This window comes from Undibacterium hunanense, from assembly GCF_014284335.1.
Lineage (GTDB): Bacteria > Pseudomonadota > Gammaproteobacteria > Burkholderiales > Burkholderiaceae_D > Undibacterium > Undibacterium hunanense.
Genome location: NZ_JACOGF010000002.1, coordinates 115,111 through 172,781 on the forward strand (window position 1 = coordinate 115,111; position 57,671 = coordinate 172,781).

The window sequence follows — 57,671 nt, forward strand, 5'->3', positions numbered from 1 at the left end:
AGTTAAGTGGCGACAAGCTGGAAAAATTGCTGGGCAAGCTGACCGGCAGCAGCTTGCAGGAGGCCTTGCGTCCGTATGTGAAGAATGCTCAGGACGTAGGTACGATTAGCGTAGCGTAATCGTACGCATGTCCATCACGGCTTGCTTTCTTCGGCTGTTGATTTGCTGATGGAAATACAGAACAGTGAATTTCCTCTTGTCGGATAGAAGGCAAGAAAATTTGAAACGTCTTGGTCATTTTCAGGGACAACATACGTACGATTACGCTACGCTAATCGTACCTACGTAGGTTTGATGCGCAGCGCTGCTGGTTTGCGTAAGTCTCAACTGTAAAACTGTGAAACATGTTCATGCAAGCCAGGACAGACAGCAATCAGCACCGCCTTCTGCAAGAAACCGGACATCGGCGTATATTCAGGGCTTCTTTGGCTTCAGCTTATTCCGATGTCAGAACTATCTACCGTCATCCTGCTCGGCAGCGCGCGTAATCCGGGTAACACTTATCATCTGGCGCAGGCGCTGGCTGATAAACTGCAGGCCGGCCTGCTGGACCTCAATCGTTATCAGATCAAACCCTTTGATTACGCCTTTCAGAATCAGGGCGATGATTTTCCTGGCCTGATCCGCGAAGTTCTGACTTATGAGCGCATCATCCTGGCCAGCCCTGTCTACTGGTATGCCCCCAGTGGCAGCATGAAAATATTCATGGACAGGTTGTCTGATCTGCTGAAAATTGACAAGCCACTGGGCCGCCAGTTGCGCAGCAAGCGGGCTGCGGTTCTCGCCACTGGTTCAGATGCCGTCCCAGCAGATTGTTTCGAACAGGTATTTACACACAGTTTTGCGTATCTGGGCATGCAGTATGACGGCATGCTGTATGCCAGTTGCGATGAAGATTTTATTCATGAACAGCATGTAAAGGCCATCGACAGTTTTTGCCGGGGGCTGCATGCTGAATGAAACGCAGATACAGGCTTACCTGGCCAGAATTGCCTACACCGGGGCGCGTGCAGCGACGCTGGAAGTGCTGACCGCTTTGCATGCTACCCACTTGCAGCACATCCCGTTTGAAAACCTGGATATCAGTCTGGGTCGCAAGCTGGATTTATCCACACCGGCATTGCTGGACAAGCTGTTGCAACAGCAGCGCGGTGGTTTTTGTTATGAAATGAACCAGGCATTCAGCTTGTTGTTACAGGCTTTCGGTTTCCAGACCAGCCTCATTTCTGCCCGGGTATTCAATGGCAAAGATTATGGACCGGATTTTGATCACATGCTGATACAGGTCCTGCTGGATGGGCAAAGCTGGATCGCCGACGTCGGGTTTGGTGACAGTTTCCGTGCACCGCTGAACATGAATGGCCATGCTATCACTGAATTGGGTATGCATTATCAGGTACAGGCTGAACCCGGTACGGCCTGCTTCAGGCTGATGCAGGGCAAGGATGGCAAGGATGGTAAGGACATGCAGCCGCAATTTTGCTTTTCCTTGCAGGCTTTCGGGATTGGCGAATTTGAGGCGATGTGCCTGTACCAGCAGACTTCGCCACTATCGCATTTCACGCAAAAAACCATTTGCTCAATTGCCACCCCGGAAGGGCGCATCAGTATCTCCAACAACAAATGCATTACTACCGAACGTGGTGAGCGGCACGTGCGTACCATCCATGATGCAGATGAATACCGCAGGCTGTTACAGGAGCATTTTGGTATTCATCTTGCAGTTGATGCCAACATACAAAAACTGATGGCGCGCCACCCGGCGTGAAACTGTTGATGGCTTCAGTCGATGATGCGCATCCTGAATTGCCTGCCCTTGATATTCGTGCGGCTCAAGCGGTCTACGGTCTTGACGGCAACATGGCGGTCCAGTGCGACATAGGTGACAAATTCAGATACATTGATTTTGCCTACCTGTTCTTTTTTCAGGCCCAGGTCTGCCGTCAGCGCACCCAGCAGGTCACCGGGACGTAGCTTGTCTTTTTTACCGCCCATGATGCAGACGGTCATCATCGGTGCTTCGAGGTGTTGTGCATCCTGATTCTGTAGTTCATGGATGTCGGCCCAGGTGACGGCTTCACCCTGATATTCTTCTATCAGCTTCACCCATTTCTTTTCACCCGGTGTTGCCAGGCTTAGTGCCAGGCCTTTTTCACCGGCGCGACCAGTGCGGCCTATGCGATGGATATGCACTTCGGTATCTTTGGATACATCGACGTTGATGACGGCACCCAGGGTCTGTATGTCGAGGCCACGGGCGGCAACGTCGGTGGCTACCAGTACCGAGCAACTCTGGTTGGCAAACCGGATCAGCACTTCATCACGGTCGCGTTGTTCCAGGTCACCATGCAGGGCCAGGGCGCTGATGCCCTGGGCATGCAATTCTTCTGTCAGTTCACGGCAATGGATTTTGGTATTGCAAAAAGCGATGGTGGATGCCGGTTGATAGTGATGCAGCAGTTGCGCAACGGCGGCGTTGCGTTCTTCCGGCGTGACCAGATAAAACAGTTGTTCGATATGGTTGGCCGCATGTTGCGATTCGACCTTGATTTCTACCGGCTCACGCAATAACTGCTCGCTGGCCTTGCGGATATTATCCGGGTAGGTGGCAGAAAACAGCAGGGTTTGCCGACGTGGTGAAGTTGCTTCGACAATGTTATAGATATCATCATAAAAGCCCATGTCTACCATGCGGTCGGCTTCATCCAGCACCAGAGTCTGGACAGTTTTCAGGTTGATGGTGCCACGGCTGATATGGTCTATCAGCCGCCCTGGTGTACCGACAACGATATGCGCACCGTGTTCCAGTGAAGCGATTTGTGGGCGCATGGCGGTACCACCGCAAAGAGTGATGATCTTGACGTTTTCTATGGCTCTGGCCAGACGGCGTAATTCGTTTGCCACCTGGTCTGCCAGCTCGCGGGTCGGACAGATCACCAGGCCCTGTACCGCAAAATAGGTGGGATTCAGTTTTGCCAGTATCCCGAGGCCAAAGGCTGCAGTTTTGCCGCTGCCAGTTTTGGCCTGGGCAATCAGGTCCTGCTGTTGCAGGATGACTGGCAGGCTGGCCGCCTGTATGGCGGTCATTTCCTTGTAACCCAGGCTTTCCAGATTACTGAGCATGGGGGCGGACAGGGACAAGGAACTAAAGGCGGTAGGTGCAGACATGGGAATAATTTCAAAATAGAGGTGGCGGTTGTGCCGACGTGCCATTGCGTGACCAAGGGCGGGCTGATGGCAGTTCCACAGGATATGCCGCCATTGTAGGTGAAGCAGGCGAAGTGGTGGGAAAGCTTTATAGTTAGGACTGGCGCAAAATCGCCTCAGCCGCGTTGCAGCTCCGCATTTAGCAAGATTCGGTACTAAAGTACTGCCTTCGTCGCTGGCGGTGTAGTCGGTGTTTCAGGCAACACGTTGCCTGCCGACGTAACAGACTTCCCTTATGAGGGAAGTCTCCTTTAGCGATAGTCTTGCTGAGATAATTTTGCGCCAGTCCTAGTAGTGAAACGCTTGTGGCAATAACAACAAAGCCCGCAATGCGGGCTTTGTTATCAGCTTATAGACAAGCTGCGCGCCTTCGATTGCGTATCAGGCTTGCCAGAGCAGATATTCTATGCCGTTCTGTATGGCACCGATTACCAGTGCCTGGTTTTCGGTACTCTCGCAAAAACTGGCGAGTGCACCGGCTGCAGTGATCTTGTTGGTATTGAGCTGATCCAGCCAGTAATTGAAGCCGGACTGGTCGGGCGCACGGTGCAGGACATTCTGGTAAAAATTCGTGACCAGGGTGGAATTGCTTGGTGTGCTGCCATATAGCTTCTTGAATTCAGCCGATTGCATGAAGCCTGCTGCTACCGTGGTCAGACTGGAACCTTTGTCCATGTCGGCAATCCAGTAACCCAGGCCCAGCATGTCCGGCTTGCGGTCAAAGGCGGCCTGATACAGGCGATACGCCTGGCCGGCAGTGCCGGTGATATCCAGCGCAATGTTTTCGTCGCTGAACTGCAGACGTTCCACATTGATCAGATTATCTGCGCCATCGGTGCCGGTTTTTGCCTTGATGAAGGCGGTGTTGCTGACGGCGGTCACAGTGTAGTTGGTGTGCACGCCGTTGTAGATGGCTGTATCCAGACCCAGGCCACCATCTATCGTGTCATTGCCACCGTTGCCGGTAAAACTATTGTTGATGGAGTTGCCTATCAGGGTGTCGTCGCCGGCACCGCCTATGGCATTCTCTATAAAGGCTCCGTAGGCAATACCCAGGTTGCCTACGCCGGTATAGGTAGGTACGGTTCCTCCGACATATCCGGAAGGGATAGGGGAAGAAACCATGCGTATGTCAGAATAATTGCCTGGTGTCAGGTCAATCTTGCAAGCCAGAGTGAAATTGGCAACCGAAATCGTGTCATTGCCACCTGCATCCCATATCGTTTTCAGGAAAGGCTTGTCGGTTGCAAAGGTATAGACATCATTGCCTGTCTTGAAAGACGTGTTGGCACCGTACATATTTTGCATGGCGGCGATGTCAGCCACCATAGGCGTTTCTGGCACGATGTTGTCGTAAGTGAAAATCGGTTTGCCGTTCGCGCCATAAGTAACGGTAAGGAACAGGTCATTTGCCTGCTTGGTGTAAGACATGATGGTGTATTGCCGCGTATCGAATGCGGTCGGCATGATGACACCGTCTTCAAACGGATGCTTGAGGCCCAGCGCATGACCCAGTTCGTGCAGTATGGCCTGGTAATTGTAAGAGCCTACCGTCCAGTCCGTGTCCTTGGTGGAAGCGGTGGAAATCCAGATATCGCCGCCTTCCGGATAATAATTGCTTGGGTTATACGCCCAGCCCCAAGCTGTTCTGCCAGTGCTGGTCTTATCCGTGGCAGACGTGATGCCAATCCGGATATCCCCGGCAGAGGTGCTGTTGTCAGCAACCTGGGTGAACTGTATGTTGGCAACATCAGACCAGGCCTGCATGGCGGTTACTGCTGACTGTTGCTGTACCGCGTTTAACGCAGCATGGGAGCTGGCATTGGGTTCATCGGTGGTCGAATAAGAGCTGGACCCATTGTGACCAAAAAAGTAGGCGTCACCAGTGGACCATGGAAAACTGTAGGCGAGTGAAATTCCCGTGTGCAGCCCGGTACCCCATTTGGCACCTGCAATTAGCGCATCAATCAAGATCACACCCGTCAATGGAACATTGGTTGTGGGGACGGTGTTGTAAGGGGTAGGCATAGCAATTGAAAATTAAAATTGGTTGAACCGCAGGACCATGAAAGGTCACTGTATTGTTGCTTATTGTAACGGGGAAACATGGGCTTATTATGAATTTTATGGCAATTTATTTAAGTTTTTTGTTCTAAAAAATGTGCTTACGTGGTTTTCGTATCATGAAGCTGGTAATAATGGCATTGTCGTTTTAAGCTCAGTATTTCTTTCCCCAACCTGGAGTCAGCTCATGATGGTATTTGCCATAGTAGTGCTTCTTCTCATCGCGTTTCTGCTGTACGTCGCGTCTTTGCCGGATGCTTTCCGGGTTGAACGTTCACTGGAAATCAATGCTGGCAGCGAACAGATTTTTCCCTTGATTAATGATTTCCATGCATGGGAAGCCTGGTCGCCATGGGAAAAAGCCGATCCCCTGGTCCAGCGCAGTTATAGTGGTAATGACAGCGGCCCCGGAGCGGTATATGCCTGGCAGGGGAATAAGCAACTGGGTGTCGGGCGTATGGAAATTCTGGAAACCCGCCCCCATGATTACCTGCGTCTGCAAATCAATTTCTACAAACCTTTTGCGGCTCAGAACACCATAGAATTCAAGCTGGAAAGCAGGGCGGGCAAGACCGTGGTCAGCCATGCCATGTTTGGCCCCAGCAATTTCATGTCCAAGCTTATGGGCCTGTTTTTCAACATGGACAAAATGGTCGGCGGCAAATTCGATGAAGGCTTGCAGAGTCTGAAAGAAATAGTCGAGACACCTGTTCCGGGAAATTAGACATGGCCAGGCAACGTCAATTTTATGCCTGGCTATGTGATCACGGTGTGGCCTGCTTTGTCTTGCTGACACTCAGTTTTCTGGTATTTGGCAAATTGTCTTTTGACCTGATACACCTGTTCAGTGCCAATGCTGATTATCTGCTGGACAATGGCTGGGCAGGCCTGGTCGAAGGTGGCTTGCAGCAGTTGCTGGAACTGCTGGCCACTTCTTGCGGCGCCATGATTGCTTACCTGATATTCAAATTGTGCGAAAGCGCCATGGTGGAGCGGCTGCGCCATCATTAAAATGAATCAAAAATTAGCCAAAATGAGCAAGACTGATCATGCCTGCATGATGCTGCCTGCGTAAGCTGTGATCTGTCAGGGGGAAGCATAGTGAATATTAGGGATGTGGCTTATCAAACCAGAATGCTGAAGGTTTTGCATTACATCGACCAGCATCTGGAAGAAGACTTGTCGGTAGAGTCCTTGAGCGAAGTCGCTGCATTTTCGAAATTTCATTTCCACCGGCAGTTTTCCGATTACTTTGGCATCGCGGCAATCAGATATGTGCAGTTGTTGCGATTCAAGAAAGCAGCGCATACGCTGGCTTTTCGCGAGCACCGTCAGGTCATCGATATTGCTCTAGAAAGCGGATATGAAAGCAGCGAGGCGTTTTCTCGCGCGTTCAAGAAAAGCCTGGGGCAAAGCCCGGCGCATTTCAGAAAACAGCCACAGTGGACCACCTGGCAGAACAGCTACTTATCCCTACATCACATGAGAGAACAGCATATGTCAGTCAACCACCAGCTTGATGATGTGAAAATCATCGCCTTTCCCGCAACCAGAATCGCTGTCTTGGAACATCGCGGTGACCCAGTACTGCTGAGCAGCAGCATTCAGAAATTTATCGCATGGCGCAAACAAAACAAATTGCCGCCCGCCATCAGCGCGACCTTCAACCTGATTTATGATGATCTTGAGAATTGTATTCCCAGTCAATACCGTTTTGACCTGGGGGCAGCGGTGCCAGCGCCGGTAGCAGAAAATGCGGCGGGCATCGTCAATAAAACCATACCAGAGGGATCTTGTGCCGTATTACGGCATACCGGTTCGGATGCCTTGCTGGGTGCCAGCGTAAGGTTTTTATACAGCCAGTGGTTACCGCAAAGTGGCGCCAGTCTGCGTGACTTCCCACTGTTTTTGCAGCGTCTGAGTTTTTACCCGGATGTGCCGGAACATCAGATGACGACCGATATATTCTTGCCTTTGAACTAAATCAACCGGCTTGCGCCAGCCATTGCTGACTGACGCAAGCCGACAGGCAATTATTTCAGTGTCCAGGCAAATGCCAGGTCATTCCAGCCTTGTGCTGCACCAGTCTGAAAGCGGCATGCTTTCAGTGCCAGCAGGGATGCTTTATCGAGTTTGCGGAAACCGCTGGAAGCAACGATTTTTGCATCGACAACTGCACCTTTTTTATCCAGCATGTAGCTCAGTTTGACCAGGCCTTCCTGCTCATCAGTCAAAGCACGTTGATCATAAGATGGGGCTTCGCAACCGGCTTCAAAAAATGGGTTACGTGTTTCTACTGCGAATGCAGGTGCGGTGACCAAAGCAAAAGCCAGAGTCGATACTATTGCATACAGACGGAAATGAGAGGACATAATAAACTCCTGAAAATAATGAAAGCGATCGATGAATTTGCTGTTGCCCCTGGGGCAATTGACTGCCACTAAATCGAGCAGATGGTTGCACTATACGTCGTGCCAACGCAGCTAAAAAATCAATAATTCGTATAGGCATTATTTCCAAAAAGCATAATTGCTGCATCGCATCAATTTGGTGCGCTTATTTCTCCTTTACCCTCTCAAAAAATCTCTGTGCTTGTGCAAAAAAACCTGTAAAGCGCGCCCATGTTGCGTTTTGCTGGTCACGTTGGTGCAAAAAGCAGTCTCAGCCGACGCGAAAATATTTTTCGATAATTTGTAACAAGACGCTTCAATTGCAGTATTTATTTTCATAAGTAGATGAAAAGATTGAATTTTTCCTATTATTCAGCATGATCAATGCGCCATCTTCATACGGCATTACGGCCCATTAATGACGTCTGAAATTCATTATTGGCTTCAATTCATAACGTGAAGGTAAGCTAAATTCCCCCATATTGTTGTGTAGTTGTATGACAAGTTGTTGTCATCAAGGATATTTGCCTAAAATCAATTTTTTCACAGTAAGGATATTCATCTTCAGGTTAGAATTGCCATCAGTGTAATAGTGGATATGTCATGAACAGTTCACCTTGCTTTGTTAACCAAAATGCTTTATTTCACTGAAATTTGTTGAATTTGTGCAAACACTACAAGATTTTTTACAGCGTTGGCAGCAGCGAGGAATCTATACACGGCTATTTGTACCGCTCTTTTTCTTGATATTTGCCGTCACTGGTTTGCGCTACTACCTGCTGCTGGGTGCTGAAACCGCAGATGTCCGTCAAAGGTCAGAGGCAGAGCTGCGCCATTCCTTTCATTATCTGATTCCCGTACTGAGTACCCTGACAGTTCAGGGTGATAGTAAGGGCATACATACTTTACTGGATCAGGAAGCCCGTTCCAGTCCTGTCATTGCCCGTATCACCTGGCGTTATGGCAAGCAGCAGTTTGTCGGACAAGATACAGAGTTACCGCTTGCTGCCGTGCCAGCCTGGTTCAGCAGAATACTGTCCCTGCCTGCACAAACCTTTGCCAACGAAGCCCGGCTGGTCAATGGTGAAGTCGCCATGCTGCGGTTTGACACCACGCTCGAGCATGAAAAAGAACACATCTGGCAAAAATTCCTGATTCAGGCAAAAATTTCCCTGGGAATTATCTTCACCATCTATCTCTTGCTGGGTCTGATTTTGCGTTCGAACGCCAGAACCATGAACCGCCTGGCCAATGCGACCGAGCAATTCAAGAAAGGCCAGCATGCAGTACGCATGTCAGTGACTGGTACGGCAGAAGCACGTGCGCTGGCGCTGACCTTCAACAACATGGCGAATGAAGTGCAATCCCTGTTGCTGACCTTGCAACGCAGCCAGCGTGACCATAGTGAGCAATTACATTTCACCTGGCAATTGCTGCATGCCTTGCCGATACCGATATTCTTCCAGGATCAGCATGGTATATGCAGGCGTGTGAACCATGCCTGGGAATTGATGTTTGAACTGAGTGCAGAACAGGTAATCGGCCATCCCATGCCTGCTCTCTTCAGCGACGAAAGCATGCCTGGCATGTCCAGTCTTCCACTGATGCCGGAGGATGCCGACGACACGGTAAAACGGGTGACCGAGGCGAGGGCGCATGTCGCCGGTAAACATCTGGATGTGATCTTTTACCAGGCTAACCTGACCAATGTCGATGGCGAGGCGGTTGGCAGTATCGGTGCGCTGATCGACATCACTGAACGCATTCAGGCGCAGGCAGCACTGGCCGCAGAAAACGAAAAAGTGGAAACCACGCTCGCCTCGATCGGCGATGCCGTCATCAGTACCGATGTGGATGGCCGTATCCTGATGCTCAATAAACTGGCACAGCAACTGAGTGGCTGGAGCAGGGAAGAGGCATGTGAGCATCATTTACAGGATGTCTTTTTTCTGGCCGACGCGGCCAGCAGGGGCGGATTGGGTGATTTTGTCAGCAATATCTGCAATAGCGAAGATGTCTTGCAGGCCAGCAGCCAGATCCTGGCTGCCCGTGGTGGCAAGCAGATAGAAGTGGATTACACGGCTGCGCCGATACGCCAGAAAGACGGCAGCGTCACCGGTTGTGTACTGGTGTTCCGCGATGTCAGTGAACGTCGGCAACTGATGCAGCAACTTTCCTGGCAGGCGGGCCACGATGTGCTGACCGGGCTGGAAAACCGGGCCTCGCTGGCCGAACGTTTCAGCCTGGCCATCAATAGCGCCCGTGAACAGCAATGCTGGCTGGCGGTGTGCTTGCTTGATCTGGATTATTTCCAGGCCGTCAATGAAAAATATGGACATGAATTCGCCGACAAATTATTGCAGCAGGTAGCGCGACGCCTGGAAATCAGCGTCGGTTCCAGCAATAGCGTGGCCAGGCTGGGCGGGGATGAATTTGTCGTGCTCTTGCACAATCAGACCGATGTCGCCGGGGTGGAACTGAACCTCGCGCTGCTGTTGGCCGAACTGGCACAACCCTATGACATCGAACAGCGCACGGTCAGCATGTCGGCCAGCATAGGGGTGGCGATTTATCCGCGTGACGATATCAATGCCGATACCTTGTTGCGCTGTGCCGACCAGGCCATGTACCAGGCAAAACTGAGTGGCCGCAATCAATTTCATCTGTTTGATGCCGAACAAGACCAGCAATTGCGCACCCATCATAACCAGCGTGCCCGCGTCCGCCAGGCTCTGCATGAGAGTGAACTGTGCCTGTACTTCCAGCCCAAGGTCAATATGCGTCTGGGTCATGTAACAGGCATGGAAGCGCTGCTGCGCTGGCAGCATCCGGAACATGGCATCGTTGGCCCGCTGGAATTCTTGCCGCTGGTTGAACACACGGATCTGATCATCGATATCGGTGACTGGGTCTTGCAGCAGGCTATGGAACAGTTGCGGCAATGGAACCGTGAACACCGGCAATGGATAGTCAGCGTGAATATTGCTGCCCGTCATTTTCAGAGCAAGGATTTTTTACCGCGCCTGCGCAAGATACTGGCTGACTATCCGGATGTGGCGCCAGAACGCCTGGAAATAGAAATCCTTGAATCTGCTGCCATACAGGATATCCAGCACGTGCGTGAAGTCATGCTGGCCAGCCAGAAACTGGGCGTCAGCTTTGCACTGGATGATTTCGGCACCGGTTATTCTTCCCTGTCTTACCTCAAACGCCTGCCTGCCAATACCCTGAAAATCGACCAGAGCTTTGTACGCGACATGCTCGACGACAAGGATGACCTGGCCGTGATCAGTGCTGTCATCGGACTGGCGCGCGCATTCAATCGCGAAGTGATCGCCGAAGGTGTGGAAAGTGCAGAACATGGTGTCGCCCTGATGCGGCTTGGCTGCATGCTGGCACAAGGCTATGGCGTGGCGCGGCCCATGCCGGCACTACAGGTCAGTGACTGGGCAAAAAGTTACATCATGCCGGCGATATGGGGGCAGGATAAAGACCTGCACTGGGAAGGTGCCTGAACAAATTGATGGCAGGCAGGGTGATGTGAGCCTGGATAATCAGTGACATAAAAAAAGCGAATCATGGATGATGATTCGCTTTTTTTTACCTAGAAAACCCGTTTATTTCGCCGGGTATTTGATCGTCATTTCCTTCAGCACATTGTCGGCATGGTCCACTTCGCTCATGACCCACAGCATATAGCGGATATCGACATGAATTGCCCTGGTGATGGCGCTGTCAAAATACCAGTCCTTGGTAATCGATTCGTAAGTGGAATCAAAATTCAGACCTACCAGCTCACCATTCTTGTTCAATACTGCTGAACCGGAATTGCCACCAGTTGTATCCGCAGTGGACAGGAAATTCACCGGCACGCTATTCAATACCTTGTCCTTGAATATGCCGTAGTGTTTGTCCTTGATACTGGCCAGCAGATTGACCGGTGCTTCGAAAGGCGCTTTGCCGGTATCTTTTTCCAGTATGCCTTCTACCGTGGTAAATGGTCCCTTGCTGATGCCATCACGCGGCGTGTACGGTGCTACCGTGCCGTAGGTGACACGCAAGGTGGAGTTGGCATCGGGATATACAGGTTTGCCGATAGACTTCTTCCATGCAATCACAGCCTGCATGTACTGCGGGATGATGCGTTCCAGATTGCCATCCACTTCCTTGCGCTGGTTTTCCAGTGCCATGTCTATTTCATGCAGCTTGATGGCCAGACGTATGAAGGCGTCGTCGGATGCGTCGAAGGCTGCGCGGTTCTTGTTCAACCAGCCCAGTCGTGTTGCCGTATTACCCAACTGACTTTGCTGATACAGGCTGACCACGCTTTCCGGCGCTGGCAGCAAGGCGTCCAGTCCTGGTGGGTGAGCCTGTTCCGGTAATTTGTTATAGCGTTGCAGGGCAGCTGTAAAGCGCGCCTGATCGACGTTTGGCAGATAAGACTGTTCGAGCCGGTTCAGGCGGCCAGCGATGAAAGACAATTCGCGCTGCTGATAATCGGCATGCCGTTCGACATCCGGTTTTTCACTTTCGATGGCAACGCGGTACAGCGTACGCGCACTTTTCAGCATCTCGCCGGTATGGATGATGGTCCATGCGGTTTCCTGTTCGGACAATGCCATGTCACTGGCGATGACGGCATCCAGTTCAGACAGCAGAGCCTTGTTGTCGCCATGCTGTTTATACCAGGCGCGGAAATCGGCATCCTGACCATCCTTGATGGCAGCCAGATCCTTGCGGGCAAAGCCTGCCAGCAGGCCTTCGGTTTTTTTCAAGCCGTTATTGATGCCTTTGACCACGCTGGCATAACGTACTTCAGCCGTCTTGTTGCCTTCACTGGCCGCCTGGATGACGGCAATATCGGCCTTCGATTCAGCCACCTTGGCCGGATAACTGCGGTCACGCGCAAAGCGAATTTCCGCCGGCAACTTGTAACGGCTGGTGCGTCCCGGGTAACCCGCCAGCAAGATCGGGTCACCATTCTTCAGACCCTGTGCTGATACCACGAGGAAGTCTTTGGACTGATACGGGATATTCTCGGCAGACGGGTCAGCAGGACGGCCATCCTTGCCCACATAAGCGCGCAGGAAAGAATAATCGCCAGTGTGCCGTGGCCATTCAAAATTATCGACCTCACCACCAAAATTGCCTATCTTGTCAGACGGTGCATACACTAGCCTGACGTCACGTATCATCATCTGGCGTATGCGGTAGTACTCCAGCCCGCGATGGAAGCTGGGTACGGAACAGCGATAGGCCTTGTCCTGTTCACAGTCGGCAATCAGGGCCTTGATGCGGTTTTCCACCTGTTCATGGCGGGCCCGGCCAGACATGCCGGCCGTTAATCCCTTCAACACCTGGTCAGTGACGTTTTCTACCTTGTCGGTGATGTACATGTGTGCATCCGGTCCGGCAGGCAGTTCCTCTGCCTTGGTACGGGCCAGGAAACCTTCGCTGATGTAATTCTTTTCTGCCGTGGAATTTCTTTGTATGGCCTTGTAGGCGCAGTGATGATTGGTTACCGCCAGCCCGCTGTTCGACACAAAAGAGGCAGAACAGCCGCCCAGCGACACCATGGTATTGAGCGGGTGCTTGCTCAAATCCGCCAGTTTTTCAGCAGGGATTGTGATGCCTATGCGTTTGAGTTCGGATTTTAACTGGGGTAACTGATGTGGTTGCCATTGGCCTTCGTCGGCATGGGCGGATGAAACAGCACCGGCAACGGCCAGTGTCAGCGTGATAACTTTGAACAAATTGGTCTCCAACGAGGTAAAACATACGGGCGGCAGTATAGCTGTACCCATGAGCAGAAAATAGCTGGCCTACAGGAAATGCTGAAAAAATGCGGCGAAACACAGCAAAGTGCGGTGATTCCCGGTCTAATTTTTCTTTTGCATATAAAAATGACAGGAAATCCTGGTAATAGCAGTCAGTTACAGACACATATCCCTAAATTTAGTTCCTGCCTTGCCCAACCGCAAGTGCATATTATTTTCATTATTTCACCAAATGGAATAATAAATTATAAATCATGAGGATTCTCTTTGTGCTGTTAATGACAGACACTGCAATCCATGGCCTCACTTTAGGCCGTTTACCTGACAGGAGATCATCATGTCCCGTGCATTTGCCGATATCAGCTTCACCCCCAGTGTCAAAGCAGCACAAAGCCTGTATGGCAGCCGGGAAGACAATCTTGGTTTTGAACTGGTGGATGAAAAGCGTGACCATTTGCTGGAGCGTGACAGCGAATTCCTGCAGGCGCGCGACAGTTTTTATCAGGCGACGGTGTCTGAAAACGGCTGGCCGTATGTGCAGCATCGCGGAGGCCCGGCGGGTTTCCTGAAAGTGTTCGATGCCAAAACCATAGGCTATGCCGACTTTGCTGGCAATGCACAATACCTGAGCGTGGGGAACCTGTTTGCGAATGACAGGATTTCGCTGATCCTGATCGATTATCCCAGGCGGCGGCGTATGAAAATCTGGGGCCGGGCCCGTATCGTCCACGAACATGAAGAGCCTGAGCTTATCGCCAGGCTGGCCATGCCTGCTTACCGCGCCCGGATTGAACGCGCCATCATCATCACGATCGAGGCCGTAGAGTGGAATTGTCCACAACACATCACCCCCAGGTTTACCGGGGCCGAAGTGCAGGAGATGATGGCAACAGTGCTGGAAGAAAACCAGCAACTGAAGCAGCAACTAAAGCAGCAATTGCAGAGATTGCAGCAATCACTAGCGGCTGGCCGGGGAGTCGGCTCTGCGATGTGACATGGGTTTGCCGTGGGCAGCTATAATGGGAAACCCACAGCAAAGACAGGCACCATGAAACTCTATCGTTATCTGACCGGCCCCGACGACAAGGCATTCTGCCTGCGTGTATCTGAAGCGCTCAATAAGGGCTGGACCTTATATGGGGGACCAACCCTGAGTTTTAACGGCGAGCACACGATAGCCGGTCAGGCCATCATCAAGGAAGTGGACGGCGAATTTTCAGCCGGTCTGGACTTGTCCGCCATGTAATGTTTGGTAATGCTGTTATGTACCGGTCATCCGGTACAGCACCCGTTCTGCTCTCTCCTTCCTACTTATGAAACAGCAACACGAGCAATTTCCCTCGGCGCTGGAAGCAGTTTTTCTGGTCGCCTTTCTGATGGGCGTGGAATTTGTCATCAACGCCGGTTTTTACGATATGCGTTCCGTGCTGGGAATGGACCCCGCGCACATGATAGGCATCGTCTTTTTGTTGGCCAATGCCGTGCTATTTACGGTACTGCTGCATTATAAGAAGATGACTTATTCATCGCTGTTTCATGCATCCCGTACCCCGGTCATGGCTACCGTGACCTTGCTGGGTGTGCCGGTACTGATGCTGGTGCCGGCATTGTCGCTACTGATCATGCTGCTGGAACAAGTGCTGGTGCAATGGATGCCGGTACCTGTGGCGCAACAAAAGGTGTTTGACCAGATGATGCTGAGCGGTTTGTCATCCATCGTCACCGCCTGCCTGATCGCCCCGGTGGTGGAAGAAATGCTGTTTCGCGGGATTATCCTGCGCAGTTTCCTGAATCAGTATTCACGCTGGCAGGCCATATTCGTGTCTGCCCTGCTGTTCGGTTTTGCGCATCTGAACATTTACCAGTTTTTTGCCGCCTTGCTGCTGGGCGGCCTGTGTGGATGGCTGTATGAACGCAGCCGTTCTTTATGGCCTGGCATTATTTTGCACGCCAGCTATAACAGTCTGGCGATGCTGGTGGAAAGGCTGGCAGTATCCGGCGAAGACTGGCAACCAACAACGGCACATTGGTTGATCGCCATTGTGCTGCTGGTCATTGGTGCTGGCCTGCTGCACAAATTGCTGCGACAGCAGGCTTTGCCGCCGCTGGAAAAACCGGCGGATAAATAACAGAACAGGGGGAAGCGTTAACTGCTTCCCCCGGTTTTTTAGTCTGGTTGCATTTCGCGTTTCAGGCGACGCTGTACTTCCCAATCCAGTTCAGTGTCGCGTTTCTTTTCCAGTGCATCGATATGGCGCAGTTTTTTGCCTTCGACAAACTGGCCGGACAACAGCAGGCGAGGTTTGCTGCTGGCTGATACCATGCCATGTGTCGCCCAGCGTGAACGTGGCAAGGTGGTACCGGCCAGGATGCCGTAATCGCTGCCGCAACTGATACCTTTTTCACCAATCACGGATTCGCCAGACTTGATGTACTTGGCGGCATAAATCGTGGCTTTGGTGGCGATCCAGCGTCCGCAATGGATTTCGCCGCGCAGGCTGCTGATTTCGCCGGTAGCACGCAAGCTGCCCCAGGTACTGATGTCACCCTGGCTGCACAGGCTGTCGACTTCCAGGTTACCCTGGCAAATCACGACGGCAGCAAACAGGCTGCCTTCGACCTGAACGTCGGTTTCGCTGAACAACTCACCCTGGCAATTGCAGTCACCGGCGACATGGATGCCGGCAGCCGACAGATGTCCGCCGATGAACTGGATTTCACCTGCTTCCAGTACATCGTCGAGTTGTACGTTACCGTGGCAGTCCAGATCAGCACAGGTCAGGTAACCCAGTGCCTGGATATCGCCATAGCCACCGAAGGCATCATGATGATCATGACGCGCCAGGATGGCCGGGTGCACCAGTTGATGAATGAAATTACTTTCACCTGCGACAGGCTTGCGCTGATCCAGTTCCAGCATACGTGCCATCCAGTCGGCACTGCAGCCGGTTTTCAGCAGGTATTCCACTTCGATATTGCCACCTGCATCCAGCGTATGGCCAACATACAGTGATTGCACGCGGATATCGCCGGTCACCGTCAATTTACCCAGACAAAATACTTCTTCTGCTTCCAGGTCACCATCAATCAGGCAGTCACCGCCCACGATCAACTGGGTGGTGATCAGGGCATCGCCCTGTACATGTACGTCACCCGTACTGGCAAATTGCTTGCGTTTCAGGCGTGTGGTCTGCACCGGTAAAGGCGCAGGAAGAATGACGGGCGCGGTGATTTTACTGGCCACGGAGGAAGTGCGCTTGGACATGGTAAGCCTTGCAAGAAAAATGGTAATCGGGAAAAAATCGCAGAATGGTAATAGCGGATACGGCGGCATTATCCCAGAGTTTGACCGTCAGTCGCCATCTGGATTGAAGGTATTGGCTGCGCTGGCTGTATTGCCGGTGCTACCGGTCAACTCAGGATGGCAAGGCGTCCAGCCGGCCAGCTTCTGCCAGCTCGCGGATGATGCGTACGGTTTCCACGTCGGCTTCGTGGTAGGCCGATTTACGGTATTCGTTATACATGTCATTTTCGGCATCATGCTGCGCGCTTTGGCCATTGTCATAGCTGAAGCGCACAAACAGTGCCTCGGGCTGCGGTTCTTCTATGCTCATGCGCAGCGTGGAATGCGGGATTTCCTTCTGTGCTGCGACATCGTAATGCACATGTTCCAGATGCACGAAACTGACACGGTCAGTGACTTCCAGCTCGCCATATTTCAGCGTACGCGTCATGCCGGCCTCGGTGCGCTCCATGATCAGGGCGTCATCCAGATAAGATACGAATATTTTAGGTAATTCTGCCCTTAATACCAGGCCACGCCACAATTGCTCGCGGGTGATGACTTCTATCATGGGATTGCTTAAATCATTGATTTCTACCAAATGCTCAAATTTCATGGGACACCTTTTTTCAGTAACCCATAGTTTACCTTGCCTGCCCGGTATTGTAAGCATTGTGAGCAAATTCCATACTGGAAAGCAGTTTCATCATGCCAATATGCCAGCAATTCATTTGCGCAAGACCTTGTTGACCAGGTCCATAAATTGTTGATAACGGATGGGTTTTGCCATATAGGCATCACAACCGGCTGCCATGAAGCGTTCTTCATCGCCATGCATGGAAAAAGCGGTTAATGCCATGATGCGGATATGTGCAGTAGCAGCGTCATTTCTCAGCAGGCGCACTGCTGTCATACCGTCAATACCGGGCAATTGCATATCCATCAAGATCAGGTCCGGCATCTGTTCTTTCGCATAACGCAGGCCCACTTCTGCATCAACCGCCTGCAATACTTCATGACCGGCATTATTGAGCAGAAAGGACGCCAGTTTCATATTGACAGGGTTGTCTTCCACGATCAGTACGCGTGCCATGTCATTTTCCTCTGCCGGCCATGGCACGTCTGACTTCGCCGATGAAGCGGCCATGATTGAATTCGGATTTTTCCATTACTTTCTTAACATCGCCATTCAGGCGCATTCTGTCATCGGTGGTGACTTGCTTGGCGGTCAGTATCATAACGGGAATTCCAGCGGTACTGGTATCTGCTTTCAAGGCTTCAACCACGTCAAAACCATTGACTTCGGGCATCATCAGATCCAGAACGATGAGATCGGGCTGGGTGTGGCGTGCGGTATGTATGCCTTCCTGGCCACCTAGCGCCGACAGGGTACGATAACCGAAACTGTCCAGGTAGGTTGTAATCAGTTGTATCGCCTTGGGGTCGTCATCAATAATCAGGGCACTTAATCGCCGGCCGCCACTGCGCGATGCAAATCCCAGTTGTGACAGCGCAGCATTCATGACTTCCCTTGACACCGGCTTTTGCATGACCTGTGCTGCACCCAGTGACATGCCACGGCCACGGTCTGCCACGATGGAGATGATCACCACCGGTACCGATGCAAATTGGGTTTCCAGCTTGAAGCGTTGCAGGAATTCCCAGCCATCCATGCCGGGCAATAAAATATCCAGGGTAATCAGGTCAGGGCATTCCTTTTCGGCCAGTGCCAGCGCGCTTTCTGCCGAAGTGGCGCGCACGATACGGAAGCCTTCGCTTTCCAGTTGCAGGCGCAATACTTCGGCGGCCTGATCATCATCTTCAATCACCAGTGCCAACAATTTTCCCTCGGTTTCAATAGAAGGCGCTGGGGCGCTGCTGGCGCTGACCGGTATCGGCGTGCTGCCGGAAATCGCTTCCACCTGGGCGACAGAACGCAAAGGCAGCAATACCGTGAAGGTGGAGCCCCGGTTGGGTTCGCTATCCAGTGTCACGCTGCCGCCATGCAATTCTGCCATGCGCTTGACCAGGGCCAGGCCCAGACCGGTACCCTGATGGCGGCGTGCCAGACTACTGTCTATCTGCGTAAATGGCTGGAACAGGCGCGCCTGTTCTTCCGTTGACATGCCTATGCCGGTATCGCTGACCTTGATTTCCAGATAATGGTCATAGCGTCCACCCGCGATCTTCAGGCCATCGACGCGACGGGCCGCAATGTTGACTCTGCCGCCTTCGGGGGTGAACTTCACGGCATTCGACAACAGGTTATAGATGATTTGTTTGATCTTGACTTCATCCAGCCAGGCTTCGCCGATATCGTCCTGCACTTCGGCACTCAGATGCAGCCCCTGCATCAGGGCCTGCTCGCGCACGATTTGCAGGCTGGCCTGAACCAGCGGTGCGATGCTGACGGCTTCGAAATTGATATTCATTTTCCCGGCCTCGATCTTCGACAGGTCGAGAATGTCATTGATCAGGCTCAGCAGATGTTTGCCACTATTGAAAATATCATTGATGCCTTCGTTTTGCCGGGCATTCATTTCCCCCATCAGGCCATCCCTGAGTATTTCAGAAAAGCCGATGATGGCATTCAGTGGGGTACGCAATTCATGTGACATGTTCGCCAGAAATTCGGATTTCATCAGGCTGGCCTGTTCCAGTTGCTGATTTTTGGCCGCAATTTCTTCACTGCTGACGCGCAGTCGGTCAGCCAGCATTTTCAAATCGCTGTACTGGCGCAGATTGTGCAGAGCGACACCCAGCTGTATGACCAGTTTTTCCAGAAATGCCTGGTCACTGTCGATCAGTTTGGTGGTCGCTGCCAGCACCAGTACCGCCAGCCGGCGCTCCTGATAAATAACCGGCAGCATCAACACCTGCGTCGGTGTGAAATCAGCCAGCCCGGTCTGCAGATTCAGATAACCAATATCCAGAAAATTGGTTTTTCCACTGAGGGCAGCCTGACCCAGCAAGCCTTCGCCCAGTGCGAACTGGCGTGGTACTTCCCGGCCCAGGCCATGCGCTGCTTCGCAACGGAACAGGGCATTCCACTCGTCGTAGCCATATAGGGCCGATACAGCGAAACCATGGCGCTCGGCCAGCAGCGTCAGTAGGCCGGAAAAAATTTCCTCGCGGTCAAAGCTGGTGGCAAACAGGTTTTGTGCCTGCACCTGGGTATCGTCATAATGGGCAGCAGCTCTCAACTTGCGTTCAGTGTAGATAAAGTCGGTGACATCAACATTCACCGACAGACCACCGACGATGTGGCCGCTGTCGTCGCGCAAAGGAGCAGTATTGTTTGTAATAGTTTTGCGTGTGCCATCAAAGCAGCGTATATCTGCCAGTTCGTTCAAAATGGTTTCACCGGTCTGCATGGTACGCGCCAGCGCCCATTCACTGGCTGCAATACGTTTGCCGCTGTCCGGCCACCAGCCTACATATTCGGCATACTGATCCATGCTCACGTGGCGGGTACCGCCCCAGATTTTTTCGCCACACTGATTGATCTGTGTCAGCAGGCCGTTGCGGTCTGAAATAAAAACACCAACAGGCAGGATATTCAGTATCTGCCTGAGCAGGGATTCACTTTCGTGAACGGCTTTTTCGGCTGCCGAGCGATGTTTGACATCAACCCTGATCTGTTGCCACAGCAAGAACCAGCCCAGCAAAGTGATCACCACGATCAGCATGCCGACATTGCGCGCCTGCACTGAACTCTGTTCGACCTGGCGGGTGCGCTGACTGAGCAACACCTGTTCTTCCTGTTCCATCTGCCTGATCTGCTCCATCAGGCTCTCCATGACGATGCGTGGTGTTCCGCTTATGAGTCTTTTTCGCACGGCTTCAAAACCACCTTCGTTATAAACGCGCATGGTTTGCTCAAGGGTATTCAGGCGCTCATTCAGTTTTTGCGTCAAGACCTTGCTTTGCAATTGCTGACGTGGATTGTCAGCCGTCAGTTCCGCGATTTTTTTCATGGCAGCCTGTACCTGTGCCGTTTGCGCTTCGCGCTGGCCGATAAAGGAGGCGTCACCGGTAATGAGATACAGCCTTTGTACACTTTCCATTTCAAGTACAACCGATTTCATGTCATCCAGTGCACCCATGACCAGGTAAGTGTGTTCTACCCAGTTGGAATTGTTGCGGTATTCCTGCAATGCGCGATACAGTTGCCATCCCGCTGTCAGCAACAATAACAGTCCCAGGCCCAGGCCAGTGACTAACCTGAATTCTGTGCTGAATTTTTTCATGTGGTTCTTCCTGTGGAACTGGTGGCTGTCATTGTTTGGCCGATGTCAAAATGATGCTGATACAGAGTTTTATGCATCCGGTGGACGTCCAAGGCTGGGTTCCGGGGCGAAAGCGATCAGGGTGCCGGCTGTCAGCTCCAGCACAAAATAATCCAGTCGGCGATTGATGGCAGTACGGCGTTGCAGGCGCTGACGGCGTGGCGCTTGCGGTGCGTCCTGCAAGGCAGCAGGCAAGTGTGTCAGTGGTTTGCCGGTTTCTGCCGGACTTTCTTCCATCTCGTGCAAAAAACGCTGCGCCGATGCATTCGACAGGCTGATACTGCCATTGACCAGCAACAGTGCCCCGACCGGTAAATGATGGATGGCATCCGCTGCCATGTCCTTGTGGATGGAATGCATGAGCGCATCCAGTACGCGAAAAGCGTGGGCACTTTCTGCATTGGTCAGTATGCCCTGGTATTCGCGCAGCAAACGCCGCTGTTCCTGTTGTTGTACCGCATGGTCCAGCGCCTGTTTGATCGTGGCCAGCAATTCCTCATCATTGCCAGGTTTGATCAGCAGCCGGTAAGGCCTGGCCTGATTCAGGGCCTGCAATAACTGTGATACTTGCAGATGTTCAGGGTGGCTGGTCAGGATCAGGCTGACCATATCGCCATGTGTACCGTGCGTTCCATGTGTACCATAAATGTCCTGCATGAAATCAGCGACACCTGCATCTGCCGGTTCTGCGATGAGCAGGCTGATGCGCTGTGTTGCCAGCATGGCCCTGGCCTGCGTGTGGTCGGCAGCGATGCAGAGCGGGTGCGGCAAGGCCTGCAACAAGACCGGCAGTCTGGTATGCAAGCCCGTATCTGCATCAAGCAGCAGAATGCCCGGAGTATGTTCAGGCATCGTCATGCTGGTCATAGATGGCGGCAAAGCGATCGGCCTGCGCGACGAAGCAGGACAGTACGGCAGGGTCAAAATGAGCGGGATCGGTGCGGCCATCACCGTGCATGATGATATCCATACTGCGCAGGTGATTAAATGCTGGCTTGTAGGGACGACGGCTGCGCAGCGCATCATACACATCGCAGATCTGCATGACGCGTGCAGCAACGGGAATGGCTTCGCCTTTCAAGCCGTTCGGATACCCGGTGCCATCCCAGCGTTCATGATGATTGAGAGCGATTTCCGCACCCATTTCCGTGTACGGAGAACCACCAGTGGACAAGATGCTGGCACCCAGGGCGCAATGGGTGCGCATGATATTCCATTCATCCATGGTGAAACTGCCGGGCTTGAGCAGTATATGATCCGGGATGCCGATCTTGCCGATGTCATGCATGGGGCTGGACTGGAAGATGGCATCGTGAAATTCCAGCGGCAAACTCATCGCTTGCGCCAGCGTCTGGCAGTAATAACTGATACGGCGCACGTGATGGCCGGTTTCTTCATCCTTGTGTTCGGCTGCCCGTACCAGGGTGTACACGGTTTCACGGTAGGCATCTTCCAGCTGGTTGGTGCGCTGTTTCACCTGTTCTTCCAGCAACTGATTATGGTCATTCAGAAAATCACCATATTCTTTCAGCCTGAGCAGGTTACGTACCCGCACGCTAAGGTCGGCGCGGTCTATCGGCTTGGACAGAAATTCTTCGGCACCGGCTTCCAGGGCGCGCAGTTTCGAATTCCGGTCATCCAGTGCGGTCAGCATGATGACAGGTACGTGCTGGGTCGCGCTATGGGCTTTCAGTGCGGTGACGGTTTCAAAACCATCCATGCCGGGCATCATGATATCCATCAGTATCAGGTCTGGCTGAGCACTGATCGCCATGCTCAGGGCGTCGCGTCCATTGCTGGCCGACATCGTGGCATAGCCTTCGGATTGCAGCAGTAGTTGCAATAGCTTGATGTTTCTTTCTTCATCATCAACGATAAGGATACGAGCCGATTTTAAATCTTTCATAAAATGCATCCCCCCTGCGTTGAGAATAGTCTGGACTTATGTAATTGTCTAGTTTTAATAGTGTTTTTAACAAAATTATTACTTTTCAGCAACGGCTTGATGACCATTTTTAGTCTTTAATTGTTGTTGGAAATAAATTGATAATGCGTTGATGACGGTAGGATGAAGGGCTGATGCTGAGCGGATATTGCGCTGATATTGAGCCAATATTGAGTCGATATAGAGTGAATATTAAGGGCCGGTAATTGCCTGCACTCAAGTTACAATAGCACCTGAAAGTTTTTCCGGATGTGCTCCGCCTGCCAGTTATGTCTCATGGTTTGAATACCCCCCAAAGCAATGCCGTCAATTATATGGATGGCCCCTGCCTGGTCCTGGCAGGGGCCGGGTCGGGCAAGACGCGCGTCATCACCCAGAAAATCGTCAATCTGATCGAGCTGCATGGCTATGACCCAAGACATATCGCCGCCCTGACTTTTACCAACAAGGCCGCGCTGGAAATGCAGGAACGCATCGGCAAATTACTGGCAGAGCCGCGTCAGGCCAGACAACTGACGGTATCGACCTTTCACTCGCTGGGGGTGAAGATACTGCGCCAGGAAGCGCAGGCGCTGGGCCTGAAAGACCGCTTTTCCATCATGGACAGCGATGACTGTTTTTCCCTGGTACAAGATCTGGCGATTACCACCGACAAGCAGTTGATACGTCGCATACAGACTGCCATGTCGCTTTGGAAAAATGGCCTGGTTGATCCTGAAGTCGCCCTGAAACAGGCGCAGGATGAAGATGAGGCCATTGCTGCCCGTGTTTATCGCAGTTATGTCGCCACCCTGTCCGCCTACCAGGCGGTGGATTTTGACGATCTCATACGCCTGCCGGTGGAATTGTTTCGCAGCAATGAACAGGTACGCGATAAATGGCAGCGCCGCCTGCGGTATCTGCTGGTGGATGAATACCAGGACACCAATACCTGTCAGTATGAACTGGTCAAATTGCTGGTGACCGGCATAGGCAAGAAACCCATGTTTACCGCCGTTGGTGACGATGACCAGGCGATCTATGCCTGGCGCGGTGCCACCATAGAAAACCTGAAGACGCTGCAAGTCGATTTTCCTAACCTCGAAATCATCAAACTGGAACAGAATTACCGTTCCAGCACCCGCATCCTGCAGGCGGCCAATGCGGTTATTGGCAATAATCCCAAGCTGTTTGAAAAGTCGCTGTGGTCTGAACATGGCCTCGGTGATCCGGTCAAGGTACTGGGAATGCAGGATGATGAGCAAGAAGCCGAACAGGTTGCCATCATGATTTCTGCGCACCGCTTCGAGCGCCAGGCCAGGTATTCGGATTATGCGATTTTGTACCGGGGCAATCACCAGGCGCGCGTGATCGAACAGGCGTTGCGGCGCGAGCGCATTCCTTACACGATCTCTGGCGGCCAGAGCTTTTTTGACCGTGCCGAAATCAAGGACATCATTGCCTACCTGCGCCTGATTGCCAATGAAGATGATGACCCTGCCTTCATCCGTGCCATCACTACCCCGAAGCGCGGTGTTGGCCTGGCCACGCTCGAAGTGCTGGGCGAATTTGCCGGCCAGTGGCAATGTTCGCTGTTTGCCGCCGTCTTCAAGGGCGGCATAGAAGCCAAGTTGCCTGATAAACAGTTACGACCATTACGAAATTTCTGCAGCTTCATCAACCAGGTCGAAGCCCATGCCCACAGGGAAGGCCATGCCACCGAATTGCTGGATGACCTGATGAAGGAAATCAATTACGAAGGCTATCTCTACGACAGTTTTGAAGACCGTGCAGCGCAAGGCAAGTGGCAAAACGTGCTCGACTTTACCCAGTGGCTGAAAACCAAGGGCAGCGGTGGCAAGGATGGTACCGATGACCACCGCAGCCTGCTGGATCTGACCCAGATGGTGGCTCTGATGACCATGATGGAAGGCAAGGATGAAGAGCCGGATGCCGTGCGCATGTCCACCCTGCATGCCTCCAAGGGACTGGAATATCCGCACGTGTTCCTGGTCGGTGTGGAAGAAGGCATTTTGCCGCACAAGGGCGACCCTGATGCACCGGTAGAAACCATGGCAGCACGCATAGAGGAAGAGCGCCGTCTCATGTACGTAGGCATCACCCGTGCCCAGCGCAGCCTGCATATCACCTGGTGCAAAAAACGCAAGCGTGCCGGTGCGCCGGTACACTGTGATGTCTCGCGCTTCATCAAGGAAATGAAACTCGATGAAGGCACCGCCCTGCCGGCCGAGACGGAAGTGATGACGCCTAAAGAACGTCTGGCCGGTCTGAAAGCCTTATTGAACAAGCCCAGAGAGTAAGCCTGGAAAACAAGTCTGAAAAACAAGTCCGGAAAACCGGCCTCACACAACATCGCACAAGAAATCGATGCCCTGAAAAGGTGAAAATGTTAGTATTAATCACTCGGCAAGATTGATGCACTGTTGCAAGTGTTGTTGTCTTGCCATTTCTGCGGAAGTGATTTATGCATCATTGCTTAATTTTGCTCCTCTTCACATTGCTGGCCTCGCTCGCACCGTTGACTATGGCGGCGGGACGATGTGAGCGCGTGGTGATCTCGGCAGACCCGGCCTACCCGCCTTTGCACTGGCATGACGGTAAAAATTTCCACGGTGCCAGTATAGACATCGCCACCCGCATCATGAAAGATCTGGGCATACCCTATGAAGTGCGTTATCTGGGGCCATGGAAAAGGGTCTTGAGTGCAGCCCAAAGCGGCAGCATAGACCTGATTGCCACCCTGAAAAATACGCCGGAACGTAGCAGCTTTTTACTTTTCAGTGACCTGGTGCTGAGCAATCCTGTGGCCGCATTTGTCAGGAAGGGCAACATCGTACCGTACAATAAATGGGATGACCTGATACCCTATTATGGCGGCATTGCCCGTGGCAATCGTTTTGGTCGCCCCTTTGATGATTTCATGGACATGCATCTGGCCATCAATGAAACAGATAATCTGGAAATTGCATTCAAGATGTTGCAGGCCAACCGTTTTGATTATGTCATCACCGGCTATCATTCCGGCATGGCCTATCTGGCTTCAGGCAAACTGGATGACAAACTTATGCCCCTGACCCCCTATCTCATCGAGACCGCGAATTTGCTGGGCTTTGTTGCCAGCAGTCCTTGTGCCGTTCACTTGCCTGCAGTTAACAAGCAATTGCAAAAGCTGCAAAAAGAAGGCTATATAGAGCGCGCCCTGATGCAGGCCAGGGAAGAATGGCGGCTTGCCCCTAATCTGGGGAAAAACTGATCTGTTCTATTGTCCCATCACCACAGAATCCTGAACTACCTTTATCTGTCATGACACAATCCCATCTCATCACCACAGCAGAACAACTCGCCGGGCTTTTTGATACCGTCGGTGAGGCTTCCCTGAAAAAAGAAGTCAGTTATCTTCATCCGCATTACCTGGCGATGATAGAGGCTTCACCATTCGCCGTGCTGGCCACCCATGGCCCCGATGGGCTGGATGCATCACCCCGTGGTGATGCCCCCGGTTTTATCGTGGCAGAAGATCAGCACACCCTGTTGCTGCCTGAGCGGCGCGGCAATAACCGTATCGACAGCCTGCGCAATATCCTGCATGACCCGCAGGTGGCGTTGCTGTTTCTGATCCCCGGTCTGGGTGAAACCCTGCGCGTGAATGGCCGTGCCAGCATTTCGGTTGAACCGCAATTGCTGGACAAGCTGTCCGTGGACGGCAAGGCACCAAAATGCGTGATACGCATACAGGTGGAATGTGTGTTTTTCCAGTGCGCCCGTGCAATTTTGCGTTCGCAGTTATGGCAACGCGCAGACGCAGGGCGTCCGGCTGGCATCCCCAGCGCCGGCACCATCCTGGCGGCGCTGAGCAATGCCGCCATTGATGGCCAGAAGTATGATGCGGAACTACCGGCCCGCCAGCGTGCGACCCTGTATTGATCGCTGTATTGTATTTGCTGGTGACGAACGCATTTCTGCTATCCTGTGCCGCGTTGATACGTGGCAAATGCCTTACCTATTTTTTACGGGACATCCATAATGAATTTTAAAATTTCCTTTACCCGCCTTGCTGCCCGCTACCTTGGTATCGCCAGCCTGAGTCTGGCCTGCGCCGTTGCCAATGCGCAGACTGCAAAAGAAGACACGGCCAAAGGCGTGCTGTGGGAAGTGAAATCGGCTGGCAATACGGCATACCTGTTTGGTTCCATCCATCTTGCCAAGGCCAGTTTTTACCCACTGCCGGAAGCGGTGGAAAATGCCTACAAACAGGCCGACACGGTGGTCGTTGAAGTCGATACTTCCGACGCCAGGGCAGCAGAAAAAGCCATGCCCTTCTTCACCTATAAAGCACCAGACAAACTGGAAAACCACATCACCAAGAAAACCTGGGAAGACCTGCAAGGCATGGTCGGTGCGGCCAGTACCCAGTTACAGGGTTTGAAGCCAAGCATCGTGGCGACGGCACTCAGCGTCGGTGTCTTCAAGCAGCAGGGGTTTGATGCCAGCAAAGGTGTGGATCTGTACTATATGCAAAAAGCAAAACAGGACAAGAAAGAGATCGTTTCACTGGAAACCATGGAATTCCAGGCCAACGTGCTGGCCGGTTTAAGTGATGAAGATGGCGATGCCATGCTGGCACAGACTCTGGACGGCCTGAAGAATGGCGACTTGCTGCGTGAAACCAATACCATGATCGAGGCCTGGAAAACCGGCGATGCCGAAGCGCTGACCAAAATCCTGCAAGATTCTGCCAATAAGGATGCCGGTTCGCGCATGGTCATGAAATTGCTGCTTGATGACCGCAATCCCGGCATGGTGGAAAAAATCGGCAGCATGCTGGAAAGCGGCAAGAAACTGTTTGTCGTCATCGGCGCCGGACACATGAGCGGTCCCAACAGCGTCACCGAATTGCTGGAAAAGAAAGGCTTTGAAGTGAGGCAGATCAAGTAATCCGGCAGATTATATCCAGAGACCACAAGGTGGCTCTGGAACCATCATTGGTGATTGTAGCAAGCAAGAAAAATTCCGGTGCTTAATTACTTTCAATCGCGCTCAATCACGTTTGAGATGCCAGGCTTGTAAAGGTGTTTCATCGGGAATCAGGGCATGCAGGCGCTTGTACAGCAGGCGCGTCTCCAGCAAATTGGAGATTCTCAATATCGATTCGATAAAATCAAATGGCTTGGTCAAAAAATCTTTTGCCCCCAACGCCAGCGCCCGGTGTTTTGCTTCCGGCATGATGTCAGCAGTCAGTACCATGACCGGACGGAAATCATTCTTTGGCGTACACCTCGCCAGTTGTTCCAGCACTGCGTAGCCATCGAATTCAGGCATCATTAAATCTAGCAAAACCAGATCCGGATCAAAAGCGATCACCAGATCAAGGGTGCGGGTTGGGTCCGTGGTACTGACGATGTTGCTGAAGCCTTCGCGTGTCAATATTTTTTCCAGCAATTGCACATTGTCGATTTCATCATCGACAATCAGGATACGCATGGCAAGTATGTCGGAAACGTTCATGGCAAAAGACGATTGAGGGTGGAAAAGAACAACGTTACATCCAGCGGTTTGGTCAGATAGTCACTGGCACCATTGGCCCTTAGCCGCTCGATCGTCGTCGCCAGTGCATCGGCGCTCAATATGACGATCGGAATATCCTTCATATCTGGCGATGCACGCAACTGTTGCAATACATCTTCGCCGGACATGTCGGGCAGTTGCAGGTCCAGCAGTATCAGGTCCGGTCCTTGCTGTTGCGCGATCTGCAAGCCATCGGCACCGTTCTTTGCACTGAAAAGTTGTACATGCTTGCTGCGCGCCAGCAGTATTTCAATCAGGACCAGATTCGATGAATTGTCTTCAATATACAGTATGCTGCAAGGGCGATGTAACGTTGCCAGTTCAGCGGTCGCTGGCCGGATTCCTTCTGCCGACAGCGTTGCCTGTGCGACGGGCAAGTTGACCCAGAAATGACTGCCTTGCCCCTCGACGCTGGTCATGCCGATTTCTCCGCCCATTGCCAGCGTCAACTGTCTGGATACCACCAGACCCAGGCCATTGCCTTCGACCGGCTTGTGTTCTGCACCCAGCCGGTCGAATGGCGTAAACAAGCGCTTTTGCATGTCTGGCGCAATGCCAGTGCCGCTATCAATGACCAGCAGTTGTACTTGCGTTGCCGTTGCCTGCACGCGTAGTGTGACCGTGCCATTGTCCCTGTTGTATTTGACAGCATTCGACAAGAGATTGAGTAATACTTGCAGCAGGCGTTTGCGGTCTGCAAGCAGATAGATATCGGCGGCTTTTTCCGGGCCTGTCAGTATGATATTTCTGGCCTGTGCCAGCGGTGCAATCAGTGACAGTGCTTCACGCAAAAGCCCGCCTGCTTCGACTGGCTGCAGCACCAGTTCCAGATGGCCGGTTTCTATGCGGGCGATATCCAATACTTCATCGATCAGGGTCAGCAGGTGATGCCCGCCTTTCAATATATGCCTGAGGCTTTGCTGCGCATCCGGGGCATGCATATCCAGTTGCAGCAATTGCGCAAAACCGAGGATGGCATTCAGTGGCGTGCGTAATTCGTGACTGGTGCGGGACAGAAATTCAGTCTTGGACTGATTGGCACGTTCAGCCTCTTGCCGGGCTTTTTGCACTTCTTCAGCACGGGCTGCCAGCAGTTGGCTGGCGCGCATCATGCGGTCAGACAACTGGCCCAGTTCATCGTTCGCTGCTGCGACCGGAACCAGCGTCATGCCGTGTTCGAGGCGGCCTGCATTACCCGTCAATTGTTGTACGCGGCGTACGATACCGGCAGAAAACAACAGGCTGGTCAGCAATGCGCCGAGCACACCGGCAATACCGGCACCCACCGTCACCATCATGGTGAGATTGTGTACCTGATTGGCCTGCCTGACGCTTTCCTGTCGCAGGTATTCTTCCCGTATCAGCATGGTATCGATATGCGCACGCAAATCATCCAGCACTTTCTTGTTCTGAACCAGGGCCTGGGTTAATTTTTCGGGCGGGGATGCCGGCCCGATCTTGATCAGTTCTACCAGTCCTTCGCTTTTCTTGACGGCCATGGATGCCAGTTCATTTAACAGCGCCAGTTGCTGTCCGTCGCGGATTTGTGCACGCAGACGTTGCACGGTTTTTGGTAATTCCGTTTCGCTGATATGGTAAGGCACCAGAAAGTTTTTATGCCCGGTCAGCAAATAGCCACGCACGCCGGTGGCGGCTTCTGCCAGCAGTGTATGGACTTTTTGAATATCCCTCTGGATCTGTATCGTGCGCTGCACGTTTTCCTGCGCACGATTGACCTGTATACCCATCAGGTAACTGGATATCAGGGTGCCAAGCAAGACCACGATAGGCACCGCGATCACGATCAGCCCCTTGATGCGCAAAGGGCGATCTGACCACCAGCGCATTGCCAGTATGAACAGTCGCTTCATGATTTTCTGCCGGCAGATGTACTCGACGTACCCGACGTACCCAGGCCCAGTTCGACTGCCATGGCAGCGACCTGGGTGCGGTCCTGTAGCCCGAGTTTATGGATGATGCGTTCCACGTGGATTTTTACCGTACCCCTGGCAATGCCTAGCCGGTCACCGATATCTGAGTTGGTCAAACCGTGTGGCAACAGCGACAGCACTTCACGCTCGCGGGCCGTGAGCAGTGCAGAAATTTGTTTGATGCTGCCATTCATCTGTGGTGTTGTTGATTCAGATGGTACATGCAGTGCCAGCGCCAGGATGTTGGCCAGCGTACCTAAGGTGAGCATGTCGGCAGCAGAAGGTTCCGCCAACTGCTTGCGATTGACCAGCACCAGGATGCCTTGTGGCCGGGTTTGCTTCATCAATGGAAACAGCAATTCCAGCCCCGCCACATCACCTGCTGGCAACAACAGGCGACTGATGCTTTTTTGCCGGATCATCACGCGGGCATCCGGCTTCAGCATGGCGGACAAGACACCTTGCGCCGGGAAGCGCGTGCCGTGGGGTAATACATGTCCTTTTGACGCATGCACGCGTAATGCACCGGCATCTTCCACCAGTACCGCGCAGGCTTCAAAGGCAGAAAACTCCAGCGCATAGGCAAGCACCGCCGAAATGGCCGATTCTTCTCCTTCTGCCAGTACCTGGCCAACATCATGCAACAGGCGCAGACGGGCCTGATTGGCCTGGTTGTCGCGATACTGCTCGCGTAAAGAATGGGTAGTGGCTGAAGGTGTCGTGTCCATGGCATTAGTATATGCCATGTGGCATATGTGATGCTAGGCCACACGGCTGATGGCAGGCCTTACACAGTAGCTCATGATGGTCCCAACCTTGCAGGAAGAGGTAATTGATCTGTTTTTAACCATGGGAAATCTGAAATGAAAAATCTGTTCTTTGTGATGAGCTTGCTTGCCAGTGGTGCCGTTTTCGCAGAAGCGCCTCCCAAGAAATATGACCAGGTAGCTGCCGCACCTGCCACCGCCGCAGAAAAAGAAATTGCCGGTTTGTTCGATCGCTGGAATGCCGCATTGGCAACCGGTAAACCCGCAGAAGTGGTCAAGCTGTATGCACCTAACGGCATCTTGCAGCCTACCGTATCGAATAAAATCCGTGCCACACCGGCAGAAATTGAAGAATACTTTGAACATTTTTTGTTGCTGAAACCTAAGGGCACCATCAATTACCGTCAAATCCGTCTTTTGGGTGAAAACTCGGCGCTCGATAGCGGTGCCTATACCTTCGAGATCGTGAAGGACGGCAAGCCGGCAAAGGTGCGCGCACGGTATACCTATGTCTATGAAAAAATCAAGGGCGACTGGAAAATCCTCAATCACCATTCCTCGGCCATGCCTGAATTTGTGGAAGAAAAATAAGCCTGAATGTTCCCGAATATGTATGAATAAGTCTGAACAGCTAGCCTGTATCGAGGCTGTCCATAGCAGGTAGTCAACTGTCCGTGCCTTGTACTGCAATGCACGGACAGCTTGTTTTTGTAGCGTGGCCCTGAAGCCCATGCCATCTTGTGCGCTTCTTTTCATATTGACCACTTCCATGCCGGATACTCAATGCGCCTGGAGATTTGTGTCAGAATGCGGCTGTCAGCCTTCATAAGCTGTCAAATTGAAACGACAGTTCCGAAAGTAATCAAGAAACAAGATGACGTTTAATGACAAGCTGCAAGCTGATTCTGTACCAGACTTGCAAGAACACCCCTGGATATCACTGGAAACCGCGCTGGATGTTGAAGCGTGGATGGATTTGCAACATCGTGAACTACAGCAGGCCCTGGGCAACAAGCCGACCACAGGGCAGGGTATCTGCCTGAGCTTATTGCATGGCGGTGAACTGTATCTGCATACCAATTCTGATGGGGATGTCTTGCTGGACCTGACACCCGAAGCACAGTGGGTGACGCCGGTATTAAGTGCCGTGACCCAGACAGCAGCACCACGTGGCCAGGTCTGGTGCCTGCAAGGCCATGTGCTGATACAACTGATGCTGGGTTTGAATACCCTGGTTGCCAGCAGCAGGCTGGTGCTCAAGCATCAATACAAGGGTGCACGTCATAATAGTATGCAATAGCGTGCAATAAGGCTGATTGGTGCCAGCTTAGCGCTGTGAATATATCCTGGACAGTTCACCTTCCTGGTGGGCGCGCAGGATGGCGCGGTCGATTTTTAGCATCAGTCCCTTGTCAAGATCAGGACGGATTGCGATATGAATATCCACAGAAGAAACCGGTTTTGGCAAAACGCAAAACAGTTTTTCTGTCGTCTGGCCTGGAGCGAATTCCGCTGCATATTGACGGTTGATGTTAGCTTCCAACTGGCTGATATTGCTGGCCGAGCTATACAGCAAAAATGCATCCATACGGCCCAGGTAAAGTTTCTTGAGGCGGCCAGAATTATTGCTGGTATCGTCTTCCACCTTGAACAGTACATTGCTGAGCCGGTCAAACTTGTCCCCATTGCTGGTGCCACGGACGATGCCTATGGTCTTACCCTTCAGGTCATCCAGGGATTGAAATACAAATTTGCTATCGCAACGGGTAACCAGCAAGGACTGGTCGGTAAAAATCGGCTGGGAAAACTTGAAACTGCGCAATCTTTCCCGGGTTTTTGATATGCCAAAGATCAGGCCTTCGCCTTTCTCTGCATTTTCCAGCGCACGTTTCCAGGGATAACGGCGTATGTCGAATGTCAGGCCGGAGTGTTGTTCGAGATAACGCAACAAGGCCGTGACTTCAGGCGACAGGGGAATGACCTTGCCTTTGTCATCCAGTTCTTCACTCATCAGCAGCACCGGGCGCTGGTTGGTACGGGCATGCACCAGGCCTGCCTGGCACAGATAGACCAGCAGAAGGCAGACAAATAAGCGCAGAAAACTGGGCATGATGATTCTGGTTGCGGATTCCAGACTTATCTTAGCGCAATTTACGGCTTTGTTATGCGATATCAGTGATAGGTAGTTCCACGCATGGCATTTGATGCCAGCCCGAAAAATACCGGAGCGACATGACAGATCATAAAGAATTCAGCCGCCTTAAGGGTTCAGCTTATTTCGCAGGCTGAACGTGATAGCTTGCCGACCTGGCTTGGCAAGCCAGGTCTTTGGACCAGCTGTTTTTAACTAGCCACTCCATTGCGGTCTATCTTGACCACGCGTGAACCGCCAGCTTTTTTGACATTGACTTCTGCTTCGCCGGGGCCGGTGACCTTGATGCTGGCGCTGTCGAGCAGCAATTCGCTGGCGCGCAGGTCGCCGCTGCCGCTGACTTTGGCCGTCAGGCTTTTAGCCTTGCCTCTGAGGCTGGCTTGCCCTGGGCCTTGCATATTCAGTTCCAGCGCTGCCTCGGATTGCAGTTCTGCATCCAGATCACCCGAACCCGACATGTCGGCTTTCAGTATGCCCTGTATGCCACGGAAACTCTGGTTCGAGGGGCCGGTATTGGCGATCTGCAGGTCCTTGATCTTCAGGTTTTCTGCATCCAGATCGCCGGAACCACTGGCGGTAATCGTCAATTCGCCGACTTCACCCGCCAGCCGGATATCGCCAGAGCCGCTGGCACGCACATTGGCCTGCTCAGCCTTGATACCCTGGATATCAATGTCCCCCGACCCTACCGTTTCCACCTGCAGAGCTTTGACATTGCCCAGCAGACGCACATCACCGGACCCATGTTTGATCAGCTTGACGCTGGCAGCTTGCAGATTGTCGACACGCAGGTCACCACTGCCATTTGAAGTGGTATCCAGCGACTGGCTGACGGTATCCAGGTGTACTTCACCAGAACCGCGCATTTCCAGTTCGGCCTGGGCGACCTGCAATTGCTGCATATCCAGATCACCGCTACCGGAAGACACCAGTTTCAGGACGCCTATCTTGCCGGTCACCCTGGCATCGCCAGAGCCGTTCAGGTTCAGGCTCAGTTTGTCTGTTTGCAGTTCATGTATATCCATGTCGCCACTGCCAGAATTGGTGGCTTTGCTCAGGCTTGTGGTCGTGATCCTGACAGTGCCTGGCTGGTTACTCCAGGTAAAACTATAAGATTTACGTTTGCTGCGGATGATTAATACCTTGTTTTCCACCACGGTTTCGATTTCCGGCACCAGATTGTCGTCGCCACTGATGACGATGGGGGCCTGCGGTCCGTTGGTAACCACCACATCAAAGAAGCTGGAATTTTCTATGGCATTGAATTCAGCCACAGTGCGCTGTTCGGTAGCGATCTTGCCGCTGCCCCTGATGGTATTGCCATCGACGCTGATTTCGCAGCCACCCAGCAATACGGCCAGCAGTGTGAGACATCCTAATGATTTGATCATGATTTGACGTGATGAAAGAATTAACAGTTTCCAAGTGTAGTAGGATTCAGGCGGTTTTTCACTGTCCTTAGAGACAGACTGCGCATTCCGTGTCATCAAACGCAAATTTGCCGGACGAAACGTTGCCATATCAGCCAAAAGCGTGATTCGGATGTACACTTGGCAGCAGTTTCTTCAAGTGCAACCATGACGACATAATGATGCCAACCCGCCGCCAGCTTTTAAAACAAGGCCTGCTGCTCAGCGCCACCGGTTTGCTCGGCCAGCCTGTGCTATCGCAGGCCACCCCTGCGGGCGAAAAATCTGCGCAACCCGCCCCGCCGCCAGATTTGTTTGATTCCCAGGCACTGGATATCGAATTCTGGGTCAAGCCCAGAACCCTGGATCTGATACGACCGGCGACCGGAGAGCGCAGCAAGATTTTGTACTGGAAAGATGGTGAAGTGCTGGAATCCGCTTATCAGCAGTTATGCCATTTGTTGCGCGACGTGAATGGCAAGAAGACCGCCCCGATTGATCCCAAGTTGCTGGAAACCCTGTGGGCTACCCAGGCGTATGTCGCGCGCTTTGGTGTCAGCCGGCCGCTGGAAATCTTGTCCGGCTACCGCACCCAGGCTTCTAATCAGCGCCTGATCGAAGAGGGTGTGCCAGCTGCCCGCAAATCCCTGCATATGGAAGGCAAGGCCGCAGATATCCGCATACCGCAATTGCATGAAGAAATACTGGGAGAATTGATACAGAGCTTCCGCCAGGGCGGCGTCGGCTTTTATTACCGGCAGACTGCGCAAGGCGGCTGGATACATACAGATACTGGCCTGCAAAGAAGCTGGAAGGGCTGATTGGCCTTTCCAGCGCTTTTTTGAAATTTCTGAAACTATGGTTTTTGATTCATCTTCTTGGGATCGCCCGTAGTCACGATGCTCCACAGGTTGGGTTGCAGGTATTTCCGGCTGGCCTGGTTCAACTGTTCCAGCGTCAGGTTCTGGATGGCAGCTTCTCTTTGTGCATAGAGTGAAAACTCCTTGCCCTGATGCAGGGCGGTGTTCCACAAGCTTGCAATACGGGTATCGTCGGCCCGTTGCTGTTGGGCCAACCGGCCAAGTGCCTGCTTGGCCTTTGCCAGCTCGTCCGGTCTGAAGCCGCTGCTTTCCACCGCCCGCAATTCTTCGATGATGGCGACTTTCAGTTTATCCACATTGGCCGATGCTGCGGTGGCGATGATTTGCCAGCTGGCTGCAGGATCATTCACCTGCGCTTCAATACGCGAGCGCACATGGTAGCTCCAGCCTTCTTTCTGACGCACCCGCAGGCCCAGCCGTGATTCTGCGGTGCTGCCACCTATGAGGTAGTTGGCCACTTCCAGTGCAGCGTAGTCAGGGTCGTTCTGGCTGATGGCCAAATCCATGCGGCCCATGAAATAGCCATTGTCTTTACCGGGAGTGGGGATGAAGGTATCGAGCGGCAGGCGTTCGATGATACTGGCCTGAGCATGCTGGTAAGGAGTCTTGCTTTCCCAGCCGGCGAATTGCTCACGCAGGACGGTCGCAGCTTCATCCACGTCAAAGTCACCAACGATGGCCAGGTGGCCTTTGGAAGCGCCGTAAAACTGCTTGTGAAAATCAAACAGGTCGGTAGCTTTGATGGCATTCAGTTCGGAAATGATTTGCTGGGCGGTTTCTTGCGCCCGTATATCACCGTCCGGATAGGCATTGAAATGTTTGGCCATTTCATCCATACCCATTTGCACCGGATTGCCACGTTCTGCAGACCACTTTCTTTTTTCTTTGTCGATGACGGTTTGCGCCTGGGCGAAACTGGGATCTTTCAGATTCATGATCATTAATTGCAAGGCCTGTTTCAGATGTGCCCGGTCAGTGGTGAACTGGGTCAGGCCGCCACGGATATGTGATTTTTCTCTTTCTGCTTCCAGCGCTTCCTTGCCAAACTGGCCGCTGCCGTTGAGCATGGTCTGGTCTGTCATGCGTTCCAGCCAGCGTTTGGCAAACAGGGATTTCTCATCCCCCCAGTGCAGCGCCAGATCGACGCTGACCGCCTGGCCACGGCTGGGTTTGGACAGCAGGGCGACATCCAGGTTGCCGATTTTCAGACGCCGGGTCTGCTTCTGGATATTGGCGACGCTGGCATTGAAATCGCTGACCAGTGCATATTCATTGACATGCGAAAAATTCTTCATGACCTCGCTCAGGGGCGGGGCTGGCGGGATACTGGTATCCGGACTTTTTTCATCTGCCAGCAAGACGCCCACGGTACGGTTCTCACGCACGAAATAGCGTTTTGCCGCATTCTGCACCTGGGTGGTCGTCAGTTTGGCAATGCGGTCTTTTTCCACAAATAACAGACGCCAGTCGCCCTGAGAAATGTATTCAGAAAGTGCGGTCCCCATTTTTTCCGCATCATTCATGAGCCGTGAAAAATTGTTCACATACTGGCTTTTGACAAAATCCAGTTCATCCTGACTCAGGTTTTGCTGACCAAAACCTTCTACGATCTTGATCAGGCCTTTGGCGTTTTCATCGGATGGCGTACCGGCATAACTGTCGGTGGTAAACACGGCCAGGCCAGCATCTGCATTACCCTGCATGCCAAAGGCAGGCGAAAAATTGCTGAGGATGATTTCATTATCTTTATTGCGCTGCTCGCGTCCGGATGACAGCATGCCACCAGCCACTTTCAGGGCTGCATAGTCGGGATGCAGGGCAGATGGTTTGTGATAGGCCAGCATGGTGACGTTGTAGCTGGACTTTCTTCTGACGATGACCTGACGTTCACCCTGTTGTGCCGGTTCTACCGTAGGTATCACCGGTAGCGCGGTTTTCGGTGTAGCCAGGTGGCTGAACTTGCGTGCGATCACCTCCAGTGCATGGGCTGCATCAAATTTCCCTGCCACCACCAGCACCGCATTGTCGGGACGATAGTAGGTGTTATACAACTGACGCAATTGCTCGATATTGACCTTTGCAATATCACTTTTTTCACCGCCGGTGCTGTGGCCATAACCATGCCAGTCAAAGGCGACTGCCAGCAGGCGTTTGCTCAGGATTTCACTCGGGCTGACCTCGCGCAATTCCAGTTCATTGCGCACCACCGTCATTTCTGTGTCCAGTTCCGTTTGCAAGACCTGGGCATTTTGCATGCGGTCGGCTTCCATCGCCAATACCCAGTCCAGATCCGTTTCATTGGCGTCAAAGGACGCAATGTAATTGGTGTAATCGAGATGGGTAAACGCATTCCAGCGTACGCCGCGACTGCTGAGCTGGCTGGCAATTTTGGGATAACTCTTGCTGCCTCTGCACAGCATGTGTTCCAGCAGATGCGCATACCCGGTCTGTCCGATGTTTTCATGCCGCGAACCCACCATGTACACCATGTTGACGGTAATGGTTGCCTGTGAATTGTCGGGCATCAGCAAGACTTTGAAACCATTCGGCAAGCGGTATTCGGTAATGCCTTCCACACTGCTGGTGCGTGCGATATCCGTCGGCATGGGTGGGGCAGCATGGACAGGGGCGTGCGACACCAGCAGGGAAACTGCCAGGGCAAGGGAGGTGAGGGTGGTGTTCAGGACGGCCATATCAAGTATAAATAAAATAAAAAAAACCGGAAATCATTGATTTCCGGTTTCATCACCAGCCTGCTTTATTTGGCTGTTGTTGTTGTTGTTGATGTTGCTGCGGCTTTCGCTTTGGCTTCATCACCGGCGATGAAGATACTCATTTTTGCCGGATCAATATAGCGACGGAATGCGTCATTGACCTGTTGCAGGGGCAATGCCTGTATCTTGTCGTCCATGGCCTGTGACCAGCCCCAGTTGCGCTTCAGGTACAGGTTACCGTTCCAGCCGGCAGCAAGGGTGCCATCGTTGGTACGTGCCTGCACGCGCTGTTGCAGCATGCCGGATTTGGCCTTGGCCAGTTCTTCAGCGGTGAAGCCATCTTTCAGCGCCCGGTTCAATTCATCCTTGATCGAGGCTTCCAGTTTTTCCAGGTTCTGTGGTGCTGCCGTGGCATTGATGCTGAAGCTACCGACCGGGTCAATTTCACCGACACTGAGGCCAGAACCACCGCCATAGGACAGGCCTTCTTTTTGACGTATGCGTTCCAGCAGACGTGAATTCAGGCCGGCTCCACCAAAGATATAGTTGGCAACGCGCAGGGCAGGATAGTCGGCATCGTCTTCGCGCATGGTGAGATTGATGCGGCTCAGATAGATAGCACTTTCCTTGTCCGGCGTGTTGAAGGTCTTGCGAACGACTTCAACATCACTGCGTTTGGCAACCATGCGGGTGTATGGAGCTTTGCTGGTCCAGCCATCAAATGCCTTGCTGATGACTTGTTTGGTACTGTCCACATCAAAATCACCGACGATACTCAATTCACCTTTGGATACGCCATAAAAATCTTTATGGAAAGCCTTGATATCGTCGAGCTTGACGGTACGCAGTTCTGCCAGCGCTTCATCCAGCGTCACGGCAGCGCGCATATCGCCTTTTGGATAGCTATTGAAGTGCAGGCCCATGGCGCGGCTGGCAACAGCGTTTGGCTCATTGCGCGAGGATTCCAATGCGACCAGTGTCCTTTCCAGCGCTTGCTTGAATTCACTTTCCGGATAATTTGCTTCTTTCAAGACATGGGCCACCAGTTCCAGCGCCGCCGGCAAGTTTGCCCTGGTGGTCTGGAAGGAATACAGGCCGCCACTCATTTTCAGCTTGGACATTTCATCCGACAACTGTGCACGTGAATATTTGCTGGTACCGGTAGTCAGCAAAGATCCGGCGAAACCGGAAATCGTGCCTTTCTTGAACAGGCTCTTTTCATCACCCCAGTGCAGGGACAGTGACACATTGACGGTTTCGCCACGGGTTTTCTTCGGCAGCAAGGCCAGTTGCAGATTGCCCATGGTGCTTAATTGCGTGCGCTTGTCGATATTTGCCGGGGCCGGGTCAAACGCTTCGCCTGTCAGAGTGGCAGCCTTGGGTTTGAAGTCTTTCATGACTTCGGCCATGCTTGGCGCTGTCGGGACTTCTGCACGCTGTGGATTGTCTTCCGGAATGAACATGCCTACCGTGCGGTTGTCACGCACCAGATAGCGTTTGGCAGCGGTCGTTACCTGTTCGGCACTGACATTGTCACCATCGTCCCTGTCCTTGAACAGATAGCGCCAGTCACCCATGGCGATATATTCAGACATGCTGATGCCTATGGATTCATGGTTGTTCAAGAGTTTTTCGTAATAATTGGCATTGTCGCGCTTCTGGCGTTCCAGCTCATCCTTGGTTGGCGGATTATTCTTGAAGTCTTCTATGCCTGCCAGCAGCGCATCCCTGGCCGCTTCTAGCGATTCACCTTTTTTGACTACCGCACCTATGATGTTAATGCCGGGTTCGACCTGACCCAGGCTGCTGGAAAAGACCTGGACTACCTTGCCGGTTTCCACCAGTTGTTTGTGCAGGCGGCCATGGGGTGCTGCAGTCAGGATGCTGTTGGCAAAACCCAGGGCATCGCGATCATTGTGCAGGCCAGCCGGCACTTTATAGGCGATCATTACCAGTTGTATGTCACCCTTGCGGCGCACGACGACACTGCGTTCACCATCCTGTGTTGGTTCCACCGTCCAGAACTGCGGCAGGCTGCGGGTCGGTTTGGCGATCTTGCCGAAAGAAGCATTGATCCATTGCAGGACTTTTTCCTGTTCGAACTTGCCCGCGACCATCAGCACCGCATTGTCGGGCTGGTAGTAGTTGCGGTAAAAAGCCTGCAGGTTTTCTATCTTGACGTTTTCGATATCGCTGCGGTTACCGATGGTGGAATTGCCATAGTTGTGCCAGTCATAGGCCACGCTTTGCAGGCGCTTCATCAACACGCCGCCCGGTGAATTTTCACCGCGTTCATATTCATTGCGCACGACCGACATTTCGGTATCCAGGTCTTTTTTGGCGATGAAGGAATTCACCATGCGGTCGGCTTCCAGCTCCAGTGCCCATTTCAGGTTGTCGTCACTGGACTGGAACAGTTCATAGTAGTTGGTACGGTCGAGCGAGGTGGTGCCGTTCATACGCATGCCGCGCTTGTTGAATTCTTCCGTGATCTTCGGATTATTTGGCGTGCCTTTGAACAGCATGTGTTCGAGCAAATGCGCCATGCCGGTTTCGCCATAGTTTTCATGTCGTGAACCGACCAGGTAAGTGATGTTGACGGTGACGGTCGGTTTTGTTGCATCCGGCATCAGCAATACCCGCAAGCCATTTGGCAGACGGTATTCGGTAATGCCTTCGACACTGCTGACCTGGCTGACACCCTTGGGCAAACTGTCTGCCAGGGCCAGCGGCGCAGTGAATAGAAAGACACCACTCATGACCAGTGCGCGTAACACGGGTTTGAGTGAAAGCTGGATACCGGAGCGTGCAGAGTGCATAAAATCCTTATGACTAAATAAGATAAGAACAAAAAAATAAATGATCCGGCCTGTGCTTCTGCACTGGCGGGATCATTTCTGGATTGGTAACGATTTTGTACAAGTGATCAATTCAATACTGTCAAAGTCGGTATGCGGCGGACTAATGCCCGGCAAACCGAGAATTGTGACTATGTGTTAAATGGACGGCATTGTCAATTGCTTCATGCACGAATTTCCAGAGTCTGGCTTCCAATCCAGTTTTCACCGGGTGCCAGGTTGACAGGGCGCAATATGGTGGCCGCTTCCACGCACAGCATGCGTTGTTCGCCACCGGCTTCCATGTCGCTGATGTTGGCCGCACCGGTACCCGGGTTCCACACCACGGCGTCGGCAAAACCGGTGCTGCTGATGACGGTGGTCTGGTGCGGCTGGCGCAATTCCAGCTGCGCTGGTACGCCACCGTAGATGCGATCGGTTTCGGCATGTATATGCAGTGCCGCATCATTGTCGAGACAATGGTCCTTGCCGGTGACGGTATCGCGGTAATGCAGGCCGTGCAAACCGTGCAGGCTGACCTGGCGGATATCCCGCACAGCCAGATAAGTGTGCAGGGCACTGCAAAAACTGAAGTGCGTGTCGCCGGTATTTTGTATCTCCAGCGTCATTTGCAGGGCATTGCCGTGCAGGGTAAAACGCAGTGTCGTGCGGAATACATGTGGCCATATCGTCAGGCGCGCAATATTTTCCTTCAGTTCATACACGGCCTGGGCTGCACCGTTGTCAACAACGCTGGATTCCAGCAGACGCCATTCCGAGGTGCGGGCAAAACCATGCTTGGGCAAGGTACCCAGATTGGAAAACTGTGGAAACACCACCGGTACGCCACCGCGTATGGCAATCCCTTCCTTGAAGTCAGAACGCGTGCTCATGAACAACTGTTCAGACCCACACGCAGGTATCCATGAACACAAATGCGCGCCCTGGCTGGCAATTCTTGCTTTGGCACCATCTTTTGACTGCAGGTCGAGGAAATTCATTACGTCAGGCTTTCTGGTTGAATAGTGATAGCCTGAAGTTTAAAGGATTTTGCCAATTTGGCCTGGTCAGGCAGCATTTCTTTGTACATACTTGTGAGCCGCCGGCTTGCCCGGCTTTCAGGTAGTATGGCAGGCACAAAAAAACATCTACGAGACTACGTCTGCAACCATGCCTGTGACCATGCCAGTCAGCTATCTTGCCATCAAACATCTGCATATGACCTGTGCGGCCCTCAGTGGCAGCCTGTTTTTGTTACGCGGTATCTGGATGTTGCGTTCTTCGGCTATGTTGACGCGGCGCTGGGTCAAGGTACTGCCGCATGTGATTGATACGGTCTTGCTGGCCAGCGCATTGACCATGGTGTTCTGGAGCGGGCAATACCCGTTTCGCCAGGATTGGCTGACAGCCAAACTGCTGGCCCTGATCCTGTACATCGTACTTGGCAGTATCGCCCTGAAACGCGGCAAGACACCAGCCATACGGGCCGTGGCCTTGCTGGCTGCGCTGCTGGTGTTTGCGTATATTCTGAGCGTTGCGCTGACACGTCAGCCTATTCCCTTGTGAACGAGGAAAGAAATCCCACCATGACATACCGATTGCTGAACCTGGCTTTGGCTGCTGCCTTGCCACTGCTGTGCACATCCGCTACTGCCGCCAGTGACGAATTGAGTAGCCTGGCGCAAGAACTGCATCAGGGTAAAACCACGGCACAGACAGTGCTGGCAGCTTATCAGGCCAGGATACAGACCTATAACCCGGCGCTACAGGCTGTCATGACCATCAATCCGCAGGCGCAGGCTGATGCGGTGGCGGCGGATCAAGCGGGTCGGCACGGTAGTTTGTCCGGCCTGCCCATCTTGCTGAAAGATAATATCGATGCCAGGGGCATGGTGACGACGGCGGGTTCGCTGGCACTGGCAGATAACCTGGCGCAAAAAGATGCACCACTGGTGGCCAGACTGCGGGCCGCCGGAGCCATCATTGCAGGCAAGGCCAACTTGAGTGAATGGGCGAATTTGCGTTCCAGCCAGTCCAGCAGCGGCTGGAGTAGTGCCGGTGGCCAGACCCGTAACCCGTATGCGCCAGACAGCAGCCCTTGCGGATCGAGCTCTGGTTCGGGCGCGGCAGTGGCGGCACGTTTGATACCGGCGGCGATAGGGACTGAAACCGATGGTTCCATCGTCTGCCCGGCATCGGTGAATGGCCTGGTGGGCCTGAAACCCACCGTCGGGCTGGTCAGCCGTACCGGCATCGTGCCGCTCAGCCATAGCCAGGATACGGCGGGGCCAATGACGCTGACAGTGCGTGATGCCGCCATGTTGCTTAATGCCATGGCCGGCAGTGACGTGCATGACCCGGCGACCCGCCAGGCTGACCGTCGCCGCAGCAAGGACTACACGGCAGGGCTGAGAAAAACTGCATTACAGGGCGTGCGGCTGGGCATAGTACGCAAGATGGTCGATGGTTACGATGCCGAAACCCGCGCGCTGTTTGACCGCAGCCTGGCGCTACTGATTGCTGGCGGTGCCACCATCGTAGACCAGATAGACCTGCCCTACCTGGAAGAACTGGACAAGGATGAACTGACTGTTTTGCTGTATGAGTTCAAGGCCGACCTGAACACCTATCTGGCAAGCACACCAGCCGCAGTCAAGACCCGCAATATGGCGGACGTGATTGCCTTCAACAGGCAACATGCGGATACCGTCATGCCCTATTTTGGTCAGGAATTGATGGAGCAGGCGCAAGCCACACCGGGCCTGCAAGACGTTGCCTACCGCCAGGCCAGTGCCCGCATCAAATCAAGGGCAGGCAAGCAGGGGATTGATGCAGTGCTGAAAAAATACCGGCTGACGGCATTGATTGCCCCCACCACCGGCACTGCCTGGGCCATCGACTACAAAGCCGGTGATGTGGTTGTCGGTAGTGCCAGCACACCGGCGGCAATTGCCGGTTATCCACACCTGACTGTACCCATGGGTCTGGTGCGGGGTTTGCCGGTGGGCTTGTCCCTGTTCGCCGGGGCCTGGAGCGAAGCAAAACTGCTGAACATGGGCTATGCGTTTGAGCAGGCCAGACCGGCCTTACCGGCCCCGGCCTTGCTGCAGCCTCAATCCATGGCCAGATAGGTTAGCAAAATAAGTTAGCCAAATAAGTTACCATGCGGGCAGGGTGCTCACAGCCCGGCCCGTATCATGTCCGCAGCCTTTTCACCTATCATCATGGTGGGGGCATTGGTGTTGCCACCGATCAGGGTAGGCATGATGGAAGCATCCACTACCCGCAGGCCGCTCAGGCCATGCACGCGCAATTGCGGGTCGACCACGGCCATGTCATCCACCCCCATCTTGCAGGTGCCGACGGGGTGATACACGGTATCGCAAGTCTGGCGCAACACGGCACGGATGTCATCGTCGCTGTGTACATTGGCCGTCTGGAAGTCACTGCTGCGTGCCGCGACCAGCGCCGGGGCATTCATCAACTGGCGCGTCAGCTTGAAAGCCTTGACCATGTTTTCCAGATCGTCCGGATGTTCCAGGAAACGTGGATTGATCAGCGGGGTTGCCATGGAGTTGGCACTGGCCAGCGTTACTTCCCCCACGCTTTTCGGACGCAACAGACAGACATGGCAGGAATAGCCATGGCCCAGGTGCAGTTTGCGCGCATGGTCATCCAGCATGGCCAGTACAAAATGCAGTTGTATGTCAGGTGCTGACAGTGCCGGGTCCGTCTTCAGGAAGCCACCGCCTTCCGCCCCGTTGGAACTCAGTATGCCGCGCCGCTGTTGCTGATAACGCCGGAATTCTTTCACCATGCGCACGCTGCCGCCGGCAGAAATACCCAGCAGGTCCAGGCTTTTTGCGCGGTATTTGAATACGAAATCAGGATGGTCCTGCAAATTCTGACCAACACCAGGCAAGTCATGCACGACTTCGATGCCCAAGCCTTGTAATGCCTGTGCGTTGCCAATGCCGGACAGCATCAGCAATTGCGGAGTATGGAAGGCACCTGCTGCCAGCAGCACTTCGCGTCTGGCTTTCAGTGTCCTGGTTTGCCCGCCCTGGCGATATTCAACGCCGACAGCGCGCTTGCCTTCAAACAGGATGCGGGTCACATGGCAGCCGGTTTCCACCTGCAGGTTCTGGCGTTTACCCATGTGTGGATGCAGGTAAGCCCGTGCGGCGGTCCAACGTTCACCATTGTGCTGGGTGACCTGGTAAATACCTATACCTTCCTGGTCTTCGCCATTGAAATCGGTATTGATACGAAAACCGGCCTGGCGCGCGGCTTCCAGATAGATTTGCTGATACGGATTATCACTGCGCAATTCGCTGACATGCAGGGGGCCGGATTGCCCATGATACGGGCCGCCATGGGTTTCATTGTTTTCGGAACGCTTGAAGTAGGGCAGCACTTCCTCAAATGACCAGCCAGGGTTGCCCAGTGCGGCCCAGTGGTCGTAATCCTGTTTATGGCCACGGATGTACACCATCGCATTGATGCTGGAAGAACCACCCAGCATCTTGCCACGCGGTTGATAGCCACGGCGGCCGTTCAGACCAGGTTGCGGTACGGTTTCAAAAGCCCAGTTATTCAGTTTGGTCGGCAACATGGCGACCACGGCGGCCGGGGTATTCACCACCCAGCTATCGGCTTTGGCACCGGATTCCAGTATGGTGATGTGCAGGGATGGGTCTTCAGTCAGGCGTCCGGCAACGGCACAACCGCCCGAACCGCCGCCAACGACGATAAAATCAGTAGTAGTCATTTTGTCTCTCTTGTGTTTTTGCTGTCTTGCCGGAATCATCGTTCCGGTGTAATTTCAGATATTAAGCCTCTGTCTTCCAGAAAGTAAGGACAATTACTGCCATGTTGCGTGCTTATCCATGCTGAATCAGTATCCGCATCATCCACACCAGGCCAAACCCCTGGTATTGTCGGTGCAGGATGCGGTATTTCCGGTGCATCCGTTTTCGGGTGTACTGGCGATAGGGCGTGAGCGTGACTGGCAATTGAATGCCATGTTCCCGGCACTGGGGTTGGATGCAGAAGGTGCGCCGGCGGGTGACGTACGCATCAGCTACCGTCAGGCCAGGGAAAGTCTGTTGCAGGCACGACACCTGGGCGGTGCCGATCTGGGCATCTTGTCTGGTGCCCGTAAATCACTACCACAACTGGGAGCCATGGCCACGGGCATGCTGGCGCAGGAGACTTTGTACAAGGCCATGGAATTTGGTCTCGAATATCAGTTGATTGCCGGTGCCATGGTGCAACTGGTGCTGGAACCAGGTGCACAGTTCTCCGCGCTATCTGCGAGGCCGCTGTTTGATGATGTGGAACTACAGGATTTTCTGGATGCCGACCATCTGGCGACGGCCATCAATGCCAGCCGTGCCCTCTGCGGCAGGAACCCTGGCGGGCGCTTGCAACTGGAAAGGGTGGAATTGCGCGGCAACCGTCAGGCCAGCCGTTCTGTCGGGGAGGATTTTTTTGCCTGCCCGGTGATATATGGTGCCGATGTCAGCCGCATCATCGTCAGAAATAGCGTACTCGATACCTTGTTGCAAGAGCCTGATCCGGAACTGGCCGTCGCCACCAAACAAGTTTGCGATACCGAACTCGCGACAGTTGGCTTGAGCGGCAAGCAAAGCCTGTTGCATAAGCTGGTCAGCCTGCAGTGTGACTCTCGTAGCGTGCAGGAACTGGCGCAGGCGCTGGGCATCAGCCCCCGTTCATTGCACCGCTTGCTGGCGCGGGAAGGCTGTTCGTATTTCCAGATTGCCGAAAGCCTGCGCATGGAAAGAGCGAGACACTATCTGCGTCATACCAGCATGAGCCTGGATGAGATCGCCGGGCAATTGCAGTATTCTGACAGCCGCAGTTTTCGCCGGGCGTTCAAGCGTGCCAGCCAGTTGAGTCCCTCAGAATTTCGCAAACAGGCGCTGCTCTCTGCCTGAATGCATGTCAGCGGTAGGCATCAAATTCAAACCAGAAAGTCGTGCCTATATCCGGCGTGCTGTGAAAGCCGATTTGTCCGTGCATTTTTTCCAGCATGGCCTTGGTAATGGACAGCCCCAGCCCTGTTCCCCCTTTTTGCCTGGTGTTGGTGCCGTCGGCCTGGGTGAAAGGTTCAAACAGGTGTTCCTGAAATTCTGGCGCAATGCCGGTGCCACGGTCGCAGACTTCCACCCGGTAGCGTGGCCCGGCATTCATGATGTACAGGGATACCGCATCACCCTCGCGCGAGAACTTGGCGGCATTTGACATCAGATTGGCCATGACTTGCATCAGCCTGTCGTTGTCGGCCAGTACCCAGGCATGGGGTGGATGGCTTTCCAGTTTCAGGCTGACTTTCAGCGAGTTTGCATACGACATATTCGATTCGATGGCATTTTGTACCAGCATCACCAGATCCAGTGCTTCCGATTTGAAAATCATCTTGCCGCTGGCCAGTTTGTCCATGTCGAGTATGTCATTGACCAGGGTAATCAGGCGCTTGCTGTTATTGTGGGCGATGCGTATCAAGTGTTCAGCCTGTTGCGGCAAAACACCGCTGACGCCGGATTCCAGCAGGCTGAGTGATCCGCGTATCGAAGTCAGCGGCGTGCGTAGTTCATGGCTGACGACAGAAATGAATTCAGTCTTCAGGCGGTTCATGCGCAAGCGGTCGCTGATATCCATGGCAAAGGCGACCCAGTCACGCTCGGAATTTTCGAGGTGGCTGAGGCCAACCAGGATGGGCACGCCGTTGGCGTCGCCCTGCTGCAACATGATTTCGAAAGGCACGGTCGTGCCGGTCCGTATCAGGTCTTCGTAAGCCTGCTGGCAGATCTTGACATCTTGCTGCGACAGCAGGGTTTGCCAGACATTGTTGTGTGTCAGCAGATAGTCGCGGCTATAGCCGCTGAACTGGGTGAAGACATCATTGACATCCAGTATCTGCCCTGATTCATTGCCCTGAATGATGCCGATCAGGCTGGAATTCATCAGTCTTTGCAGGCGCTGCTCACTATTACGCAGGGCATCCAGCGTGGTTCTTTGTTCAGTGATGTCCTGTATCATCCACACGGCACCCTTGACATAGCCACCGGTCAGCAGGGCGCGCCCTGCAATACGGCCTATGAAGGGTTCACCGTTGTAGCGCCGCAAATGCCATTCCAGTTCAACCAGTTCATCTGCCTGTAAACCGGGGCTGACCTGCTCAATGAATTTTTCATAATCAGCCTGGCCCTGGTACAGGAAAGTGGTTTTCTTTCCTATCATGGCTTGCACATCGTGGAAGCGGCACAGTTCGGCCAGCGCCTTGTTGGCACGGACGATCACGCCGTCACTGACAAACATGATGCCGACCGGCACATTGGTAATCAGGATTTCCAGTTCTTTCGCCAATACCTTGTAGCGGTCCTTGCTGGATTTCAGCAGCTCCTGGTTTTGCTGGAGCATGTCTTCGGTCTGTTTGCGCTCGGTAATATCGATGTGGGTGCCGACCATGCGCAATGGCTGGCCACTGCTGTCCCATTCGACGATACTGCCCAGCGACATGATCCAGCGCCAGTCCCCCGCCTTGTTCTTTTGCCGGAACTCCGCATGGTAATCGCCCTTGCCCATGCCGCTGGCATGTGCCTTATAGGCTTTCTTGAGACCGCGCAAATCATCCGGGTGCACGCCTGCACCCCAGAAGTAATCCCAGAACAATTGAGGCGTGTCAAAATCATTCGGGCTGTAACCCAGCATTTGCAGGTATTCCGGACTGAAACTGCCTTCACCGGTTTGCAGATTGATATCGTACAGACCCTGGTTCGATGCCTTCATGACCAGGCGACGCTGGCGCTCGGCTGCCAGCAATCTTTGTTCAGTCAGCTTGCGTTCGGTATTGTCAGTCAGAAAACCGTGCCACAGTACACTGCCATCCGGCAACAGTTCTGGCGTGGCATCACCAACCACCCAGCGGTCTGGCTTGTCGGGGGAAATGATGCGGTATTCCTGATGCCAGACGCTGAGCTCGGTGTACGATTTGCGTATGGCGGCGATCATTTTCGGCAAATCGTCGGGATGGATGGTAAGCGCCAGGAAACTGGCATCTTCGCGCAACTGTTCCGCCTTGACACCAAAAAAAGTGGTGACAGCATCACTGGCATACGGGAAGCAGATACGGCCATCGGGATAACGCCGGTACTGATAAAACATGCCCGGCAGATGGCGCGAGAAATTCGACAGCAGGTGATGGCTGCGTCTCAGCATGTCCAGCTCCGCCTGATCAGGCGGAAGCATAGGTGGGGGAGACAGATCAGACATCCGGATTGATAATGATTAATAATGTGATTGATAATGCGCGCGATGGCAGGCTTAGCGGTACAGACTTAGTGATACAGGGCGGTGATTTCATCAAAAAAATCGTAGACCCCCTGCTCACTCATTTTGCGGGCATTCGACAATTCACCACCTTTGGACGCATACAGTACGCTATTGTCCGGCCTCAACAAGACCGCTGCCGGAATGCCCTTTTTGGTCGGCGTGCCATAGCTGTTGGACAGTTCCATGTTCTTGTCGAACTGGCCGACATTGACTTTGACTGTAACGAATTTGCTATCCAGCAACGGTGCACTTTTGCCATGCATGGATTTATCCAGCTCCAGGCAATCCTTGCACCAGTTGGCACCGAATATCACCAGTACTTTCTTGTCACTTTTCTTGGCTTCTGCCAGCGCTTTGGTGATGGCAGCCTTGGCATCAGCGTTTTCGTCGTAAGGCTGAGCCGGACCGGTAGCGGCATGGGCCATGCTCAAGCCAAAAACCAGGGTGCAAATCAGTGAAAACAGTTTTTTCATCATCCATCCTTTAAAAAGCATGTAAATCGCGTTACTGCAGATAAGACTATCTTAGCTTAAACCACAACATCTAGTCATTTCTTACAAGAATTAGCTGTATTTATACTGTATGCACATTCAGTTAAAGTGTGGATTTGGGATAAAATACGGCATTCTTACTTTGAGTAGCCAGTTTGAAAAAGATTATCCATTGCGACTGCGACTGTTTTTATGCAGCGATAGAGATGCGCGATGATCCGGCGCTGCGTGGAAAACCCCTGGCGGTGGGCGGCAAGCCCGACCAGCGCGGTGTTGTGGCGACCTGTAATTATGAAGCACGCCGCTATGGCATACGCTCGGCCATGCCGATGTCGCAAGCAGTAAGACGCTGCCCGGACCTGGTGATCATGCCGCCGACCATGGAAAAATACCGCATAGCCTCGCGCCAGATCCTGGCGATTTACCGCGACTACACCGATGCGGTGGAGCCACTGTCGCTGGATGAGGCTTATCTGGATGTCAGCCATTCCACCCAACACAAAGGCAGCGCCACGCTGATAGCGCAAGAGATACGGGCACGCATTGCCGACACGGTGGGCATTACTGCATCGGCAGGGGTGGCACCAAACAAATTCCTGGCCAAGATCGCCAGTGACTGGAACAAACCGGATGGCATGTTCGTCATTTTGCCCGATCAGGTAGAGGAATTTGTCGCCGCTTTGCCGGTGGCCCGCCTGTTTGGTGTCGGCAAGGTCACTGCAGCCAAACTGCATTCCATGGGCATCCATGAATGCCGCGACCTGCTGAAATGGTCTCTGCCTGACCTGATGCAGCATTTTGGCAAACTCGGAAACAATCTGTACCAGCTCTGCCGTGGCATAGACAGGCGCGAAGTATGTGCTTACTCGGAGCGTAAATCCGTGAGCGTGGAAGAAACCTATACCATCGATTTGCCCGACCTGGCTGCCTGCCAGGCAGAATTGCCAGCCCTGTTCAAGTCCCTGCAACAGCGCATGCAAAGGGCAGCAGCAGAAGACAGCATACAAAAGCTGTATGTCAAAATCCGTTTTTCGGATTTCCGCATCACCACGGTGGAATGCGGTGCCAGGGCGCTGGACCAGGATATGTATGCGCAACTGCTGGCGACGGGTTATTCCCGCCGCCAGTTACCGGTACGCCTGCTGGGCCTGGGGACAAGGCTGGCGGATGAAAAGACGGAGAGTCAGTTGAATCTGTTTGGTGGTGAATAGCCTTAGTGACAAGGACTTTCCTCATGGGAAAGTCCTTGTGCCATGGTTTGAAGGCTTATTTTGAAGGCTTATGTTGAAGACTTACTTGAAATCACCCGCAAAAACACGTACCAGCTTGTCATAGCCCAGATGGCGATTCATGGCGTCCTTGATGGTGGCGACGCTTAAGCCCTGGATTTTCTTTTCCACTTCAGCGTCAAACTGCATGTTACGGCCCAGATACAGGTTGGTGGTCAGTGTCGACGCGAGGGAATTGTCCTGGCTGCGGTCCAGTTGCATTTGCTGTAACAGGCTCTTCTTGCCGTCTTCCAGTTCGGCGGCGGTAAAGCCGTCTTTCAGGGCGCGGGTAATTTCTTCCCGTATGCCGGTTTCCAGCTTGACGCGGTTTTGTGGCGCATAGATAGCAGCGACCGAGAAGCTTGCGACTTCATCCAGGGACGAAGCATTGAAGTACGAGCCGCCGCCATAACTGACGCCGTCTTTTTGGCGTATGCGTTCCAGTATGCGCGAATTGAAGCTGCCGCCCAGCAAGTAATTACCCATCATCAGCGCCGGGTAATCTGCATGTTTGATGCCGACCGGTACCTGCATGCTGGCATAGAAGAAGGCATTTGCCTTGTCCGGTGTGATCAGTTGTTTTTCTTCGGCTTTGGTGGCGGAATAGGGTCTGGCCAGACGACTGAAATTTTGCTGTGCCTTCCAGTCGCCAAAGGCGGTTTGCAACCGGGTTTTGATGGCAGCCGCATCGAACTCGCCGACGATGGACAATTGCGCCTGAGTAGGCTGATTGACGCCGTAGAACTCTTTCCAGAATGCCTTGGCATCGGCAAGTTTGGCGGTTTTCAGGGCGGCAATCTGTTCATCAATGGAACGCTGGTAACGCGGGTCATCAGCTGGCCAGGTATTCAATGCTTTTTTGGCAGCGTCAACGGCAATCGCCTGCGGATCTTTGCGTGATTCTTCCAGCTGCGCCAGTTGCGCATTGATCAACTGGGTAAATTCGGTTTCGCTGAAGGCTGGTTGGCGCAGGGCATCATGCAACAGTTCCAGCACCCGTGGCAGGTTGTCGCGTATGGTTTCGACATTGATATAGACGGTCGAGGCGCTGCCGCTGATTTGCAGTTTGGCCCTGAGCTTGTCGAGTTCTTCAGTGAATTGCTGATGGCTGAGTTTTTCGGTACCACGATTCAGCATGGCTGCCGCCAGTTGACCGGCGCTGGCCTTGCCTTTCAGGCTGTTTTCATCGCCCATGTTCAGCATCATGGACAGCACCACGGTATTGCCACGTGTGGTTTTCGGCAGCAATGCATATTTCAGACCGTTGCTGAGTGCGCCGGTCTGGGTGCGCTTGTCGATATTGTCTGCGGTGGTGACAAAGTTTTCTGCCTGCGCCAGGGCTACGCCAGGTTTGAATTCCTTGATCTGTTCATCGACGGCGACTTTGGCGGGTGCCGGTACACGTTCCGGTTTTTCGCTGGGGATGAAACTGCCAGAGGTACGGTTGGTGGATTTCAGCCAGGTTGTGGCCACCCGTTGCACGTCATTCACCTTCAGTGCCTTGACGCGATCACGGAACAGGAAGAACAGGCGCCAGTCGCCGCTGGCGATGCTTTCTGACAAGGACACCCCCAGTTTTTCCGGGTCATTGAAGATTTGGGCAATGTCAGAATCCAGCTTGGCCTTGGCCCTTGCCAGTTCAGCTTCAGTCACCGGGGTCTTGTCGAAGCTTTCTATGGTGTCGAGCAAAATCTTTTTCGCTTCAGGGACATTCTGCTCGGTACGCATATTGGCACCCAGCAGCAGGAAGCCCGGTTCTTCCAGATTGGCTGCCCAGGGGAAGACATCGGCAGTTTTTTTGGTTTCCACCAGTGCCTTGTACAGCCGGCCATTTGGGGTATCGCCCAGTATCAGGGCCAGCGCTTCGGTTGCTGCGTAATCGGGATGCGCTGCCGGCACGGTATGGTACAGCGCCACGATGGCCTGTGAATCACCGACGCGGCGTACGGTTACGTCACGTTCGCCATCCTGTACCGGATCCAGGGTGTACGTGGTTTCTATCTGGCGTTTCGGCTTCGGGATTTTGCCGAAATGGGTACTGACCAGTTGCAGCGCCTGTTTGGCATCAAAGGCACCAGCGATGATGAGGGTGGAATTATCCGGCTGGTAATACTTGCGCCAGAAAGCCTGCAAGTGCGGGATATTGACGTTTTCGACGTCGGTACGGGCGCCGATGGTGTCCTTGCCATAGTTATGCCACTGGTGGGCGCTGGAAATGACGCGCTGTATCAGGGTGCCGACGGGCGAATTTTCATTTTTCTCCATCTCGTTGCGGACGACAGAAAATTCAGTCTTCAGATCGTCACCGGAAATCCGCGAATTCACCATGCGGTCTGCTTCCATGGAAATGGCCCAGGCCAGGGTTTCGGGCTTGGCGGCAAAGGTTTCATAGTAATTGGTGCGGTCCAGCGAGGTCGTGCCATTGAATTGCACACCGCGCTGCGCCAGTTCTTCCCACAGGCGGGGGTGTGATTTGCTGCCCTTGAACATCAGGTGTTCCAGCAAGTGCGCCATGCCTGTTTCGCCATAGTTTTCATGACGTGAGCCGACGCGGTAAGTAATATTCACGGTCGTGGTTGGCTTGCTGGCATCCGGTACCAGCAATACCCGCATGCCGTTGGCAAGCTGGTATTCATCTATGCCTTCGACCTGACGTATCAGTTTCAAACCCGCTGGCAAAGCGGTTTTGGCCGCTGGCGCTGGCTGGTCTGCCGCCATTGTGGCGGGCGACATGGCGGCGCAGGCCAGGGCGATGGACAGGCTAAGCGTAGTAAGCTGGAGACGGCTTGATTTCATAAGCGACCTTCATATGTCATGTGTATGGGAAAACCTGACCCTGCTCTGCGATAGCAGATACCGGTATGACAGAACAGATAGGGGCTGGTTCAAAAAATGAAATACTTGCAAAGCAATTAATTTTGGCCAGCATATAGCAGAGGGTGCAATTTCTACAAGGGTAGAAAAATGTTGATAGCGCAAATAAAGCCAGGCAGTTATTGATCCTGAGTTCGAAGAATCTCAATTTTACTTAGCTTACTCAGTAGGTTTTTAAATAAAGTTATCAAGACAGTGGCAACATCGGTGGCATCATTTTTCATTTAATAGAAGAAATATATCGCGACTGAAAATATAAATTCTTTTCAACAGAAAGCCTCATCGATTAGTTTTGCAACCGTCACAGGTCAACATAAATCATTGCCTTAGCGGCATCTTTGCTAGCAAGCCAAAATCACAGCCACAAATAACGAATATGAGAATAAAAGAGATATCCCGCAAATGAAAGATGTTAAAAATGTTAAGAGTTAAATTTGTTTATTCGCCACGAATTGCCACCGCAATTTCATGTAAGCGTCTCAGTAAGAAATACCAAATTGCAGGAACAATACCGAATGCCAATAGAAGCAAAGCTACGGTGTAAGATTCGTAAATGTCTTTTCTGTTGTTTTCTGCATAGTTTGCTTTGTCTGCTTGCAATAGTTCATCTTGCGTCGGAGTGGTTTTTAATTTATTTATAGAACCTGCATTGCTAGATAGATTTCCCACATTGCACCATGAATCTGCCCCGAAAAAAGGGCGAATTGCAGATATTGTTGTGCTTCGGCTAGAGCCAGCGTCTCCTTCCAACAAAAAAGTGCGCCCATTCACGTCAAATATTTTATAAGTCGCCTTCAATTCGCCTTGCCCGCGAAGCCATCTAAATGCAATAGCCTTTTCTTCAGCACTGATTGTCGCCCTCATCGGGGAGAAACTCCAATTAGCATTAGACGATTGAGTATTTGCTGGAAAACCTTCGCTAAAAAGAAGGTTATTGCGGATTACAGACCAAATTTCATCGAGACGCATGCCTATTGGAAAAGCAAATTCCCCAATTTTTGGCACAACGATTGTCTGAGTGATTTGACCTGATTGACCAACAAGTTCAAGTGAGGCCATATTTCGCTCAGTTTCCTTATAGCAGGCAGTTACAGCATTGGACAGTCTGCTATTTAGGCTACTAGAATCTATATATCCCCTTGCTGCCGCGATAGTGGCCAGTCCACCGAACAGCAAAAAAAATCGAGAGGCAAATGACGTAGGAAGCTTAATGATTTTCTCTGATACAAGCTCAGTTGCTACGGCATTGAATTGTTTGTTTGAGTCAAGTACATTTTTCCCCGGATTGTACTGTTGAATCAACGTATAACAAAAAAGGATCCCAAGACCATTTGTGCAAATTAATGGCCCCCATACCCAAATTATCTGACTTTTGCCTAGTAGCTTGACTATTTTTGATAATTCATTAAAGACAAGTAAGTAAGACGTCAAGCCTACCAAAGCCGTAATAATAAAAAATAGCATTGATAATCTAAGAATATTCTCAAATTGCAAGCGCGGAAAGATAGAGTCAAATAAAAATGGAAGAATAACAAATGAAAACAATATTACGGCGGACCAGCAAAAAGCCGAAAAGAACTTTTTCATTTTTCTAAAGTGCACAGTCAAAACTTGCTCTAAAGTTCCCATATTTGAAATGCTATCTTAATTTTCTTGTTACATCACTTCTGGTGATATCCGCGTTATACCCAGATATTGAGCCAGAACTATGAGTTCGAAACCATTCATTTTCAGCATAGATACAAGATGTGACGCTTTGATGTATGCGCCGCCATGCAGATGAATTGGCACAAAGCTCCAACGACGATGTAGCGGCCACTATTTGCTTATTGAACGATTGAAATTTCTCACTCCAATTGTAGAAAAACGCGCTTGGTCTAACTTGCGGTATCTCTGGAAGGGCGGCGGTGTCGATATCGCATAGTTAATTGTAAGTTCTTTCGCTGTCCCGACATGCTGAAATAGAACTCTGGTGAAAAGTAGCATTCCTCACGTAATAGAAAAGTACACTTCCGCTCTTTTGAGTATTTTTATGTGATCAATGATATTTTCAAACAAATATTAGAAATATTACTCGTGTTTTGATCTTGTGTTAGAGAAAAAACTTTAGTTAACTCATAACTGTTTTCGTTTGAGGCTACTGAAGTCGCTGTCAGTATCGGAGTATTTGAATAACTAAACGTAGAGGAAAATTTCCTATTGAATTTGTTGACGTACCACCACCTTAATCTTGGGACATATTTTTTACGGAAAACGTTGAATTGGCGAAATTTCTTCTTACGTTCATCATTCAAGGGATAAGAGTAAAAAGCGACATTCTTACAGGCGCAGATCGCTAACTCCCGCAGAGAGCTTATGTGCGGTAGCAAAACAATAAATATCAAAAGCATATATTTATTGGAAATATATAACTCTTTGAAATGTCGGGAGGGGAGAGGATTTGGCGCGCCAGACACGAATCGAACGTGCGACCCCAGCCTTCGGAGGGCTGTACTCTATCCAACTGAGCTACTGGCGCGTGGGGTATGCTGTTTCGAACTCACTAAACATGACTATGAGTTCTGGTAATGCAAGGGCAACATTCTAACCTAAATTGGCCTTTACCTCTCGTCCCAAACCAAGGAATTTGTCGTTAAACGGGCTGGAATTTCTGTATTCTTGGCTAAGTACTCCTGCTTTTCATTCCAAATAGGTCGCTTTCGCACTATAATTCCAAGCTTTGGCAGTTGCTCGCGCAAGCGGCATGCCTGCATTCTGGATTTATTTTCAGCATCTAATTTATTTGCAACGAGGAAACCATGAGCGACGCGCACGACGAACACGAATCAGCGATCAAGACCCCTAAGCAACTTATCGTTGCTATCCTCGCTGGTTTCCTGGTCCCCATTATCGCCATTGTCTTGCTGGTACAGTTTGTATCCAATGACAAGAAAGTCGGCGCTGGTTCTTCTGCACTGACACCGGAAGCAATTGCAGCACGTATCAGCCCGGTTGCTGATCAGGGTTTTACCTTCAAGGATGTCAATGCACCGAAGACCCTGCAATCTGGCGAGACCGTGTATAAAACTATCTGCGCGGCCTGCCATGATGCTGGCGCTGCCGGTTCTCCAAAATTTGGTGATGCTGGCGCGTGGGGTCCACGTCTTGCCCAGGGTTACGACAAATTGCTTGCCAATGCCATCGCAGGTATTCGCGGCATGCCGGCCAAAGGCGGCAATCCTGATCTGGACGATGTAGAAGTCGCCCGCGCCGTGGTTCATATGGCCAATGCAGGCGGTGCCAAGTTCAAGGAACCGGAAGTCAAGGCAGCTGCGCCAGCTGCTGCAGCAGCAGAAGCTTCAGCCAAGTAATTCCCCTACCAGTATTTCTGGTGTCTTAACAAAAACCCCGGCTTGCCGGGGTTTTTGCTTTTCAGCTTTGAATTTAGTTTTCAATTCAGCTTCATTTTAGTTTTCAGTTTCCTTCCCGG

45 protein-coding genes and 1 tRNA gene (1 of these 46 running past the window's edge) are annotated in these 57,671 nt (G+C 52.5%); 22 read left to right on the forward strand and 24 right to left on the reverse strand.

The annotated features are described in order from the left end of the window. The 3 genes from H8L32_RS03720 to H8L32_RS03730 all read left to right on the forward strand — a co-directional run. Positions 1-119: the end of an NAD-dependent epimerase/dehydratase family protein gene (locus H8L32_RS03720; protein ID WP_186945840.1), read on the forward strand. The gene continues 859 nt to the left of window position 1, outside the view; 119 of the gene's 978 nt are visible here — the last part of the coding sequence; the start codon falls outside the window, past its left edge; the stop codon is at positions 117-119. 325 nt (positions 120-444) lie between these two features. Then, a complete protein-coding gene (locus H8L32_RS03725; protein WP_186945841.1) occupies positions 445-960 on the forward strand; it encodes a flavodoxin family protein in 516 nt (171 codons plus the stop codon). Beyond that, on the forward strand, positions 950-1,768 hold the full coding sequence (locus tag H8L32_RS03730; protein WP_186945842.1) for an arylamine N-acetyltransferase family protein: 819 nt from the start codon (positions 950-952) through the stop codon (positions 1,766-1,768). The genes H8L32_RS03725 and H8L32_RS03730 overlap by 11 nt, the downstream gene beginning before the upstream one ends. Positions 1,769-1,782: 14 nt before the next feature. Here H8L32_RS03730 and dbpA read toward each other — a convergent pair whose 3' ends face one another. Further along, positions 1,783-3,168 carry an ATP-dependent RNA helicase DbpA gene (gene dbpA / locus H8L32_RS03735; protein WP_186945843.1) on the reverse strand — a complete coding sequence of 462 codons (1,386 nt, stop codon included), beginning with the start codon at positions 3,166-3,168 and terminating at the stop codon, positions 1,783-1,785. 420 nt (positions 3,169-3,588) lie between these two features. Next, positions 3,589-5,235, reverse strand: coding sequence for a DUF4214 domain-containing protein (locus tag H8L32_RS03740; protein ID WP_186945844.1), 1,647 nt, complete (start codon positions 5,233-5,235; stop codon positions 3,589-3,591). 223 nt (positions 5,236-5,458) lie between these two features. On the opposite strand from H8L32_RS03740, the gene H8L32_RS03745 reads away from it, so the two are divergent. The 3 genes from H8L32_RS03745 (at position 5,459) to H8L32_RS03755 (ending at position 7,254) form a co-directional block, all read left to right on the forward strand. After that, positions 5,459-5,995, forward strand: a complete 537-nt coding sequence (locus tag H8L32_RS03745; protein WP_186945845.1) for an SRPBCC family protein — start codon at positions 5,459-5,461, stop codon at positions 5,993-5,995. Between the two features lie 2 nt (positions 5,996-5,997). After that, positions 5,998-6,282 (forward strand): hypothetical protein, encoded by a 285-nt coding sequence (locus H8L32_RS03750; RefSeq protein WP_186945846.1) that lies wholly within the window; start codon positions 5,998-6,000, stop codon positions 6,280-6,282. A gap of 90 nt (positions 6,283-6,372) precedes the next feature. Continuing rightward, positions 6,373-7,254 (forward strand): AraC family transcriptional regulator, encoded by an 882-nt coding sequence (locus H8L32_RS03755; RefSeq protein ID WP_329605152.1) that lies wholly within the window; start codon positions 6,373-6,375, stop codon positions 7,252-7,254. A 50-nt stretch (positions 7,255-7,304) separates the two neighbouring features. Here the strand turns inward: H8L32_RS03755 and H8L32_RS03760 are convergent, their stop codons facing one another. After that, entirely contained in the window at positions 7,305-7,643 is a 339-nt protein-coding gene (locus tag H8L32_RS03760; RefSeq protein ID WP_186945847.1) for a TonB family protein, read from the reverse strand. 761 nt (positions 7,644-8,404) lie between these two features. On the opposite strand from H8L32_RS03760, the gene H8L32_RS03765 reads away from it, so the two are divergent. Then, complete coding sequence (locus tag H8L32_RS03765; protein WP_186945848.1) at positions 8,405-11,176, forward strand: bifunctional diguanylate cyclase/phosphodiesterase; 2,772 nt, start codon at positions 8,405-8,407, stop codon at positions 11,174-11,176. Between the two features lie 102 nt (positions 11,177-11,278). Here the strand turns inward: H8L32_RS03765 and H8L32_RS03770 are convergent, their stop codons facing one another. Further along, positions 11,279-13,414 (reverse strand): S46 family peptidase, encoded by a 2,136-nt coding sequence (locus H8L32_RS03770; RefSeq protein ID WP_230412046.1) that lies wholly within the window; start codon positions 13,412-13,414, stop codon positions 11,279-11,281. Positions 13,415-13,775: 361 nt separating this feature from the next. Between H8L32_RS03770 and H8L32_RS03775 the strand changes: the two genes are divergently transcribed. The 3 genes from H8L32_RS03775 to H8L32_RS03785 all read left to right on the forward strand — a co-directional run bounded on the left by H8L32_RS03775 (position 13,776) and on the right by H8L32_RS03785 (position 15,567). Next, positions 13,776-14,432 carry a pyridoxamine 5'-phosphate oxidase family protein gene (locus H8L32_RS03775; RefSeq protein WP_186945850.1) on the forward strand — a complete coding sequence of 219 codons (657 nt, stop codon included), beginning with the start codon at positions 13,776-13,778 and terminating at the stop codon, positions 14,430-14,432. Positions 14,433-14,486: 54 nt separating this feature from the next. After that, positions 14,487-14,684, forward strand: a complete 198-nt coding sequence (locus H8L32_RS03780) for a DUF1737 domain-containing protein (protein ID WP_186945851.1) — start codon at positions 14,487-14,489, stop codon at positions 14,682-14,684. A 67-nt stretch (positions 14,685-14,751) separates the two neighbouring features. Then, positions 14,752-15,567 carry a CPBP family intramembrane glutamic endopeptidase gene (locus H8L32_RS03785; RefSeq protein WP_186945852.1) on the forward strand — a complete coding sequence of 272 codons (816 nt, stop codon included), beginning with the start codon at positions 14,752-14,754 and terminating at the stop codon, positions 15,565-15,567. Positions 15,568-15,605: 38 nt separating this feature from the next. Here H8L32_RS03785 and H8L32_RS03790 read toward each other — a convergent pair whose 3' ends face one another. The 6 genes from H8L32_RS03790 to H8L32_RS03815 all read right to left on the reverse strand — a co-directional run bounded on the left by H8L32_RS03790 (position 15,606) and on the right by H8L32_RS03815 (position 22,916). Next, positions 15,606-16,703, reverse strand: a complete 1,098-nt coding sequence (locus H8L32_RS03790; protein ID WP_186945853.1) for a hypothetical protein — start codon at positions 16,701-16,703, stop codon at positions 15,606-15,608. Positions 16,704-16,854: 151 nt separating this feature from the next. Then, entirely contained in the window at positions 16,855-17,337 is a 483-nt protein-coding gene (locus tag H8L32_RS03795; RefSeq protein ID WP_186945854.1) for an SRPBCC family protein, read from the reverse strand. A gap of 111 nt (positions 17,338-17,448) precedes the next feature. Continuing rightward, a complete protein-coding gene (locus tag H8L32_RS03800) occupies positions 17,449-17,814 on the reverse strand; it encodes a response regulator (protein WP_186945855.1) in 366 nt (121 codons plus the stop codon). Position 17,815: 1 nt separating this feature from the next. Next, positions 17,816-20,971, reverse strand: coding sequence for a response regulator (locus H8L32_RS03805; RefSeq protein ID WP_186945856.1), 3,156 nt, complete (start codon positions 20,969-20,971; stop codon positions 17,816-17,818). A gap of 69 nt (positions 20,972-21,040) precedes the next feature. Beyond that, positions 21,041-21,862 (reverse strand): response regulator, encoded by an 822-nt coding sequence (locus H8L32_RS03810; RefSeq protein WP_186945857.1) that lies wholly within the window; start codon positions 21,860-21,862, stop codon positions 21,041-21,043. Then, on the reverse strand, positions 21,855-22,916 hold the full coding sequence (locus H8L32_RS03815) for a response regulator (RefSeq protein WP_186945858.1): 1,062 nt from the start codon (positions 22,914-22,916) through the stop codon (positions 21,855-21,857). Before H8L32_RS03815 ends, H8L32_RS03810 begins: the two co-directional genes overlap by 8 nt. A 308-nt stretch (positions 22,917-23,224) precedes the next feature. Between H8L32_RS03815 and H8L32_RS03820 the strand changes: the two genes are divergently transcribed. The 4 genes from H8L32_RS03820 (at position 23,225) to H8L32_RS03835 (ending at position 27,890) form a co-directional block, all read left to right on the forward strand. After that, entirely contained in the window at positions 23,225-25,255 is a 2,031-nt protein-coding gene (locus tag H8L32_RS03820) for a UvrD-helicase domain-containing protein (RefSeq protein WP_186945859.1), read from the forward strand. A gap of 164 nt (positions 25,256-25,419) precedes the next feature. Beyond that, a complete protein-coding gene (locus H8L32_RS03825; protein WP_186945860.1) occupies positions 25,420-26,208 on the forward strand; it encodes a substrate-binding periplasmic protein in 789 nt (262 codons plus the stop codon). Positions 26,209-26,258: 50 nt separating this feature from the next. Next, the gene (locus H8L32_RS03830; RefSeq protein ID WP_186945861.1) at positions 26,259-26,879 is read left to right on the forward strand and encodes a pyridoxamine 5'-phosphate oxidase family protein; all 621 of its coding nucleotides are present in this window, start codon (positions 26,259-26,261) and stop codon (positions 26,877-26,879) included. A gap of 99 nt (positions 26,880-26,978) precedes the next feature. Further along, complete coding sequence (locus H8L32_RS03835) at positions 26,979-27,890, forward strand: TraB/GumN family protein (protein ID WP_186945862.1); 912 nt, start codon at positions 26,979-26,981, stop codon at positions 27,888-27,890. 102 nt (positions 27,891-27,992) lie between these two features. Here the strand turns inward: H8L32_RS03835 and H8L32_RS03840 are convergent, their stop codons facing one another. Genes H8L32_RS03840 through H8L32_RS03850 form a run of 3 tightly spaced genes read right to left on the reverse strand, consistent with a single transcriptional unit; the run spans position 27,993 to position 31,197 of the window. Further along, on the reverse strand, positions 27,993-28,460 hold the full coding sequence (locus H8L32_RS03840; protein WP_186945863.1) for a response regulator: 468 nt from the start codon (positions 28,458-28,460) through the stop codon (positions 27,993-27,995). Then, positions 28,457-30,391 (reverse strand): ATP-binding protein, encoded by a 1,935-nt coding sequence (locus tag H8L32_RS03845; protein WP_186945864.1) that lies wholly within the window; start codon positions 30,389-30,391, stop codon positions 28,457-28,459. Before H8L32_RS03845 ends, H8L32_RS03840 begins: the two co-directional genes overlap by 4 nt. After that, a complete protein-coding gene (locus tag H8L32_RS03850; protein WP_186945865.1) occupies positions 30,388-31,197 on the reverse strand; it encodes a helix-turn-helix transcriptional regulator in 810 nt (269 codons plus the stop codon). The genes H8L32_RS03845 and H8L32_RS03850 overlap by 4 nt, the downstream gene beginning before the upstream one ends. Before the next feature lie 117 nt (positions 31,198-31,314). Between H8L32_RS03850 and H8L32_RS03855 the strand changes: the two genes are divergently transcribed. Both H8L32_RS03855 and H8L32_RS03860 read left to right on the forward strand, forming a co-directional pair. Beyond that, on the forward strand, positions 31,315-31,809 hold the full coding sequence (locus H8L32_RS03855) for an SgcJ/EcaC family oxidoreductase (protein ID WP_186945866.1): 495 nt from the start codon (positions 31,315-31,317) through the stop codon (positions 31,807-31,809). A gap of 283 nt (positions 31,810-32,092) precedes the next feature. Beyond that, complete coding sequence (locus tag H8L32_RS03860; RefSeq protein ID WP_186945867.1) at positions 32,093-32,518, forward strand: hypothetical protein; 426 nt, start codon at positions 32,093-32,095, stop codon at positions 32,516-32,518. A gap of 27 nt (positions 32,519-32,545) precedes the next feature. Here the strand turns inward: H8L32_RS03860 and H8L32_RS03865 are convergent, their stop codons facing one another. Continuing rightward, positions 32,546-33,328: a substrate-binding periplasmic protein gene (locus tag H8L32_RS03865; RefSeq protein ID WP_186945868.1), complete on the reverse strand. Its 783-nt coding sequence runs from the start codon at positions 33,326-33,328 to the stop codon at positions 32,546-32,548. A 233-nt stretch (positions 33,329-33,561) separates the two neighbouring features. Beyond that, positions 33,562-34,761 carry a head GIN domain-containing protein gene (locus H8L32_RS03870; RefSeq protein WP_186945869.1) on the reverse strand — a complete coding sequence of 400 codons (1,200 nt, stop codon included), beginning with the start codon at positions 34,759-34,761 and terminating at the stop codon, positions 33,562-33,564. 200 nt (positions 34,762-34,961) lie between these two features. On the opposite strand from H8L32_RS03870, the gene H8L32_RS03875 reads away from it, so the two are divergent. Beyond that, the gene (locus tag H8L32_RS03875) at positions 34,962-35,600 is read left to right on the forward strand and encodes a YcbK family protein (RefSeq protein WP_186945870.1); all 639 of its coding nucleotides are present in this window, start codon (positions 34,962-34,964) and stop codon (positions 35,598-35,600) included. 35 nt (positions 35,601-35,635) lie between these two features. Here H8L32_RS03875 and H8L32_RS03880 read toward each other — a convergent pair whose 3' ends face one another. The 3 genes from H8L32_RS03880 to H8L32_RS03890 all read right to left on the reverse strand — a co-directional run bounded on the left by H8L32_RS03880 (position 35,636) and on the right by H8L32_RS03890 (position 42,212). Then, positions 35,636-38,353 carry a M16 family metallopeptidase gene (locus tag H8L32_RS03880; RefSeq protein WP_186945871.1) on the reverse strand — a complete coding sequence of 906 codons (2,718 nt, stop codon included), beginning with the start codon at positions 38,351-38,353 and terminating at the stop codon, positions 35,636-35,638. Between the two features lie 65 nt (positions 38,354-38,418). Then, positions 38,419-41,193, reverse strand: coding sequence for a M16 family metallopeptidase (locus H8L32_RS03885; protein ID WP_186945872.1), 2,775 nt, complete (start codon positions 41,191-41,193; stop codon positions 38,419-38,421). A 203-nt stretch (positions 41,194-41,396) separates the two neighbouring features. Continuing rightward, entirely contained in the window at positions 41,397-42,212 is an 816-nt protein-coding gene (locus H8L32_RS03890) for a D-hexose-6-phosphate mutarotase (RefSeq protein WP_186945873.1), read from the reverse strand. A gap of 169 nt (positions 42,213-42,381) precedes the next feature. On the opposite strand from H8L32_RS03890, the gene H8L32_RS03895 reads away from it, so the two are divergent. Further along, positions 42,382-42,777 (forward strand): SirB2 family protein, encoded by a 396-nt coding sequence (locus H8L32_RS03895; RefSeq protein WP_230412047.1) that lies wholly within the window; start codon positions 42,382-42,384, stop codon positions 42,775-42,777. A gap of 20 nt (positions 42,778-42,797) precedes the next feature. Further along, a complete protein-coding gene (locus H8L32_RS03900; protein ID WP_186945874.1) occupies positions 42,798-44,342 on the forward strand; it encodes an amidase in 1,545 nt (514 codons plus the stop codon). Positions 44,343-44,389: 47 nt separating this feature from the next. Here H8L32_RS03900 and H8L32_RS03905 read toward each other — a convergent pair whose 3' ends face one another. Beyond that, positions 44,390-45,982, reverse strand: coding sequence for a GMC family oxidoreductase (locus H8L32_RS03905; RefSeq protein ID WP_186945875.1), 1,593 nt, complete (start codon positions 45,980-45,982; stop codon positions 44,390-44,392). Positions 45,983-46,100: 118 nt separating this feature from the next. Here H8L32_RS03905 and H8L32_RS03910 point away from each other — a divergent pair, with 118 nt between their 5' ends. Beyond that, complete coding sequence (locus H8L32_RS03910; RefSeq protein ID WP_186945876.1) at positions 46,101-47,171, forward strand: AraC family transcriptional regulator; 1,071 nt, start codon at positions 46,101-46,103, stop codon at positions 47,169-47,171. A gap of 7 nt (positions 47,172-47,178) precedes the next feature. Here the strand turns inward: H8L32_RS03910 and H8L32_RS03915 are convergent, their stop codons facing one another. Further along, the gene (locus tag H8L32_RS03915) at positions 47,179-49,455 is read right to left on the reverse strand and encodes a PAS domain-containing sensor histidine kinase (protein WP_186945877.1); all 2,277 of its coding nucleotides are present in this window, start codon (positions 49,453-49,455) and stop codon (positions 47,179-47,181) included. Positions 49,456-49,574: 119 nt separating this feature from the next. Next, positions 49,575-50,042 (reverse strand): thioredoxin family protein, encoded by a 468-nt coding sequence (locus H8L32_RS03920; protein WP_230412048.1) that lies wholly within the window; start codon positions 50,040-50,042, stop codon positions 49,575-49,577. Positions 50,043-50,215: 173 nt separating this feature from the next. On the opposite strand from H8L32_RS03920, the gene dinB reads away from it, so the two are divergent. Continuing rightward, positions 50,216-51,271: a DNA polymerase IV gene (dinB, locus tag H8L32_RS03925; RefSeq protein ID WP_186945878.1), complete on the forward strand. Its 1,056-nt coding sequence runs from the start codon at positions 50,216-50,218 to the stop codon at positions 51,269-51,271. Positions 51,272-51,352: 81 nt separating this feature from the next. On the opposite strand, the gene H8L32_RS03930 is transcribed toward dinB, so the two are convergent. From H8L32_RS03930 to H8L32_RS03940, 3 genes are all read right to left on the reverse strand, one after another. Further along, a complete protein-coding gene (locus H8L32_RS03930) occupies positions 51,353-54,124 on the reverse strand; it encodes a M16 family metallopeptidase (protein WP_186945879.1) in 2,772 nt (923 codons plus the stop codon). Positions 54,125-54,640: 516 nt separating this feature from the next. Continuing rightward, positions 54,641-55,831, reverse strand: coding sequence for a hypothetical protein (locus tag H8L32_RS03935; RefSeq protein ID WP_186945880.1), 1,191 nt, complete (start codon positions 55,829-55,831; stop codon positions 54,641-54,643). An 812-nt stretch (positions 55,832-56,643) separates the two neighbouring features. After that, positions 56,644-56,720, reverse strand: a tRNA-Arg gene (locus tag H8L32_RS03940). Between the two features lie 280 nt (positions 56,721-57,000). Between H8L32_RS03940 and H8L32_RS03945 the strand changes: the two genes are divergently transcribed. Beyond that, positions 57,001-57,552, forward strand: a complete 552-nt coding sequence (locus H8L32_RS03945; protein WP_186945881.1) for a c-type cytochrome — start codon at positions 57,001-57,003, stop codon at positions 57,550-57,552. The last annotated feature ends 119 nt before the right edge of the window (positions 57,553-57,671 follow it).

Excerpts from the sequence above, each read along its gene's own strand:
- H8L32_RS03725 (WP_186945841.1), top strand. The coding sequence starts at position 445 with ATGTCAGAACTATCTACCGTCATCCTGCTCGGCAGCGCGCGTAATCCG.
- H8L32_RS03730 (WP_186945842.1), top strand. The coding sequence starts at position 950 with ATGCTGAATGAAACGCAGATACAGGCTTACCTGGCCAGAATTGCCTAC.
- dbpA (WP_186945843.1), bottom strand. The coding sequence starts at position 3,168 with ATGTCTGCACCTACCGCCTTTAGTTCCTTGTCCCTGTCCGCCCCCATG.
- H8L32_RS03740 (WP_186945844.1), bottom strand. The coding sequence starts at position 5,235 with ATGCCTACCCCTTACAACACCGTCCCCACAACCAATGTTCCATTGACG.
- H8L32_RS03745 (WP_186945845.1), top strand. The coding sequence starts at position 5,459 with ATGATGGTATTTGCCATAGTAGTGCTTCTTCTCATCGCGTTTCTGCTG.
- H8L32_RS03750 (WP_186945846.1), top strand. The coding sequence starts at position 5,998 with ATGGCCAGGCAACGTCAATTTTATGCCTGGCTATGTGATCACGGTGTG.
- H8L32_RS03760 (WP_186945847.1), bottom strand. The coding sequence starts at position 7,643 with ATGTCCTCTCATTTCCGTCTGTATGCAATAGTATCGACTCTGGCTTTT.
- H8L32_RS03775 (WP_186945850.1), top strand. The coding sequence starts at position 13,776 with ATGTCCCGTGCATTTGCCGATATCAGCTTCACCCCCAGTGTCAAAGCA.
- H8L32_RS03780 (WP_186945851.1), top strand. The coding sequence starts at position 14,487 with ATGAAACTCTATCGTTATCTGACCGGCCCCGACGACAAGGCATTCTGC.
- H8L32_RS03785 (WP_186945852.1), top strand. The coding sequence starts at position 14,752 with ATGAAACAGCAACACGAGCAATTTCCCTCGGCGCTGGAAGCAGTTTTT.
- H8L32_RS03790 (WP_186945853.1), bottom strand. The coding sequence starts at position 16,703 with ATGTCCAAGCGCACTTCCTCCGTGGCCAGTAAAATCACCGCGCCCGTC.
- H8L32_RS03795 (WP_186945854.1), bottom strand. The coding sequence starts at position 17,337 with ATGAAATTTGAGCATTTGGTAGAAATCAATGATTTAAGCAATCCCATG.
- H8L32_RS03800 (WP_186945855.1), bottom strand. The coding sequence starts at position 17,814 with ATGGCACGCGTACTGATCGTGGAAGACAACCCTGTCAATATGAAACTG.
- H8L32_RS03805 (WP_186945856.1), bottom strand. The coding sequence starts at position 20,971 with ATGAAAAAATTCAGCACAGAATTCAGGTTAGTCACTGGCCTGGGCCTG.
- H8L32_RS03810 (WP_186945857.1), bottom strand. The coding sequence starts at position 21,862 with ATGCCTGAACATACTCCGGGCATTCTGCTGCTTGATGCAGATACGGGC.
- H8L32_RS03815 (WP_186945858.1), bottom strand. The coding sequence starts at position 22,916 with ATGAAAGATTTAAAATCGGCTCGTATCCTTATCGTTGATGATGAAGAA.
- H8L32_RS03820 (WP_186945859.1), top strand. The coding sequence starts at position 23,225 with ATGTCTCATGGTTTGAATACCCCCCAAAGCAATGCCGTCAATTATATG.
- H8L32_RS03825 (WP_186945860.1), top strand. The coding sequence starts at position 25,420 with ATGCATCATTGCTTAATTTTGCTCCTCTTCACATTGCTGGCCTCGCTC.
- H8L32_RS03830 (WP_186945861.1), top strand. The coding sequence starts at position 26,259 with ATGACACAATCCCATCTCATCACCACAGCAGAACAACTCGCCGGGCTT.
- H8L32_RS03835 (WP_186945862.1), top strand. The coding sequence starts at position 26,979 with ATGAATTTTAAAATTTCCTTTACCCGCCTTGCTGCCCGCTACCTTGGT.
- H8L32_RS03840 (WP_186945863.1), bottom strand. The coding sequence starts at position 28,460 with ATGAACGTTTCCGACATACTTGCCATGCGTATCCTGATTGTCGATGAT.
- H8L32_RS03845 (WP_186945864.1), bottom strand. The coding sequence starts at position 30,391 with ATGAAGCGACTGTTCATACTGGCAATGCGCTGGTGGTCAGATCGCCCT.
- H8L32_RS03850 (WP_186945865.1), bottom strand. The coding sequence starts at position 31,197 with ATGGCATATACTAATGCCATGGACACGACACCTTCAGCCACTACCCAT.
- H8L32_RS03855 (WP_186945866.1), top strand. The coding sequence starts at position 31,315 with ATGAAAAATCTGTTCTTTGTGATGAGCTTGCTTGCCAGTGGTGCCGTT.
- H8L32_RS03860 (WP_186945867.1), top strand. The coding sequence starts at position 32,093 with ATGACGTTTAATGACAAGCTGCAAGCTGATTCTGTACCAGACTTGCAA.
- H8L32_RS03865 (WP_186945868.1), bottom strand. The coding sequence starts at position 33,328 with ATGCCCAGTTTTCTGCGCTTATTTGTCTGCCTTCTGCTGGTCTATCTG.
- H8L32_RS03870 (WP_186945869.1), bottom strand. The coding sequence starts at position 34,761 with ATGATCAAATCATTAGGATGTCTCACACTGCTGGCCGTATTGCTGGGT.
- H8L32_RS03875 (WP_186945870.1), top strand. The coding sequence starts at position 34,962 with ATGCCAACCCGCCGCCAGCTTTTAAAACAAGGCCTGCTGCTCAGCGCC.
- H8L32_RS03880 (WP_186945871.1), bottom strand. The coding sequence starts at position 38,353 with ATGGCCGTCCTGAACACCACCCTCACCTCCCTTGCCCTGGCAGTTTCC.
- H8L32_RS03885 (WP_186945872.1), bottom strand. The coding sequence starts at position 41,193 with ATGCACTCTGCACGCTCCGGTATCCAGCTTTCACTCAAACCCGTGTTA.
- H8L32_RS03890 (WP_186945873.1), bottom strand. The coding sequence starts at position 42,212 with ATGAATTTCCTCGACCTGCAGTCAAAAGATGGTGCCAAAGCAAGAATT.
- H8L32_RS03895 (WP_230412047.1), top strand. The coding sequence starts at position 42,382 with ATGCCTGTGACCATGCCAGTCAGCTATCTTGCCATCAAACATCTGCAT.
- H8L32_RS03900 (WP_186945874.1), top strand. The coding sequence starts at position 42,798 with ATGACATACCGATTGCTGAACCTGGCTTTGGCTGCTGCCTTGCCACTG.
- H8L32_RS03905 (WP_186945875.1), bottom strand. The coding sequence starts at position 45,982 with ATGACTACTACTGATTTTATCGTCGTTGGCGGCGGTTCGGGCGGTTGT.
- H8L32_RS03910 (WP_186945876.1), top strand. The coding sequence starts at position 46,101 with ATGCTGAATCAGTATCCGCATCATCCACACCAGGCCAAACCCCTGGTA.
- H8L32_RS03915 (WP_186945877.1), bottom strand. The coding sequence starts at position 49,455 with ATGCTGAGACGCAGCCATCACCTGCTGTCGAATTTCTCGCGCCATCTG.
- H8L32_RS03920 (WP_230412048.1), bottom strand. The coding sequence starts at position 50,042 with ATGAAAAAACTGTTTTCACTGATTTGCACCCTGGTTTTTGGCTTGAGC.
- H8L32_RS03930 (WP_186945879.1), bottom strand. The coding sequence starts at position 54,124 with ATGAAATCAAGCCGTCTCCAGCTTACTACGCTTAGCCTGTCCATCGCC.
- H8L32_RS03935 (WP_186945880.1), bottom strand. The coding sequence starts at position 55,831 with ATGGGAACTTTAGAGCAAGTTTTGACTGTGCACTTTAGAAAAATGAAA.
- H8L32_RS03945 (WP_186945881.1), top strand. The coding sequence starts at position 57,001 with ATGAGCGACGCGCACGACGAACACGAATCAGCGATCAAGACCCCTAAG.